The organism is Halomonas sp., from assembly GCF_052095695.1.
Taxonomy (GTDB): Bacteria; Pseudomonadota; Gammaproteobacteria; order Pseudomonadales; family Halomonadaceae; genus Vreelandella.
Genome location: NZ_JBQDLQ010000004.1, coordinates 1 through 57,671 on the forward strand (window position 1 = coordinate 1; position 57,671 = coordinate 57,671).

The window sequence follows — 57,671 nt, forward strand, 5'->3', positions numbered from 1 at the left end:
TGATTTTTGATGAAGTCATCACCGCCTTTGGGCGCAGCGGCGCGACCACCGGCGCTGAAGCCTTTGGTGTAACGCCGGATATCATGAACGTGGCGAAACAGATCACCAACGGTGCTATTCCGATGGGCGCAGTGATCGCCTCTAGTGAGATTTTCGACACCTTTATGCATGCCGGTGGCCCCCAGCACGCCGTTGAGTTCACCCATGGTTACACCTACAGCGCCCACCCAGTGGCCTGCGCGGCGGGTTTGGCAGCACTTGAAATGATGGAGCGTGAAAACTTCCCCGCTCAGGTTAGCGCCATTGCGCCTAGCTTTGAGCAGAAGCTGCACGCGCTAAAAGGCCGCAACCACGTTGTCGATATTCGCAACTACGGTTTAGCCGGCGCCATTCAGCTAACCCCCCGCGACGGCGATCCAACGATTCGACCGCGTGATGCGCATATGGCACTTTGGAAAGCGGGCTTTTACGTGCGCTACGGCGGCGATACCCTGCAGTTTGGCCCTCCGTTTGGCACCACTGAGGCCGAGCTAGAGCGCCTGTTCGACGCCGTTGCGACCACCCTGGATTCGTTGGCATAGCCTATTTTTTGATAAAACCGGTTTCGGAGTATAAAAATGAGTGTTATTTCCCACCTGATTAACGGTGAGTTAGTGAAGGGCCAGCGTACGCTGGACGTTACCAACCCTTCAACGGGTGCTGTCATTCGCCAAGTGTCTGATGCCTCTGCGGCCGATGTTGAAAAGGCCATTGATGCCGCTCAGGCAGCGTTTCCCGCCTGGCGAGATACGCCACCGGCCAAGCGCGCGCAAGTTATGTACCGCTTTAAGCAACTGCTCGAAGAACACGCCGACCGCATCGTGCAACTGGTCAGCGAAGAGCATGGCAAAACGCCAGAAGATGCCATGGGTGAGCTTAAACGGGGCATTGAAAACGTTGAGTACGCCTGCGGCGTGCCTGAACTGTTGAAAGGGGAGTATTCCCACAACGCAGGGCCTGGCATTGATGCATGGTCTAACTTTCAACCGTTGGGCGTCGTTGCTGGTATCACCCCGTTTAACTTCCCGGCCATGGTGCCGCTATGGATGTATCCGATGGCCATTGCCTGTGGCAATTGCTTCATTCTCAAGCCGTCGGAAAAAGACCCATCTTCCTCAATGGCCGTGGCTGAGCTGCTTCAAGAAGCCGGGCTACCGAAAGGCGTGATGAGCGTGATTCACGGTGGTCGCGAAGCGGTGGAAACGCTCTTGGACGCCAAGGCAGTGAAGGCTATTTCGTTTGTGGGTTCGACGCCGGTGGCTGAAGCGATCTACACCCGTGGTACGGCCGCTGGTAAACGCGTTCAAGCGCTGGGCGGTGCGAAAAATCATGCGGTGGTATTACCCGATGCCGATTTGGAAAACGCCGCTAATACGTTAATGGGGGCGGCTTACGGTAGCTGCGGCGAGCGCTGCATGGCGATCTCAGTGGCGGTATGTGTTGGTGATGAAACGGCTAATCGTTTGGTCGCAACCATGCTGCCTAAAATCGCGCAGCTAAAAATTGGCCCCGGCACTGAGAAAGGGCTGGATATGGGCCCGCTAGTGACGGCTGAGCACCGCGATAAGGTGCTGGGCTTTATCGACGAGGGCGTCAACTCAGGTGCAACGCTGGTAGCCGATGGGCGTGACCTCACGGTGTCAGGCCACGAGCAGGGATATTTCGTTGGCGGCTGCCTGTTTGATAACGTCACGGCTGATATGCGTATTTATCAGGAAGAGATCTTCGGGCCAGTGCTCTGTGTCATGCGAGTCGGTAGCCTGGATGATGCCATGCAGCTAATTAACGACCATGAATACGGCAACGGCACCTGCCTGTTTACCCGCGACGGCGAAGCCGCACGACGCTTTACCGATGGTATTGAGGTGGGCATGGTCGGTGTTAACGTTCCGCTGCCTGTACCGGTGGCCTACCACAGCTTTGGTGGTTGGAAGCGCTCGCTATTTGGTGATCTTCACGCCTACGGACCTGATTCGGTGCGTTTCTACACGCGTCGAAAAGCGGTTTCCCAGCGCTGGCCGTCAGCTAGCGAAGCGACCCGGGCAGAGTTCTCGTTTCCCGCCAATCAAAGTTGACGTTCCAGGGTAAATAGGACATCTTCTCAGCACCGTCGCCCTGCGACGGTGCTTTTTTAGGCTTTGTACGAAAAGTCGGCGAGCGAAGGTCAGGCAAGGCAAAAAACGGCGAAAAAGCGGAGTTTACGGGGTGTAAATGAGCATTTTGAGCTGTTTTTTAACGCAGCATGGCCGAGCGCAGGCAGTTTTCGTACAAAGCCCAGTGCCTATCTTCGATGTAAGGAACGAGCGCAGCGTGGCAAGAACTCAGGACGAAATTCGCCAGACCAACGTTAAGAAGATTCTCCAGGCCGCGGAGCAACTGTTCGCTGAAAAAGGCTATGCCGGCGCCGCCATGGGCGAAATCGCACAGCTGGCTGAACTTCCCAAGTCCAACGTGCACTACTACTTCGCCACTAAAAAAGCGCTTTACCAAGAGGTATTGCTAGAGCTGTTGGAAATATGGAAGCAGGACGCGCTCTGCTTTGAACTCTACGATGATCCACGCGTGGTGCTGTCTACTTACATTCGCGCCAAAATGACCCACTCCCGCAATCGTGCCCACGGCTCCAAAGTATGGGCGGCCGAAGTCATGCAGGGCGCACCGATCCTTAAAGAGCGCCTGCGCGACAATCTTTACGAATGGGCCAAGCTCAAAGAGTCAAAAATTAGCGAGTGGGTTGCGTCAGGCCAGATTCACCCTGTCGAGCCTTCCTATCTACTCTATATGATTTGGGCGTCCACCCAGCACTACGCTGACTTTGATTACCAAATCTACTTGCTCAATGACGGCCAGCCGCTAGACGACCTGCAGTTTGAAAAAGCAGTGCAGTCGGTGACTACGATGATTTTAAGAGGGATTGGGCTGACGGTATGAGCATTGGCCAGCGATTAGATGGGCTGGCGCATACGCAAAATCGATACGCCTAAACCGATAAAAGCACTGCCCATGATGCGATTGACCCACTTTACTCGGCGTGTGTTGCTCAGCCAGCGAGTGAGATGTTTCGCGAGCCCGCCGTAGGCCATTAAGGTGGCGAATGAAAGCACCATAAAGGTGCCTACCATCATGGAAAACTGCGGAAGTAAGGCGCGCTGTGTATCCAAAAATTGAGGAAATAGAGCAGTGAAAAATAGGATCGCTTTTGGGTTGCTCATGGCGACCAGCAGGCCTTCGCTGAAAAAGCGCCAGTGAGGAATGGGCTTGGCAGCGGTGGATGGTACCGCCAGTGAGCGTTTGCTACGCCACTGGCGAATGCCTAAGTATATCAAGTAGGCGGCGCCACCAAATTTCAGCAAGCTAAACAGCGTTTCTGAGGCATTTAATATCACGCCTAACCCCAACACCGCGGCGCTCGCGAGTATTAGTAGGCCGATAATATTGCCCAGCGAGGAAAGCGCTACGCGCTTTGTTCCACCGGCCATGCCATTGCGCACCGCGACTAAAAAAGCGGGCCCAGGGCTCGCAATGCTGACCAGCGCCATGGCAACAAACAGCAGCCAGGTAGAAAGTGGCATGGTATATCTCCTAAGAGGATAAAACCGATTAAGCTAAGCGCTGATGGCAAGCCCGCACCAATTGAACGTTAACATTTCGCTAGCCCAGTGGCCCGCTGGTAACCGTTGTCTTCAGCCCCTTAATAATGGCTTGGCCATCCTCACGCTTGAGTTCGTCGTACCAGGCTTGCGTTTGGGCGGCGTCGTGCCCATGAATCATCTCCGCGCGCTTACGGGCGCGCTGGACGATCTCTCCCACTCGGCTAACGCGTTGCGCGTCGTACTGCGTCAAGGCGCTGGCAATGGCAGATGAGGTGTCGGTATGTTCTTCTAGTGCTCGCTGCACGACTTGAGCTAGCACCCAGGCGTCTTCCATCGCTTGGCAGCCGCCTTGGCCAAGGTCGGGTGCCATTCCATGAGCAGCATCACCTAGAAGGGCAACACGGGGTGCGGTCAGTGAATCAAGTGGGGGGATATCGTAGATTTCCACACGTGCCATTCGCGCAGGGTCGAAGCGTTCGATAAGCGCCTGCACCGGCGCAGCCCAGCCTGCAAAGTGTACGCGTAATTCATCGCGATAGTGGCTGGGGTCGTTGGTGGTGCCAGCGGGGAGCGGTACATCAAGAAAGCAATAGAACTCCTGCGCGCCTTCGGCATTGCCCCCATTACCCATGGGCATAAACGAGACACGCTTTGCATCGCCGACATACTGATCCCAGTGACTCTGCGGTGCCAAGGCATCATCAGCAGGCACGCGTACATTCCAGTTCACATAACCCACGTATTGGCGCTCAACGGGGTGCCCCACGACCTTACCACGCAGCTTTGAATGAGTACCTTCGGCGACGACTAATAAGTCTGCGTGGAGGCTTTCGCCATCGTCAAAATGCGCAGAAACACCGTCGTGCGTCAGCGTGTAATCATGACAGCGGCGACCAAACTGCACATGCTCGGTGCCTACCGCGTCTAGCAGCATTTGTTGTAGGGCGGCGCGAGAAATGGGGCATGCACGCTGCTCAATCTCTTCAAATAGCGGCGCCAGGCTAAAATCGGTTAAGGGTTGACCGTCATGCGTCAGATAGCGCATCTGGGTGATGTTGCCACTTAAGCCTTCAATGGCGTTACCAAGGCCTAGTTGATGCATGACTTTCACGCCGTTAGACCATATCGAGAGCGCGGCGCCTACTGGACGCATCGTTGCTACGCGTTCAACCACTGTGACCTGATGCCCTTGCCGCTGGAAAGCGAGAGCTGTGCTCAGCCCGCCAATGCCCGCGCCGATAACGAGAATATTGAGAGGCGTAGTCAGGGGGTGGGACATAGCGAGCTCCTTGAAAAATGGGAAGGCACAACGGCTAACGCGTCATATCAGCTGTTACCGCTAACTGTATACAGCGTTAAACCTTAATGTATAAGCAATCATAGTGCCAAGTCAGTCGTTATTTACCTGGGCTTCAAAACCTAACCGATGCCTGTAGGCTGACTTCCAGTGGGTCGCCGACCACTACCCGTGTGTTGCCACCGCTGGAAGGGTAGTAAGTGGTGTCGAACAGGTTCTTGGCATTGAGTTGCAGGTGAAGGGTATCGCCCAGCCAAGGGGTGTCCCAGCCGATAAACGCGTCAGCGACGGTGTAGTCGTCTAATTGGAAGCTGTTGTCTGCATCGCCTTCGCGCTCACCCACATAGCGAACCCCGCCACCTAAGCGCCAGTTGCCCAGTTCAGGCGCGGTTGTTAAGTCGTGCGCCAAGTAGAGGCTGGCGGTATGGCGTGCGGCGTTGGTCAACCGGTTGCCCTGGGTATCTTCGGTGTCTTTGAGTACTTCGGTGTCGGTATAGGCGTAAGCGCCTAGTAGTGCAAGCTGATCGGTCAACTGGCCGGAAACCGTTAGCTCCATCCCCCGTGAACCCGCTTCGCCTACCGTGCGGGTCACACCGTCGTCGGAGACGGCAACATTCTCCTTGCGGATATCGAACAGCGCAACGGCCAACGAGAACTGGTCGTTCCATAGGTGTTTAACGCCGATTTCGCTGCCCATACTGTGTTCAGGGGCCAGCGCTTGTCCGGTATCGCTGTCGGCCCCATTGGGCACAAACGCTTCGCTGTAGCTGGCATAAACGGACGTATCCGGAGTCAGGCGATGCAGCAGGCTGATTGATGGCAGGAAAATATCGTCGCTGGTATCCGTCTCGGTAATGAAGTCTTGACCACTGCCGGAAAACTGCTCGTAGTGGGTATAGCGCCCGCCTAGCCCCAGCGTCCAGCGGTCGTTGAAGTGCCAACGGTCATTGAGATAAACGCCAGTGGTATTGATCTCATCCAAGCGGTTGCTGCGCGAGGTGTTAAGGCTATCGCTATCCAGATTCAGGCCACCGTAGCTCATGTCGTAAATATTTTGATCCGTCACCGCCGTGCCGCGATACACCTCGGCCAGATAGTCGCGGCGACGTTCGTGGTCAATTCCTACGGTAAGGTCGTGGCGCATGCCTGCCAGAGAGGCGGTGCCGCTAGTATCCCAGGCGGTGTACTGTACGCGGCGGTCAAAGCCGATATTGGCATCGGCACGACGTGTTAATGCGCCGCTCTGCTCGTTAACGCTCAATACTCTAGGTTGGCCATCGCTATACTGCCGGCGGTTCCAGCCGTAGGTAAGCCGTGTTGACCAGTCGTGGTTAATATCCTGTTCCCACCAGGCGGTGACGGCTTCGTCGTGACCGAAAACCCGCGACCAGGGTTCATCGAAACGGCGGTCACTCGGTACCTTGGCAGGTTCACCATCAATCATCACCGTGCCGCGATCCAGATCCAAGTCGTAGTCGCGATACTCATGGGAGATTTGTGCACGATTGTCGTGGCCTTCCCAGCGCAGCGAAGGGGCAATAATCGTGCGTCGATCATGACCAAAAACGCGCGCGGAGTCTTCATCTTCATGATGGACGATAAATCGGAAGGCCAGGCCGGTATCGGCAATTGGCCCGGTGACATCCACGCTGGTATTGCCGCCACCCAAGGAGGTAGCTTCGGCGCTGATCTCGCGCTGCCACTCGTACTCAGGGCGTTTGGTGACCAGGTTGATCACTCCGCCAGGATCCTGCTGGCCTTGAAAGAGCGAGGCGGGTCCCTTGAGTACGTCGACATGATCCACCGTCGCCATTGAGAAGGTGCCGCGCGGTTGGCGAATGCCGTCGATCAGTATCGAACCATCGCTGTTGCTGCCGAAGCCGCGTTTGATATAGCCGTCCTCGGTGCCCCCCATGTTATTACCTGCGGTCACCCCTGCAACCATCGCCATTGCTTCGTCCAAGCTGTCAATGTCATGGTCGGCCATCACCTGGGCGGTGACGGTCTCTACGGCGCGGGCCTCTTCTAAAAACGACACCGGCTGTTTGCTGGCAAGGCTTGAGCGCTGGGCACGATAGCTCTGCGGAGCCACATCAGCGAGCCGGTCTGAGGTGACGATTAGTGTTTCTGGCGCGGTCTCGTTGGCCTGTTGTGCATAGACATCGGACAGTGGGTTCAGCAGTAGCAGTGGCGAAAACAGTGCAAAGGTTCGGGAGCGCAACATGGTCGATACAGATCCTGTTATTGTCAGAGGGGAGTGGGCCAAGGATTATGGAGCGTTGAGTGCGCCCCAAAAGTGATCCTCGTGACTTAGCGCTGGCGTGATAGGTAGTAGCGCATTGAAGGTGGCGGCCGGATCAAGGTCAGTGAAGTGTTCGGGATAGAGCCATTGGACGATACGTTCGAGCGCTACAATGGCGAAAGGACCCTGATGAAAACCATGCCATAGCGCATAAAACTGTCCATTCTGAACGGCGTTAAGATGCTTCCAGCCGGGAAGCGATTGGCTCAGATGCCGCAAATCCTGGCTAATATCATCAGCACTGATATCAAGTCCAACACGCACACCATCGCCCGCTGTCCACTGTCCCGCGGTATTGAGGATGACGTCGGGTGGGTGGCTGAGCACCCATTCATTACTCAGCGTTGCCGATGCGCCGGGGATTAATGCATCGGCGAGATTATCGCCACCTGCCCGGGCCACTAGGTCGGCTAGCCCGTTTCTTAGATTGGTACGGCAGCAGTCCACTTTCACCCCAGGGGCGACGTTGATTAGGACGGTGGGGGCATTGGTGGGCTGTTCCGCCAGCTTCAGGTCTGCCAAGCCCTGGTCGATACGCGCCAAGCGTTGTTCAATTAGGGCAATCATTGCGTCGGCCCGGGGCATCGCGTTCAAGGCCTCGCCTAAAAGCGCAAGGCTTTTGGGCGTGTTCTCCAGCGGGTGGCGGTTAAAGTCGATAAACAGATAGGCAATACCTAGCTCGTCCAGTAGCTGCGCCAGCGGAGAGCCTTCGAAGTTGCTAACGCGCGCGAGATCAAGCAGTACTAAGTCTGGGGCCAGATTAAGCAGCGCTTCGCTATCGAGCTGGGGTGTCGGCGCGTTTGAAAGAGCGGGCAGTTGATCAAGTGCAGGCCACTGAGTGATAAAACGTTGAGCCATGGCGGGGTCAAATACGGTCAGCGGATAGGCCCAGCCCGCTAAGCGCGGTGTTGGGTCATCCAGTAGTGTTGCCAAGGCATAAAGCTGGCGTGGCTGGGTAAGAAACAAGCGTGTTGGCGGTGCTGAAAGCGTTACCTGACGCCCGGCAAGATCAGTCAGTGTTTTAGGAAAGTCTTTAGACGCGGCCGCCTGTGAATCGGTTGCCCAGCAAGCGGCAGCGATTAACAGGCTCATCCAACACAACAAATTAATAGCCAAGCGGCGCACCGAATGATCATAAATGGTGGTTGTTGATATAAACATTACAACGGCTCGCTGACGCGATCACTGAGCACAAGTGGCCGCCCCAGCGAGCATCGCTCGACCCGTGACTCGACCCCATAGGCGGTGTGCAGTACGTCGGGGGTAATCACCTCGTGAGGATCACCTGCAGCCAGTAGCCCGCCGTTACCAAATAGCAGCACTTGATCACAAAAGCGTAGAGCTAGGTTGATATCGTGGATGGCCATTAGGCAGACCGCCTGACGCTCCGTTATCACCGAGCGCACGGTATCAATCAGCGCCAGCTGCCAGCGCAAATCTAGCGCGCTGGTGGGCTCATCCAGTAGTAATAGTGCGGGCTGGCGGGCGATCGCCTGAGCTAGGCCGACCATTTGACGCTGCCCGCCGGAGAGCTCACTCAATGGGCGCAATGCTAACGGGCGAATGGCCAGTGCATCGAAAACGCGCTCGATTAACGTGTCTATCTCTGTACGGCCTAGGTCGGGGCGCACGGCACGACAAGCGCTCAGTACCGCTTCGTAGGCCACTAACGTGGTGGCCTGAGGGAGTGTTTGCGGAAGATAGCCCACATGACGCATCCGCGCGGCGCCACTGAGGGGGGTGAGGTCGATATCATTAAGCTGCATACGTCCGCGGGCTGGCTGTAAACCCGCGATGGCTTTTAACAGGGTCGATTTACCCACCGCATTGGGCCCCAACACTGCGACCAGTGAACCGGGTGGCAGTGTGGGCAAGCTTAGCTGCTCGAAAACGCGCCGTTTGCGGTAGCCGGTCGTGACGTTGCTGAGCGTAAAGCCTGCTTTCATCGCGCGCGCCCCCGCAGCATGATTAACGCCATAAAGAAGGGAATGCCTACCAGCGAGGTTACTAAGCCCACAGGCAGCACCAGCCCATCGACCAGCGTTTTACTGGCGATCGACGCTAGCGATAGCACCAGCGCCCCCGCCAAGGCGCTGCCCGGTAAGTAAAAGCGATGATCTTCACCCAATGCCAGGCGTGCCATATGCGGGCCGACTAGCCCAATAAAGCCAATGGTGCCCACAAACGCGACTGCTGCAGCGGCGAGCAGGCTCACTCTAAGTAGCGAGATAAGTCGCAAACGCTCAACCGCAATCCCGAAGCTGCGCGCATGTTCATCACCCGAGCGCAGTGCTGTCATCGCCCAGGCGCTGCGCAACGAGAAAGGCATGCAAATGGCTAATACCACTGCCACGATGGCCACCGTGTCCCAAGAGGCGCGTGACAGGCTTCCCATCGTCCAGAACACTAATTGCTGTAGCGCATCGGGACTAGCGATGAGCTGCAAAAGTGCCACCAGCGCGTTGAGTACAAATACCAATGCGATGCCGAATAACACAATAATCTCACGGCTGGCGCCGTAGAGACGAGATAAAGCATTGATAGTCAGCATCGACGCCGCCGCAAACATAAAGGCCATTAAAGCGGTGGCGTAGTGGGTGTTTAAACCAAACAAGGTGAGATTGAAAACAATGACCAGCGAAGCGCCTAGGGTGGCCGCCGCACCAACGCCCAGCGTGAACGGGCTGGCTAGCGGGTTATTCAGCACCGTTTGCATTTCTGCCCCTGCCAGCCCCAGCGCTGCGCCTACCAGCACTGCCATGAGTGCGGCAGGGAGGCGGATTTCCCAGACAATGGCTTGTTGAATCGGCCCTTGGGACTGTGCATCAAAAATCAGCGTGATCAGTTTACTAAGCGAAATAGATGCTGGGCCGGTGGCGATATCGGCAAGTAGCGACAATACCAACGCGATCGCTAAGCCTGCGACGATCAATAGGCGAGTAACAATAAAGCGCCGATAGGTGGATGCCAACGGAGCAGCAAGTGGCGAAGAGGCGGGCATTGTGAAGGTGTTTCCAGGTGAGAGCGAAAAGCTATCAGACTTAGTCTTATTTGCGACTAAAACTCATTCGTGATTGTATTTTTATCCTTTAGTCGTAGCTTTGTCAACCGCAGGGAAACCAAGCGTTGCCTGATTGCGGTGTGGTTGCCGCTATGCTCTATTGAACGGCTAGGCTCTATTAAAGCAGTATCTGATCCGCGCTTACTTTTCAAAATATCTCAAGGACTTCATTATGATTGATATAGCCGCGCTGCTAGGCAGTGATGCCGATAGCTTGCTTAACCATACGTGTCAGGGGGTTCGTCGAGAGGACTTGCATCTCCCTGGCCCTGATTTTATTGATCGTGTGATGGCCGATAGCGATCGCAGTCCTGCGGTGCTGCGCAACATGCAGGCGTTTTTTGATCACGGGCGCTTGGCGGGCACCGGTTACCTTAGTTTGCTGCCGGTAGATCAGGGTATCGAGCACTCGGCAGGCGCTTCCTTTGCACCGAACCCGCGCTACTTCGACCCGGCCAATATCGTTGAGTTGGCCATTGAAGGGGGCTGTAACGGCGTGGCATCAACGCTTGGCGTACTGTCGTCTGTTGCGCGGCGTTATGCGCATAAGATCCCGATGATGTTGAAGCTCAACCACAACGAAACTCTGAGCTACCCGGCGATATACGACCAAACGCTATTTGCCGATGTGGAGCAGGCCCACGATATGGGCTGTGTGGCGGTGGGGGCGACGATTTACTTTGGCTCCCACGAGAGCCGTCGGCAAATCATGGAAATTAGCGAGGCTTTCGAGCGCGCCCACCAGTTGGGAATGGTGACGGTATTGTGGGCGTATCTGCGCAACCCTGATTTCAAACAGGGTGGCACCGACTATCACGCCTCTGCCGATCTAACCAGCCAAGCCAACCACATGGCCGCCACCCTTAAAGCGGATATCGTTAAACAGAAACTGCCTGAGAATAACGGCGGCTACAACGCGGTTGGCTTCGGTCATACCCACGATAAAGTGTATAGCGCACTGACGACTGATCATCCTATTGACCTAGCCCGCTATCAGGTCGCCAACTGCTTTATGGGGCGTGCCGGGTTGATTAACTCCGGCGGCGGCTCTAAGGGGCATTCTGACTTGGGTGAAGCCGTGCGCACGGCGGTGATCAATAAGCGTGCTGGCGGCATGGGGCTAATTTCTGGGCGCAAGGCGTTTCAGAAACCCATGCAGGAAGGCGTCGACCTGCTGCATGCCATTCAGGATGTCTATCTCTCCAAAGACATTACCATCGCCTAATCTCACGCGCCCCTTCGATGGCTTTTGCGTAACCGAAGGGGTGTTGCCATTACGTTATTGATGTATTTCAAAAACGCCCCTTCCCACCTCATCCGTCAACGGTTCTTATACTTTAAGGCTATCGGGGCGGTTGCCTATAGGCCATTTAGCATCTTCCAGTTACCCGGATAAAGGGCGTAGCCAAACAATGCATGGCCGCTATAGGCCAGTTCAGTGCCCTCAGGAAGCCATAGCATTTGCCCAGGAGTGACGACATGTTGCTCACCGTAAGCTTCAACCTGTAATGCGCCTTCAAGCACGAATATAATCTCGTCGTATAGAAGTGTCCACGTAACGTGCGCTCCCTCCCAACGAGCAAATCCGGCTCCCATCGTCTCGCTTATCGAGGCATCGATGGTACGGCCAACCTCAGCATGGCCGGGTGGTCCACCGCGGTGAGTAAACACGGTGTCGCGATAATCGAATTTCCTAACGCGCTGTGCTTTATCAGGCATATTGAGCTCTCCTTTGGGGGTTGTGTGAAGCGCTAGCGATTGCGAAAACTTTGCTTAAAGCTCACTGCGGCTCGCCCAGGCTGCCTGTTTCATGCGCATGCTTACGCCGATGCTTAAGATAGGCTCAGGTGGGTTAAGGGCTGGTTTGCCGGATATTGCCAGCATGTCGGCTAATTGGCTTGAGTTCTGGCCAGTAGCAAGCTCGGCCAATAATTTACCAGAGATAGTTCCCCTTGCGGCCCCGACACTTTGATGTATGCCGGACATCCAGGCGCTATCGCCTACTTTGCCGAAAAAGGCCGTGTAATTACGTGAGAGTCCGCAGGCTCCTCCCCAAGTGGCGATGAAAGGCACTTGGGATAACGATGGGTAACGAGCGTCGAAAGATTCTCGGTGTCCTTGGCGAATACGTTTACGTTCTGCAAGATTGTCGTGATAGCGCGGTACGAAACGGTACTGGTTGCGGACGATAAGCTGGCGTCCCGGCGTTAAGCGTACGGTCGTCCCTGCGTGGTCTGCTGGCGTTAGCCCAAAGTGATGGGGCGCTCTTGAAAACAGCGTCATTTCCTGGTCTGTTAGAGTGCGAGTCATGCTCGCAAACGTCATCACCGGCAACATGCGGTGCTTAAGAAAGCCGAATTCTTGTGAAAAGATGTTAGAGCCGAGTAGTAAGTTGGTGGCCTGTACTTCACCTTCTGGAGTGGTCGCGTACCACTTGCCATTGTGGCGCGTTAGGCTGGCTACGGGGGTGTTTTCGTAGAGCTCGACATTGCTTGGCAATGACTCACTAAGACCGCGCACCAAAGCAGCAGGCTGCATCAGTGCTGTATTGGCCGTATAGATCGCTGCGACATAGTGACGAGTGCCTAAAATTGGCTCTAGCTCGTTTCTATCCAGGCGTTTGTAGGGATAACCACTATCACACAGCAGGCGCTCGTAATGATTAAGATATTTGAGGCCTCTCTCTCCTACAGCCCCTTGGTATTTGCCTGCCAGCGACCAATCGCAATCAATGTTGTGACGTTCAACTAGGGCGGCTAGATCGCTCACCGCCGATTGATTAAGAGACAGTAATTTTTGCTTACGCGCTAAATCGTTATCTTCCAGATCACGTTTGTGCGGTAAATCAATGACAAAGCCCGTGTTACGTCCGGAGGCCCCTTGGCCTACCCGTAGGCCTTCTAACAATATTACCCGCTCGTTAGGCCGTAGCTCGGCAACGCTTCGAGCCGCCGCAAGCCCAGTAAAGCCTGCACCAATCACCAGCCAGTCGGTTTTTTCGGTACCGCTTAGCCGCCGCGCCGGTGCCGGTGTATCGAGTAATTGATACCAGCCATTGCAGTTGTCGTCACGGGGAAGAATTGCTTGTGACATTTTTAGCCTCCGCTGTGCCACGGCACAACGTTAATACCGGCTAACACCGGCAAGATAAAAGAGGGCGGCGCCAGTGACACCGCGCAAAGTAAGCAGTTTGACCCAGATTTAGGCAGCCTGATCAACGCCACAGGCTTTGATCCATGCACTTCGTTGAGCCATAGCGGCTTCACCTACCAGGGCAAAACCGAGCAGCCGTCCAGCCGTGTCATAACAACCTGCCGTGATGCCGTCTTGCGTGGTTTCTATTTGCCAATTCCCGCTGTATGAAGGTACGACTACGCAAATAGGCGCTGCGGGCGTTTTAACCATGACGGGCATGACGGGGTAGTAGGCGGCTGTCGGGGAGCCGGACAGCGTTGCTGCCAGTGCCCGCAGCCCTGCATTGATTGGGGCGAGGTAAGGTAACAACTGGTGATTGATCTCCACCACGTCCCCCAGGGCATAGATATCAGGCAACGAGGTTGCTAGATACTCATCCACTCGGATACCTCTGCCACAGTCGATGCCGATTGACTTTGCAAGTCCGGTGTTAGGCGTTAGCCCTACGGCGCTGACCACCAAGTCCGCTTCAAGTGAGCTGCCATCGGTCAACATCAGACGATAGCCATTGGTCTCAGAGGCGACGCTATCCACCGAGCACGACAGGTGCCAGTTCACACCAAGATTAGAAAGCGCCTCGCGTAGCACTTGGCTGCCTTGTTCAGGCAGTAATCGCGCCAATGGGCGTTCGGCTAGGCCAATTACGTCGACCTTATGTCCGGCATTCGCCAAATCGTTGGCAAACTCGCAGCCGATCAAGCCGTCACCGATGATCGCCACCCGTGCGCCGTTCTCAAAGGCATCAAGTTGTTTACGTAGGGCGGCATAGTCACCACGGTCATTAACGGAGAGTAGTGCGTTCGGCTCTCCGTTAACTGGAACGCGAATCGGTGTAGCACCGGTGGCAATGACTAGCTGGCCATATGCCATATCTCCCAGCGGGGTGATCAGACGTTTGCCATCGACATCAATTCGCTCAACCGGGCAGAATGCGTGTACGCGTATACCTAGCCGCGTCTCGATAGACCACGTCGACTCATCCAGCAGTGCCTTGGCATCCTTGCCTAGCGCTAAGGCATTGGATAGCGCTGGCTTGGAATACAGGCCACCGTCATCGGCGGTAATCACATGGATTTCGCGTTTACTATCCCGATGACGTACTGCTTCGGCCAGCCCATAGCCTGCATGTCCGCTCCCAATAATCACCAGAGGCCCCATGGCCGCCGCTGAAAGCGTTGCCACATCGGCAATGGCATCGGCTAAGGGAGCCGTTGCAGTAGAGGCAGGAGGAGACGGTTCATCGGTGATTTCAAGCATCTCAAAATCTGCTTTTCCTACGCCGCAGTCCGGGCATAGCCAGTCGTCAGGAACATCTTCCCAGCGAGTGCCGGGAGCGATGCCATCACTGGGCCAGCCTTCGGCCTCGTCGTAAATGAGCCCACAGATGATGCACAGCCATTTCTTCATGAAAAAACTCCTTCATGCGTCTTTAAGACGTATGGCGATATTGCGGGTTTGAACATAGCTGTAGAGTGCTTCCTGGCCCTTTTCACGTCCAAAGCCAGATAGCCCAACGCCACCGAAGGGGGTTTCGATACCACCCGCAAACCACTCATTGATAAACACTTGGCCGCCTCGTAAACGGCGAGCTGTGCGTAGCGCGCGATCGAGATAGATATCGAAGACTCCAGCTACCAGACCGAATTTAGTGCCGTTTGCCAGCGCCACCGCTTCGTCTTCTGTGTCGAAAGGGTGAATGACCAATACGGGACCGAAGACCTCGTCCTGGAAAATCTCGCTATCCACCGCAACGTCAATGAGTACCGTTGGTTGCATGAAGTAACCGTTAGTGCCTGACACGCGCTCGCCACCCGTTACACAGGTGGCACCTGCCGCAATGGCTCGCTGGCACATGGCTTCAACCTGTTCAAGCTGGTCGCGAGATACCAGAGGTGAAAGCCCCGGATTCTCGATGCCAGGCCCAATGGATAGTCCTTCGGCAAGTTTGCAGACGCGCTCGACAATGTCGTCGTAGCGCGAGCGGTGCACTAGCAAGCGCGACATGGCTGAGCAGACTTGGCCAGCGTTAAAGAAGATGCCTGCCTGGACACTGTCGATGACCTGTTCGATATCAGCATCGGCATGCACAATCGCAGCAGACTTACCGCCTAGCTCCATAACGCTCGGCGTGGCCCGTTCGGCAGCATCGCGCAATATGCGCTGACCTGTAGGGACTGAGCCGGTGAAGACAATCTGGTTGGTATTGGGGTGTTTGACTAGGTGAGCGCCCACGACTGAGCCCTTGCCGCAAAGCAGGTTGATAGCCCCGCGAGGAAGGCCTGCCCGCTGGCAGGCGGTCGCCAAAAAAGTCATGGCTAACGGCGATATTTCAGGCGACTTAATCACCACTGCATTGCCAGCCGCGAGAGCGGGTGCCAGTGAACGTGCACAGATTGAAGGAGGGAAGTTCCATGGCACAATCTGTACGGAAACGCCCATCGGCTCATAACTGGTGAAGTCGATATAGTCGTTACCCAGCGGAATTGAGGTGCCTTCGATCTTATCTGCCATGCCCGCGTAGTATTCAAAATAACGAGCGGCTTCTTCGAACTCGCCTCGAGCCACCTCGAGTGATTTTCCGTTCTCCCGACAAAGCACCAGCGCGGCGTCTTCGGTTAATGCTTTGATTTCCGAAGCGATGGCCAGCAACCAGGTGACCCGCTGGGCTGGGCTTACGGAAGACAGTGTGCCGGCAGCGACGCAACGCTGCGCGGCGGCCATGGCAGCATCAGCATCTTCTACGCTAGCTTCGGCGATCTCAGCGTAGACCTCTCCGGACGCTGGGTCATCAATCTTGATGAAGGTATCGGCGCCCTTCCAGGCGCCATCAATGTAGTTATAGTAGCGTTCAAGTGTGTGCATTGGTGTAACTCTAAAATAGCGTTTGGGGCAGGCTTGGCTAGGCTATCTCGGCACTGGGCGCTCCGCGCACACGCCTGGCCACCCATTGATGGAAAAAATGCGTGGGATGGTCCAGCGCCGGCGAGAATACGCCGCCTTGAAAGCCTGGCGATAATCGACCTCGCTGCATTCCCTCGACGGCACCAATATCTTCCCCGAAGACAACTCTCCACGATTCCAGCGTAGAAGTACGGCTAGCGGCATAAGTATCTTTGGTCGCCTCATCGCCAACGTAGTAAACGCGTAAGTGCTCAATAGTTTTACCTGCACTCACCGGCTCCAGCATCATGGTAAAAGCATGGTCGGCTTGGATGCCCAGCAGTACATTAGGAAAAAAGGCGACATACTCGGCGTGCTCAAGTTTATCCTGAGGCCAGGACGGGAACTTGGGAAGCTGCGTACCGGCCACATTGGAGAGCCGATAAGCTAGGCTTCCTTGCCCTGAAAAAGATTCGCCGAACTGAATGTTGTAGTGATCCTCAAGGCGTGAGTAGCTATTCAGGCTTGGGTGAACCCAGGGCAGATGATAGCTCTCGCAATAGTTCTCGACGGCAAGCTTCCAATTGCAGTCGACGGTGATTTCTAAATTCCCGCCCATATTGGCGCGGCGCAGTAACGCAAATCCATCATTGCCAATGAAACTTGTCCACCGCTCTTCCAGTGGCGCCACGTGCTCGTTAAAGTCTGTCGCCTGTCCATCAAGATTGATGAATATCATGTCCATCCAGACGGCGCTGCGTATTGGCTTTAGGCCATGTTGCTCGCATTTGAAGCCATCCACCTTATGTTGGCCAACACCACCGATATGTGGAGTACCTTTTAAGTTGCCATTAAGATCGTAGGTCCAAGAGTGATAAGGGCAGCGGATGACGCCCTGAACTTCGCCTTCCTCGGCCACAAGCTGCATGCCGCGATGACTGCAAACATTGTGAAAAACTTGGGTCTCGCCATCTTTGTTGCGCATCAGCAGCAGCGGCAAACCCATAAAATCGACAGGCTTAACGTAACCGTTTTTGACTAAGTCGCTGGCAAACCCAAGACAGGCCCAAGTATTGGCCATGAGTTTTTCACGTTCTTCAGTAAAGAAAGCATCGCTGATGTAAGCGGTATTAGGCATGCCTGTCGCTTTCTCAATGGGTACAAGTACTTTATCCAGCAGTTGTGCAGGGATTAGGGAAGAAGTCATGGTCGTCATGAAGGCCTCGTGGCTTGGCGTTACATTATTTATTTTCAGATTAGCCACCGGACTGAATACACTTCAGTGGGCCGGTTGGTAAGCCTAGTCTGGTAGTAACCCTGTTTAGCAACAATCGATTAATTAACATCCTCGAATGATAATTTCTCATAAGAAGGTAAAGGTTAAATAATACTTAACTATTGTGCGGTTCAGGTTTTGAAAATTGAGATTTTGAGAGTTGAAGTAAGTGATGAGATAAAAGGGGAAGAGGTAATGAATGCTAAAACCTCATGCATAGATGATAAAAAATACATTGTTTGTATCGTTAATATTCTCCAGTCTTTTGCCCCGCAATGGCTCACTGTGCACATTGCTAGACCATGACGGCACAATCACAACACTAATAAAACAATTAAGGTACACGCCATGCGTGCAGAAAACGGGCTATTCAAAGGCCTTAACCCCACCGTGACTATTGCCTCTAAGGTCATTGTTATCGGCTTCGTTATCTTTTGCGCAGTACTCGCCGACAAGGCCGGGTCTGTTTTTCAAGATGCTTCAACAGTCGTGCTTAACAATGCCAAATGGTTTTATCTTGGCTTAGTGAGTGCGGTGCTGTTTTTCCTTCTTTACTTAATGATCAGTCGTTTTGGCCATATTCGCCTGGGTAAAGATGATGAGAAACCTGAGTTTAACTTTCTTTCTTGGGTCAGCATGCTGTTTTCTGGAGGTATGGGTATCGGGTTAATATTCTGGTCGGTAGCGGAACCCATGCTGCACTATGCTGACAACCCCTTCACTCAAGGAATGAGCGAAGATTCGGCGTCCATGGCCATGCGTTTAACCTTCTTTCACTGGGGGTTACACCCATGGGCCGCTTTCATTATCGTCGCCCTGTCGTTGTCCTATTTCGCTTACCGTAAAGGGCTGCCATTAACCTTGCGCTCTATTTTCTATCCGTTTATTGGCAATCGTATATACGGCCCTATTGGTCACACTGTCGATATTTTAACAGTCGCTATCACGGCGTTTGGCGTATCTCAGTCATTGGGGCTTGGAGTGATCCAGATGAACAGCGGACTAAATAGTGTCTTTGGCCTGAAAATAGGTATTGGGGTGCAAGTGTCTATGATCGCCTTAGTCATGCTTTTTGCTATCGTATCGGTGATGTCCGGTGTTGGGCGTGGCATACGGCGCCTCTCTGAATGGAATATGATTATGTCAGTGGTGATCGTCCTTGTGGTGCTGGCCATTGGTCCTACTCGTTACATACTCAATACGTTGCTACAGAGCACCGGCGACTACCTTAACAACTTAATTGGAATGAGCCTTTGGAGCGATGCGAACGCTGACAGCGGGTGGCAGAATTGGTGGACAGCCTTCTATTGGCCGTGGTGGATGACATGGGCACCCTTTGTGGGCATGTTTATTGCGCGAATTTCCCGGGGGCGCACTATCCGAGAGTTAATCGGCGGCGCTCTGATTGTACCGACGCTTGTCACATTCGTATGGATGTCGGTTTTTGGTGGCAGCGCATTACATGAGGAGTTGCAGGCTCTCCATATGCATGAGCAGACAGCCGGCAGTAGCCAATCCATAGCGGATGGTGAGTTTGTGGGAGGCACTGTTCTACAAGCAACCAATGAAGATAATACGCTGGCACTATTTGCCCTGTTCGAAGCGCTCGATTCCGGCGTAATGGGGAGAGTCTTGTCATTGCTGGCGGTGCTCTTGCTGGCTACCTATTTCATTACGTCAGCGGACTCTGGTACGTTAGTGCTATGCATCCTGGATAGCGCGGGTAGCTCAGAACCCCCTCAAGCCATTCGAATATTATGGGGCGTGGTCATTGCATGTATTGCGAGTGCGCTCCTTTACGCGGGAGGCTTGGAAACGATCCAGACAGCATCAATTATCGCTGGGTTGCCCATTGCCATTTTCATTTTGCTAATGACGATTGGCCTTTACCGAACACTGCGCCGTGAACCTATGGCTGCTGCCATGTTGCCTCCTCAGGCGCGGCCCGATAGTGATAGGCTTGACCATGCTAGTGGCCAGTCAGATGTTTAATGAGCACTCTTGCTTTCAGTCTAGCTAAATAGGCTTGTCTCTACCGCAAGCCCTGAAATACACAGTCAGAGGGCTTGCGGTACATATCAGCTCACTTAGTTTAGGCCCAGGTCACCTACTTCTTTTGGCACGGTATCCATCAGCCACTCACGGAAAGCGCGTATACTGGCGGCTCTTGAAGGGGATTCGGTTGGTTCTAACAAGCAGAAGCGTGCCTCAGTTCGCAACACAGTATCAACAGGGCGCACCAGTAGGCCTTGCTGCAAATAGTCGTCGACCAGTTGACTCCAACCTAACGCTACCCCTTGGTTGATAATGGCCGCCTGAATTAACATTGAGTAGCTATTAATATTAAGGCGCCGGTGTGGCGCTCGATACTCCAGGCCTGTCTGTGTAAACCACTTTTTCCAGCTCACCCAATCCTGGTCTGCACCTTCCAGGGACAGTAGCGTACAGTTCAACAATGTACTGGGGTCATTAAAGGGGCCATGGCGCTCTAGGTAGGTAGGGCTGCATACCGGGAACACCTCCTCGTAGAATAACGTTGTGGCTTGCATCCCCGGGGGCGTCTGCCAGCAGTAATAAAGCGCGATATCAAACTCGACTCGCCGCAAATCCCGGACTTGTTCGAGTGCAACAATGCGTAAATCAATATGCTCATGTGCTTGCTGAAAAGCGGCAATTTTTGGCAGCAACCATAGCGATGCCATGGCGCTTGAGGTGGCAACGGTGATTTGTTGCGTCCCTTTCCAACTACGCACTTCCTCTGTTGTTGCTGCGAGTTCCGTCAGTAACTCACGAATGGCTTGTGCATATTGCAGGCCACTGCCGGTGAGTCTGATGCTACGGTTGGCGCGCTCAAATAGAGGCTTTCCAAGGTAAGTCTCTAGGCTATGTATTTGGCGACTGATAGCTCCCTGGGTGACGGAGAGTTCATCGGCGGCATGAGTAAAACTCTGATGACGAGCAACTGACTCAAAGGCTACTAGGCTTTTGAGTGGGGGGAGTGGCGAGATTTTCATTATTTTAGCTGTCGGTAGTCACGGTTTTTTGCCATAGGGTACGCGTTAGTAAAATAGCGCGCTTCAATAATATGCATCGCATTCACTATACATTTTAAATTTAAACGTTAAATTAGTCTCTAGCCGCATAAAAAAAATACAATAACCCGGTTCACCCTAGTAGTTGCTGTGACGTGATAGGAGCTTGGCTGATATGCGTTATGAAACTGCTAGCACTAGGTGTGAAATATGTTCGGGCACGTTTTAAGCTAGTGGTATTATGCACAACGATTTTACCTTTACCAGCTGCATGAAAGGTCATGTAAGCTTCCAGGCCCTGGATGCTTTGCCAAGCTAATCGCTTACGTTACTAAGTTAACTTGATTAGTTTGGGGTGGCGTGCCCAAGCACAGTTCAACTAAGTTAGCCAATAGTCGCAGCCTAGCTCTACTATTGAGGAAGATATGCGCTAAATGATAATATCCATCGTTTAACCCATTGCTTACTACTGGAAGAAAAGCTGATCCAGGGTTAGCGGTGTTGACAAATAAGCGGACACGCTGCTTGTTAACCACCCAAATAAAACTCGCTTTTTCCCACCACTACCGCATGTCCTCCCACTGTTGCAAAACCGGGTGTGATGTCGCCATTAGCGGCGGTGTAGATAATACTGGGCCGACCCATCTCAACACCCTGATGAATTTTGCACTGCAAGGCGTCAGTTTGAAGTGATGCCAAATAGCCGGTGAGGGCGGCCGCTGCGCTGCCGGTAGCGGGGTCTTCGCAAAGACTGGCGTGCATACAGAACATGCGGCTATTAATAACCGTCTCTGCCCCGTCGTGTTGTTCAATCACATACAGATACACCTGCTCGGCACTGCTAGGTATCACAGCGCTCGCCCAGGCACTCGTAGAGATATGTACGCTCTCTAACGCCGCCACGTCAGTGAGTTCAATTAAATGAAAGGGCAGTCCGAAGGAGGCGACTACCGGATCGCCGATTACCTGATGGATGTCTAGCCCAAGTAGCTCAACGGCAGTGAGGCGATCAACCGTGCTTTCTGTCAATATGGCGGACTGGGCAGTGGTAAACGTTGCCCTTGTCTGGTGATAACTAACGGATAGTTCGCCGATAGGAGGGTGTAGCACAATGCCTTGCGCTTGGTTTACTAGGTTCAACTCCGCTAGTAAGTGCGCAGTGCCTACCGTAGGGTGGCCGGCAAAAGGTAGTTCGCGCGTCGGCGTGAAAATCCGCATAGGGTAGTGGTTCGGCCCAGTGGAGGCGCTCAAAAACACTGTTTCAGCCAGATTCAATTCACTGGCAAGCGCTTGCATGGTGCTGGTCTCAAGCGCTCCAGCATCTAAAAACACAGCCAGTGGGTTACCGGTAAACGGCTGATCGGTAAAAACGTCCAACAAATAATAGTCAGCGTGATTCATACGACTCTCCTTCAGGACGTGAGTGTTTCCAAAATGGCTTTTGTCCCTCTTTTTTCGCTTGTTCTCGGCTGAAGCCGATATCTTCCAGTAACCGATCATCCAGCGCTAATAGCTGTCGGCGGCTACGGCGATAGTGGCGATAGGAGAGAAATTGGTCGCGCAATTGATAGCAAAGCTGAGTGAGGCTGATACGAGGCATAGCGGCTCTCCTTACGAGTGATGTGCTTAATCAGATTACTCAGGGCTGCGGTTTCAATACAGATATAGGTATTTTTATTTTTAAGATACAGATGCGGTGTTTTATACGTCTGTATGGGCTATAAATAGCTGTCTGTATTGTTTTCAAGTTGAAGGGGTAAGTGTCGTGACGCGCTATGAAGAGGTAGCCACCATATTGCGGGAGCGTATCGAGCATGGCATTTATCGTGTGGGCGATCGTCTGCCGTCTATTCGCGCGGTTTGCAAAGAGCTGGAGGTTAGTATTTCGACGGCCCAGGAGGCCTATCGGCAGTTGATGGATGTGGCGTTGATCGAGTCGCGGCCAAAGTCTGGCTACTTCGTGCTGCCAAGCCGGGCGCCGTCAGTGTTGCCGTCGGTCTCTCGCCCGGCGCAGCGGCCGCTAGATGTTTCCCAGTGGGATCAGGTGCTGGAATTGGTGGCGGCACATCGCGATGAACGTCGGCTTCTGTTAGGGCGTGGCGCGCCAAACGTAGAATACGAGTCGCTACGCCCGTTGTCGAAAATTCTTGCAGGCCTACATCGCTGTCATGACCTTATCGGCTTCAATTACGACAAGTTGGATGGCCGGCTTGAGCTTCGCCAGCAGGTGGCGCGATTGGCCATTGCCTCCGGTTGTCTGCTACACCCGGATGACATCATGGTAACCACCGGCTGTCAGGAAGCACTGAGCATTTCACTGCGCACACTCACCCAGTCCGGTGATGTGGTGGCCGTGGACTCGCCCAGCTTTTATGGCACCATGCAGATTCTCAAGGCCAACGGCTTAAAAGCGCTGGAAATCCCCACCGACCCGCAAACGGGCATCAGCCTGGAGGCCCTTGAGCTGGCGTTGGATCAGTGGCCGATTCGCGCCATACAGGTCACGCCCACCTACAACAACCCGCTGGGCTACACCATGCCTGAAGCACGCAAGCGGGCGCTATTTCAACTTGCCCAACGCTTTGATGTAGCGATTATCGAAGATGATATCTACGGCGATTTGTCATTCTCTCTGCCCAGGCCACGCACCGTGAAATCCTTCGATGACGATGGCCGTGTCATGCTGTGCAGCGGTTTTTCCAAAACGGTGGGGCCGGGGCTGCGGGTGGGCTGGCTGGCGCCGGGCCGCTACCGCGACCAGGCGATGCATATGAAATATGTCTCTACCGGTGCCTCGGCGACGTTGCCGCAGCTGGCGATGGCAGAGTTTATCGCTAAAGGGCATTACGAGCGTCACCTTCGCTACGCCACCCGCCAGTATCAGCGACAGCGCGATATCATGATCAGTTGGGTGCAGCGCTATTTCCCTGAAGGTTCTGGCATCAGCTACCCGCACGGGAGTTTCCTTCTCTGGGTAGAGTTGCCCGCCGCAGTGGACTGCGTGCGTCTAAACGAGCGCATGGCAAAGCAGGCCATCCACGTGGCGCCAGGCTCGCTGTTTTCCGCCTCGGGCAAGTTTCGTCAGTGCCTACGCCTGAGCTATGCGTTTACGTTAACCCCTGCCATCGAAAACGCCGTGCGAACAGTGGGGGAGCTTGCCACCGAGATGGTGGAAGAAGCGCAGGCGCATGAGAGGGGTATCATCTAGGTCGATCAGAGAAATTCTCATTTTCGAGGTATCTATGCGGCGTCATGCTCTTACCTATCGCGCGTTCGGAACGCCGCTTGAAACATTAAAAATGGAAACAACGGCAATGCCCAGCATGAGTGAGGGAAAGCTCAGGGTGAGGATGCTGTGTGCCCCGGTTAATCCGTCAGATCTGATTCCCATCACCGGTGCTTATTCGCATCGTATAACGCTTCCCGCCGTCGCCGGTTACGAAGGGGTCGGTCGAGTTATCGCCGCTCCGCATGAATATTCTTATCTCATCGGAAAGCGAGTGCTCCCATTGCGAGGTGATGGCACTTGGCAGACGATTGTAGATTGTGATCCAGCGCTCGCAGTGTCTGTTCCCGATAACATTACTGACGATGTCGCGGCGCGCGCCTACATTAATCCCTTGGCGGCCCTCACCATGCTTGAGAATTGGCCTGTAAAGGACAAGCGTGTGCTGCTTACTGGCGCTGGATCAAATTGCGCTGAATATCTTGGGGCATGGGCCTATCAGCACGGCGCGAAGGAAGTCGTTGGCATATACCGTTCCGATAGTAGAGTGGCGCGCCTGGAGAAAGCCGGTATCAAGCCCTTATCCATACAGGATAGCAGGCAGATTGCGTATGTTGCGGGTCAGTCCGACGTGGTATTTGACGCTTTAGGTGGCCCAGTCGCGGCAGATATACTGCGATCAATGGCCCTTGATTCGACGTTTATCGCCTATGGACTATTGACTGGGCAAGCCGTCCAATGGGGTGTTAGACCTTGTGCCCGCTACAGAAGGTTTCATCTTCGCGATAGTTTGGCCAGGATGTCTGCAGAAACCTGGCAGCAAAAATTCTTATCTATCTGGGGCCTTTTGGGCCAGACAGATATGCCGAGTTACCAAGTCGTTCCCAGCCAGGCGTGGCGCCAAGCGGTCGAGATGGCGCTTTGCCCGAGTAACCAGAAAGTGCTTTTGGACTTTGCTGACTTAGCTCAATGATGGTGACCTCACGTCAAATCCATAAACGGATTGTAGGCGACTTCCCAGTAGTGGCCTTCTGGGTCGCGGAAGTAGCCGGAATAACCACCCCAGAATACTTCTTCAGCAGGCTTGATTAGCTCGGCACCGGCGGCAACCGCCTGTTTGAGTACCTGTTCAACGGCCTCTTGGCTGCCGACATTGTGCGCAAGAGTAATACCACTAAAACTACTGGGCGAGTCATCTTGAATGCCGATATCTTTAGCCAGCTCTTTACGCGGGAAAAGTGATAACCAGGCCCCTTCCAGCTTGAAAAATGCGACCCCATCGCTGTTCGTCTCGTGCTCGGGCAATCCCAAACCTTTACGGTAGAAGCGAATGGCCCGGGGCAGATCGCTGACCCCAAGAGTGATTAAACTAATTTTTGGTTTCATGAGGGGCGCTCCTAATAGATAGCGTTAGGCGGGCCGCTGAAACGTCTGCCGCGCCTGTTCAACCTGTTCTCGGGTGACACACGTAAGCGAGTGATCATTAAGCAGTCCCATTGCCTGCATAAACGCAAAGGCGGTGGTGGGCCCGAAAAATTTCCAGCCGCGCTTTTTCAGTTCTTTGGCCAGCGCGATGGATTCCGGCGAGGTGGTCTGGGTTTGCGGCGTGGCTAATTCAATAGGCTCATAGCGCCAGAAGAACGCGGCCAGCGAGCCCTCCTGCTCGACCATTTCTTTTGCGCGCTGGGCGTTGTTAATCGTCGCTTCGATCTTGCCGCGGTGGCGAATAATCCCTGCGTCTTGAAGTAAACGTTGCACATCGTCTTCGCCAAAGTAGGCGACTTGATGGAAATCGAAATGGTGAAAAGCGGCACGAAAATTCTCACGTTTATTGAGAATCGTGCGCCAGCTTAAGCCTGATTGGAAGCTCTCTAAGCACAGCTTTTCGAACAGCCGCTGGTCGTCTTCCACTGGAAAGCCCCACTCTTTGTCATGGTAGGGTAGAAACTCCGCCGCGCCGCCACACCATTGGCAGCGAGGATGCCCATCGGGGGCGATAAAATCATTGGCCATTAGCTGCTCACCTATTTAATCAAACCATTCTTGAGCGGTACGCCACAGACACATACCAACAAAGTAGACCGATGTTATGCCCCATCCCCATAGCGCCCAGGCGGCGTGCACTGGACTTGAGAGCACCAGTGACGTAGCACATACACACCACACCAGCGTTACGGCGATATTGAGCGGCATAAATAAGCGCACCCGAAAGGGGTGCAGAAATTTCATCCGGGTCACGGTGAGGATAGCGAGGAGAACGATAGAGGCAAAGGTGATCAACGGCGGGAAGTCGAGAATATAAAAGTAGGCGGCGGCGATGTTCCAAGCGGCAGGAAAGCCAACGAAGTAATTATCCTGGCTTTTCATATCAACGTTGCAGAAACAGAACATCGATGACAGCAGAATGATAAACACTGATAGCAGCCCTAAATAGGGTGGCAATTCAATGAAGTAGTAGATGAACAGGGCGGGAATAAAAGCCCAGGTCAGGTAATCGATGACCATATCGAGTGTTGAGCCATCGAAATGCGGCAGTATGGCCTTCACTTCATACTTACGCGCCAGGGTGCCATCAATACCATCGATCATCATCGCGGCACCTAGCCAGAGGAGGCACGCGACTGGATTGTTGTCGACCAGAGCTAGCAGTGCCATCGTGCCGAGTAGCACACCGCTGGCAGTAAATATGTGCACGCTCCATGCTTTACATCGTGAGGCGCGGGATTCTGTGTGCGAAGAAAGAGAGTGAACCACGTTGACCCCATTGGGAACGTGCTGTCCCCTTGCTGTTTGGTGGATAAATAGGTGTATAAAGAACGATACACTACTACAAGAATGCACCTGGAGAATACGCTGGCATGCCCTCTGCTGATGGTGTGGTTGAATCTTGGCTATTGCGTAAGTGTAACCATGTGTCGCTCAACCATTTGCCCGACGCTATCAAATCGCTTTCAGTCGAGCCTGCATAGCCGAGCACTAAACCAGGCCGCTTGTTCTCAGAAAGGTAGTAGCGAGAAAGCGGCGAAAGCGTAATGCCCACTTCGCTGGCGCGCTCAACGAGTATCTCCTCTTCTTCAATAGTAGCGAGCTCAGCTAATAAGTGCATGCCCGCATGGCCGCCAGATAATGAAAGCCCCTTGGCCACCGCAGGCGCTAATGCCGTGCGTAAACAGGCTTGGCGCTGTCGATAAGCGGCACGCATGCGGGCGATGTGGCGGGTAAAGTGTCCGTTGGCAATGAATTCCGCCAGCGCTGATTGAACGGGATAGTTACCTTCGCGATGCAGCCGCGCAAGGGCGCGCGTAAAGTCTTCGGCAAGCGTATCGGGCAGTACCAAATAGCCTAAGCGTAAGCCGGGATAAAGCACTTTACTGAAGGTGCCGACATAAATAACCGATGCCTGCTCCGAAAGCCCCTGAAGCGACGGTGTCGGCGGCGTATCGTATCGAAATTCGCTGTCGTAATCGTCTTCAATGATCCAACTGCCTGCGTGAAAGGCATGCTCCAGTAATGCCAGCCGACGAGGCACTGGCATGGTAACGCCGCTAGGATATTGGTGAGAGGGCGTTACATAAATTAGTCGGGGCGCTGGTGTCTTCGCAGGTGCGAGTGATGGATTAAGCCCCTGTTGATCGACGGGTATTGGCGTTACCGTTAAACCCGACGTCAAAAAGCAGGCCTGGGCACCGCCGTACCCCGGCTCCTCCATCCAAACAGAGTCACCATGGTCGGTCAGTAGTTGAGTAATCAGCTCAAACGCCTGCTGGGCTCCTTGGGTAATCACGATCTGCTCTGGTTGGCAGCGCACCGCGCGAGAAAACCGTAGGTAATCACAAAGAACAGCTTTAAGTTCAGGCAGCCCGCCACTGGTTTGGTAATCCATCCACGTCATCTTCGCGTGAGAATAGTGGCGCCGCAAAAGGCGTTGCCACTGCTCGCGGGGAAATAGGTCGAGAGCAGGAACGCCGGGAGCAAAGGCGCGATGGCCGTGGCTTAACGTACCGCTTAGCGTTAATAGCTTATTGCCGCGGTTTGAGTAGCGAACAGGCAAAGGAGGTGGGAGCTCGGCCCGGGTTAATAGCGCAGGTAAATCGGCCACATAGAGCCCCGCGCCTTGGCGTGAAATCAGTAACCCCTCTGCCAGTAGCCGGTCCATGGCGGCTAGCACCGTATTACGGCTAATGCCTAAGGTACGGGATAGATAACGGGAAGAGGGGAGCATATCGGCAGCTAACAGCTCGCCATGTTGAATCCACTCCTTAAGCGAGTCATAGAGTTGCTGAACAAGCGTAGCGGCTTCGTTAGCGGTTAGCCTTAGCGCCAGCGCCTCCACAATCCAGTCGCTAGCGGCGTCTCGTCGTTTCACTGGTTCCCTCAATTTAGCGAAAAGTGGCTCTTTATCGTAAGCCACTATAGCGGCAAGCTGTGGTGATTAACCACACTTAAGGAGTATCCGTTATACCAGAGGTACCCATGGTGGTGCGGATGATGGGCGCTGGTCAATCGATACAAAGTTCGTGATCAGGCTCTATATTTGGTCATCAAGTACGGCAAGTTGGGCGGCTGCCAATGCCATGCCTCCTGCAGCAGTACAAGGATCTACGACGGGCAGGCCGAGTGCCTGCTCCAGTTGACGGCGATAGTGTGCCAAGCCAGCGCAGCCTAGCACCACAACATTAGCCCCATCTTCGTCACGCAACTTTTGCCCAGTTTCTAATAACTGCATCCAGGTTTTTCTTTCGTCAATCAACTCCTCCACGTTAAGCCCCAGCGCTCTTTCGCCCGCAAGACGTGAAAGTATTCCCATAGCACCCCAGGCTCGCATATGGCGAGAGATGGAAGCTGGTTGGATCGCTATTACGCCGACCCGCTGGCCCCGAGTTAGTGCAGTCAACATGGCACTTTCACCAATACCGAACACAGGTAGCCGGGTCGTTTCTCTGGCCATAGCGAGGCCAGGATCGCTGAAACAGGCTATTACGAATCCGGCTGCCTGCGCTTCGTGAGAGCGAATGAATGTCGAGAGCAGGGGCATGACTTGCATGATATCGGTCTCGCTCTGGATGCCTGGGGGGGCCTCAATGATGGTGTGACACTCGATTTTGGGTCCGTCCGTCAACCTGAGGGGGGTTAAAGCGTCATCAATGCCTGCAGTCACGTTGGTTGAAGAGTTGGGATTAATAACAAAAATACTGAGGCTCATGGATAGCTCCAATGTAGTGGTAGATAGTCCTCCAGTTTAAAACGACAGTAATTGCCTGCGTGATTAGCGAGATGTGGCATGAGGTTAACCTGATGTTATATGCGTATGTGGCTTGATTATTGCATTTGCATTTAATGATTAACTTTTTGTTATGGGTCGCTATGGGAGCTTGTTGGAATGTCGCTCAATCTTCGTCAGATAGAAGTCTTTCGTGCGGTCATGATTACCGGGTCGATCAGCGGTGCTTCTCAGCTGTTGTTGGTTTCTCAGCCGGCGGTTAGCCGGATGCTCTCTTACAGCGAGCAGCGAATTGGGTTTCGGTTGTTCGAGCGAGTCAAAGGGCGACTCCATCCTTCGCCGGAAGCCCGTCGACTTTTCCGCGATGTGGAGCATGTATATCGCGATGTGCAGCGGGTTAACGCTACTGTTAATGACTTGGTTCAGCAGCGCCAAGGGGTGGTGCGTCTAGTTTGTAGTCCGAGTCTCGGCCATCAACTCATTCCTAAGGCCGTAGCTTCGTTTCGGGATCACCACCAGCGGGTGCGGGTCAGTCTGGAATGCACTCGTAATATCATGCTGAGAGACCTACTGCTTGAGCATCGGGCGGATATGGGGATATCCCTGTTTCCCGTTGACCATCCCAATCTTGAGGTATCGGCACTTTTCGAGACCCAGCTGATATGTGTCTGTCACCGCGAACATCCGCTGGCCACGCAGAGCAGGGTCGAGGTCGAGACGCTTCCACGCTATCCTCTGATTGGTTATAGCGTCGAGACCCCCTTTGGACAGCTTGTACGGGAACTGTACGAAGCTCACGGGCTCGTCTACCAGCCCGCGATTGAGGTCGACTCTCCTCACTATGCGTGTGGGCTAGTGCGTAATAGGGCTGGTATTGCACTAGTCGACGAATTTTCAATGCATGGCGATATATCAGATTCGCTGTGTGCACTGCCGTTGTCATATACGCAGGCACTGGTGGTCAATTTGGTGCATCCACGCAGCGAGCCTCTCTCCCAGTTGGCACAGACTTTCACTGAGCATTTGAAAGACGCTTTTCTTGAGGAGTTTGTCGCATGAGCCTGCTTCATTAATGAGCGTGCGAGAGGGGCTATTGCCCAAAGGGATTGAGCACCTGGGTTGGCATCTGGCCGCGACTCATGTCGATGACGTGTCGAGCGACTGCACGTGCCGTGCGCGACATACTGGCAGCGGTGGAGCCGCCGTTGTGCGGTGAAACGACGACGTTCTCCAGTGCCAGCAAAGGGTGATCGTAGGGCATCGGCTCGACAGCGAACACATCCAGCCCGGCTCCAGCCAGACGTTTCTCTGTTAGCGCATCGGCCAAGGCGATCTCGTCCACGGTGCCTCCGCGTCCGGTATTGATCAATAGTGCTGAGGGTTTCATGCGCGCCAGTTCCTGTCGTCCGATAAGGTTGTGAGTTCGCTCGTTAAGGCCGACGTGCATCGATACGACATCGGCATCATCAAGCAGAGCATCCAGTGATTGGGCTCGCTCAACCTTGATCTCCGCCAGTGTGTTGTCCGGTGCGTTGGGAGAATAGGTGACTACACGCATGCCCAATCCTTTTGCCATTCGTGCCGCGCGTTGGCCGATATTGCCGAAGCCCACCACGCCGAAGGTACGCCCCTCCAGCTCGATCATCGGTACGCTGTACTTGAAGGCGAAGAAATCACCCTCACGCACGGTGCGATCGGCAAGCGGAATCTGTCTGGCTACCGCGAACATTAGGGCAATCGCCTGTTCCGCTACCGCCTGAGCATTGCTTCCGGGCGTATTGGCGACTATCACGCCATGTTCTGTGGCGGCGGATATATCGATGGCGTTGACGCCTACGCCATGGACGCCGATCAACTTGAGACGAGGTGCCTGAGTCAGCATGGTGCGATTGACCTCGGCGCTACGCACGATAAGCGCATCGGTAGTGCTAAGAAGCGAGCCTAGTGACACTGGATCAGATGCTGGTGCATCGATCACACGAATACCGGCTTCATGAAGAAGCTCAATGCCATCTTGATGAATAGGCTGGGCGATCACACAAGTAAAATCGGTCACGCAAGGTTCCTTGAATTGTTAACGGCCGAGGCGAAAGCAACCGCCACGATGCCGGTCTTGCCATGGCATTGCCCGAGTCTGGGTGTAGATATTATTGGTATACCATGGTTCTGGGCCATTCGATACTCTCTTCCGAGTACCCCTGAAATCTTCGTTCCGAACGAGGATATCTACAAATATCTGATCTACGACGAATTCGGGTTCTGCACGCTGACTCAGGTCGAGTCGCCGATGAAGTCACGTACGCTGTCTATTAATGGTGTCTCCAAGGGGCGTGCTATGACCGGCTGGTGGATCGGCTTTATCCCTCCTGGCAAGTTTTCATGACTCGTAAGGCACTTTTGGGTATGTCAGTTGCTTGTGCGTCCCGTAATGGTCTTGACCTTATGTTAAGGGTTGGAGACAAAAAGGCATGCGACATCATCACATCCGGCTCGCAGAATGATTCTTACAGGATTCGTATCCGGATGATGTGTCGTGCTACTGACCCTGATCACAGGCCTAGAAGTACTGAGCCATGCGAATCGAGGTCTGAACCGAAAGTCGTACGCATCGAAAATGATGTTCCGATAGAACACAACTCAGAGGTGGAATTAGACCGCTCGGGCATTTAGGCAGTACTTCTCTCTCAGGAGCCAGTATGACAACAACCAACACTCAAACGCATCTGAATCGAGCCTTCGATCTGGTAGTCCGCAATGGCAAGGTAGCGACGGCAACCGAGACCTTCGAGGCCGACCTCGGTGTTATTGACGGCAAAATTGCGGCGATTGCTGCCGGTTTGCCCACGGGTAAGCGTGATATCGATGCGCGTGGACGCTGGGTGCTGCCCGGAGGCATCGACAGTCATTGCCACGTGGAGCAGTTATCGGGAATGGGCCTGATGTGTGCCGATGACTTCTATTCGGCTACCGTTTCCGCGGCGTTTGGTGGCAACACTACCATCATGCCGTTTGCGGCCCAACATCGCGGCGATAGCGTACGCGAGGTGCTTGAGGATTACAGCGCACGAGCCGAGGAGAAGGCGGTAATTGATTATGGCTTTCATGTCATCGTTACCAATCTGGATGATCAGGCTCTTAAGATAGATCTTCCGCAAGCTATTCGCCAAGGCGTGACCTCAATCAAGGTTTTCATGACCTACGAGCGCATGAAACTGGACGATTATCAGATTCTCGACGTGCTAGCTCTGGCCGATCGTGAAGGCGCCTTGGTCATGGTGCATGCCGAGAATAATGATGTGATTCGCTGGCTGGGTGACCGCCTTGTCGAACGTGGATTGAATGCGCCTAAATACCATGCGGTGGCACACAGCGGGCTCGCCGAGACGGAAGCTACCAACCGGGTGGTGACGCTCTCCCGGATCCTGGAAACGCCGATTATGATCGTGCATGTCTCGGAAGCCGAGACCTTGGATTGTATCCGTCAGGCACAGCAGAAGGGCGCCGCGCTCTATGCTGAGACCTGCCCGCAGTATCTGTTTCTGACCGCGGCCGATATAGACAAGCCAGGTGTCGAAGGAGCCAAGTTCTGCTGCAGCCCGCCGCCACGTGACGAACGCTGTCAGCGTGCCATGTGGCAGGGGCTGACAGAAGGTACCTTATCGCTCTACTCCTCGGATCATGCGCCATATCGCTGGGATGAAACCGGTAAGCTCCCAAAAGGCGAGAATACGGGGTTCCGGGAAATGGCCAACGGCCTGCCAGGCATTGAGGTGCGCATGCCGCTATTGTTCAGTGAGGGCTACCTGAAAGGGCGTCTTACAATCAATGAGTTTGTTGCACTCACCGCGACCAACCATGCACGTATGTACGGATTGTATCCGCGTAAGGGTAGCATCGCAGTGGGAGCGGACGCCGATATCGTGATCTGGGACGAAGAGCGCGAGATCACGATCACTAACGACCTTTTGCATGACAACGTCGATTACACCCCCTATGAGGGCATGAAGGTTACTGGCTGGCCGGATACCGTGATCAACCGCGGGCGTGTCGTCATCGAGAACGGTGAGCTCAAGGTTGCCCGAGGCAGCGGAGAGTTCTTGCCCTGTGGCCTTCCTGAACCGGTAGCCAAAGCGCGTGCCTCGCGGGATCCAGAGGCGTTGATCCGCAAATTAGTGGATACGCCGTTTTGAGCGGGAGGGGAGCATGAGTGAAACCATAACGCTGGATAAAGCGGGTGGCGCCGGTGTTCATGTCCATAACCCCTTTCCGATTCTGGAATTGGTCGGGCTGTGCAAATCGTTTGGGCAGCAATTGGTGCTGGAGAATATCGATCTGAGTGTGCGCCCTGGGGAACTAGTGTGTGTGATAGGCCCCTCCGGGTCAGGTAAAAGCACCATGCTGCGCTGCTGCAATCGCTTGGAGGAGCCTAGCGGTGGGCAAGTGATCATCGACGGTATTGATTTGATGGATCGCAATACATCCATTGATCGGATGCGCCAGAAGATCGGTATGGTCTTCCAGCAGTTCAACCTCTATCCCCACTACACTGCGCTCGGCAATGTGGCGCTGGCACTGCGGCTAGTCAAGAAAATGCCCCGTCGTCAGGCAGAAGCGCTGGCCCTTGAGGCGCTGACCCGCGTAGGGCTCGCCGAGCGCGCCGGACATTATCCCCATCAGCTTTCCGGCGGCCAGCAGCAGCGCGTAGGTATCGCGCGTGCAATCGCCCTGAACCCGATGATTGTGCTGTTCGATGAGCCGACGAGTTCGCTGGATCCAGAACTCGTTGGCAGCGTACTGAGCGTCATGCGGGAGCTGCGCGAAAGTGGTATGACGATGTTGGTTGTGACCCATGAAATGGAATTTGCTCGTGCCGTGGCTGACCGTGTGGTGTTCATGGCCGATGGTCATATCGTTGAGCAGGGGCCCCCCGAGCAAATCTTCGCAACACCACTGCAAGAGCGCACACGTGCTTTTGTAGAGCGGCGTCACTAGCAACCGAGCCGATTCCCCAACACAGGAGCAATACTCATGTCTTCATTCTTGCCTTCTCCGCTATCTGGCGGAACCGGAAACTGTCTAAAACTGTCGTTGATCGCTTTGAGTCTCGGTGTAGCCTCAGCATCTGCCGATACACCGGATAGTTATCATGTAGCACTGGATGGCACCTTCGCACCACATGCCATGCCGACCATGGACGGTGAGGTGCAAGGTTTCAACGTTGACCTTGCCAATGCGCTTGGTGAGCAGATGGGCGTGGAGATGCAGATTACCGCCGCGCAGTTTTCCGGGCTGATTCCGGGATTGCAGTCAGGCACCTACGATTTCTTAATGGCGCCAACGACGGTGACCGAAGAGCGCGCCGATAATTTGCTGTTCAGCGAAGGCTATCTGGACACGGATTTTCAGTTCGTGATCAAGAAAGGGGCGCCGGAAATCACGGACCTTAATCAACTGGCGGGCAAGGTGGTTGCGGTCAACAAAGGATCGGCATATGACCGCTGGGCACGCGAGAATGCCGAAAAATACGGTTGGGAAGTAGAAAGCTACGGTACCAACAGCGATGCTATTCAGGCAGTGATGGCCGGACGTGCTGCGGCGAACGTGGCCGGTAATACGGTGTCGGCCTACGCAGTTAGTCAGAATCCAGCAATTGAACTTTCCTATCTGGTGGATACTGGTCTGGTTTGGGCGATTCCGTTTCGTAAGGATGACACCACAACCCGAGATCAAGTGGAACGTGCCTTGGAGTGCTTGAAAACCAACGGCACCATGGCGGAGTTGTCCATGAGGTGGTTTGGCGTAGAACCCGAAGAAGATGCCACTGCGGTAACGCCAACCCCTGGTTACGGGCAGCCTGAATTTTCGGGTTATGTCGAGGACGGTCACCCCCTTTCCTGTGATTGAGAGCATCTCACTAACACGACGCGAGTCATTCTAAGCAAATGTCGGGCTTAATGCCTGAGCGGCGCAGGTAGCGACTGCCCGCTCAGACGCCGGCTGGGTTTCCTAACCCGGGAGTAGATGCATATGGATGGACTAGAGCATTTCCTGCAGGTGTTTTTCGATCCTGTGATCATGAAAAAGTACTGGCCAGCGATCTTAGACGGGCTGTGGGTGACGCTGGGGCTATCCGTTACGGTGGTGACCTGTGGAATTTTGCTCGGTCTGGTGCTGGCTTGTTTGCGAAGTGCCGGTATACGAATTCTCAATCTATTGATTGTGGCTTTCGCTGACATCTGGCGTGCATTGCCACCACTGGTGGTCATACTGATTTTTTACTTCGGATTTCCTGGGATTGGGATCACGTTCTCGTCGTGGATGGTGCTATTTCTGGTTCTAAGTCTGGTCTTGGCGGCATTCGCCGAGGAGATTTTCTGGGCAGGGATTTGCGCCGTGGATATAGGGCAGTGGGAAGCGGCTCATGCGAGCGGTATGCGCCGACTGACAGTATTAGTGTGGATAGTACTTCCCCAAGCGATGCGTATGGCGATGCCTTCGCTGACCAATCGTTCCATTGCTATTACCAAAATGACCGCCTTGGGTACCGTTATTGGTGTACCAGAAATTCTTTACCAGGCATCGAGCGCTCAGTCCTTTTCCGGCAGTGCAACGCCATTGACGTTGGGAGCACTTGCTTATGTCGGTATGTTTTTGCCTTTCGTCATTTTGGGGCGTTGGCTCGAGTCCCGAATGAACTGGCGGAGGCGCTGATATGGATACCATCGTAAGTCAGTTCTTCAACCTTGATCTGATGTGGCAGGCATTCCCGCTCTTGCTCAAAGGATTAGTGGTCACCCTGCAGATTTGTGTGGTCGTCATTGTCTTGGGCGGCGTAGCTGGGTTGTTGCTGGCAATGGCTACCGATAACTCACGTCGCTGGATGCGTTGGCCGGCCATTGCGTATGTCGACCTTTTTCGTGCCATGCCGCCGTTGGTGCTGTTGATCTTTGTCTACTCGGGAATACCATTTGCAGGCATTAAGTTATCGCCCTATGCAGCGGTGGTGATCGCGTTTGTACTCAACAACTCGGCCTACTACAGCGAAGTCTTCCGGGCAGGGCTTAAATCTATTTCTCCGGGGCAGTTCGAAGGCGCTCGCTCCACAGGACTGACAAGTGCTCAGGCTATGCTCTGGGTGATTCTGCCGCAGGCGGTACGCAATGTGCTGCCAGACTTGCTTTCGAACACCGTAGAGGTGGTTAAGCTGACATCGCTGGCCAGTGTGGTGTCACTTGGCGAGCTTATGTATCGCGCCGATATGGCGCGCACCATGAGCTACAACTCATCCCCCATTGTTCTGGCAGCACTGATTTATCTGCTGTTGCTCTGGCCGCTGGTGCGCCTGGTCAGTCGTTTCGAACGTAAACATGAGCGCTGACTAAGAAAGCTTAGACTATGGAGCCAACGGCTAGTGTAAGACACGACGCACTGTAGTGATTTTTTAAATACTGTAATGATAAGGAAACAAACATGCGTGAATGGGTAATCGGTGCGGCTCAGATGGGCCCTATCCAGAAAAGCGAAAGCCGTGAGGTGGTCGTGGCAAGAATGGTTGCGCTACTGGATCAGGCTGCCGAACAAGGATGTGATCTGGTGGTTTATCCTGAATTGGCGCTGACCACATTCTTCCCCCGCTGGTATATGGAAGATCAGGCCGAAGTCGACACCTGGTTCGAGAGGGAAATGCCCAATGCGGCTACTCAACCACTATTTAAGCGCGCTCGTGAACATAGCATAGCTATCTCGTTTGGCTATGCTGAGTTAACGCCAGAAGGACGCCATTTCAATACCTCAATTCTGACCAATCGCCAGGGTGAAATCGTAGGTAAGTATCGTAAGGTTCATCTTCCGGGCCATGTCGAGTATGACACTGGGCGAGATTTTCAGCATCTTGAGAAGCGTTATTTTGAACCTGGTGATTTAGGCTTCGAGACATTCGATAACGAAGACACATTGATGGGAATGTGTATCTGCAATGATCGTCGCTGGCCGGAGACCTGGCGCGTGATGGGTTTGCAGGGCGTCGAGCTGGTCATGCTTGGCTATAACACGCCATCGGTCAATTCCCAGAATCGCGGTGAAGGGACCGAGAAGCGCCTCTATCACTCCGAGCTTTCGGTGACCGCCGGAGCCTATCAGAATGCTACCTGGGCGGTGGCCGTGGCTAAGGCGGGTATAGAAGATGGGTTCCCGCTCATGGGCGGCACGATTATTGTCGATCCAGACGGTTTTGTGGTGGCCCGGACACAAGGCGAAGGTGATGAATTAGTGACTGCGCACTGTGACATGGAGCTGTGTCAGTTCGGCAAAGAGACCATCTTCGATTTCGCGCGTCATCGTCGTATAGAGCACTACGGACGGATCACTTCGCAGACGGGGGTCGAGCGTTAAGACCTTCGGTGAAACAACAGCATAGCTGAGGAATCTGCATGGCTGTGCAGATCGAAGGAGTGGTCGATCTGGCAGTGCGTTACGGTTGCGGGCTGAGCATCGCCTGCGTCTATTATCTGCGCCTGGCACACACACTATTGTCGGTATATCTATTCATTAGAGATAATACAACATGCTCAAGACTCCCTATCTTTTGTTCCTGGGCGATGTGCCCGATCCGCTATCCGCCAAGGTTGCTCAGGGTATTCGTGACTGGCGTCCGGAGCATGCGTTGGGGCAATACCGGCTGCCGGGTTGCCAGGCGGATATGCAGCTTCCAGATCTCGATATCGAAGCCGCCGTGGCTCAGGGGGGCAGAACCCTGGTGATTGGCGCTGCCAATCGTGGTGGTGTGATTTCCCGCAGTTGGATCGTGGTGCTCAAGGAGGCGCTGGCCGCCGGTATGGACATCGCCTCCGGCCTGCACAATCTACTGCGCGAAGAGTCGGAGCTGGTTGAGGCCGCCGAAAAGCATGGCGGGCGCTTGATCGATGTGCGCGTACCGCAGGTCCAGTACCCGATCGGTGACGGCAAGCCGCGCCGCGGTAAGCGCTGTCTTGCCGTCGGCACCGACTGTTCAATCGGTAAGATGTACACGGCGCTGGCCCTGGATATTGCACTGCGCGGGCGCGGTGCGAAGTCGAGCTTTCGCGCCACTGGGCAGACGGGCATCCTTATCACTGGCGAGGGCGTGCCGCTGGATGCCGTCATCGCCGATTTTATGGCCGGTTCGATCGAATGGTTGACGCCGGACAACGACGACGACCACTGGGACATCATCGAAGGGCAGGGCAGTCTGTTCCACCCCTCCTATTCCGGGGTCACCATGGCGCTGATCCATGGTGGTCAGCCGGACGCGTTGATTCTTTGTCATGAGCCGACCCGGACGCATATGCGCGGGTTGCCGCATTATCAGTTGCCGACGCTCGAGACATTGCGTGATACCGCGCTGCCATTGGCGCAGGTGGTGAATCCCGAGTGCCAGGTCGTTGGCGTCTCGGTCAATACCTCGGGAATGCCAGTCGATGAGGCGGATCGTTATCTACAGGAGCTGGAGGCACGACTGGGATTGCCGTGTGTCGATCCCTATCGGCAAGGCGCCGATCGTCTGGCGGAAGCGGTGCTGGCATGTTGAAGCTGACCGTCGAGGAACAGGTTTTCCCGCTGGCCGAAGTGTTCACCATCTCTCGCGGCTCGCGTACTGACGCGCGAGTTGTCGTGGCGACATTGAGCGATGACGTCCACACCGGACGCGGCGAATGCGTCCCTTATGCGCATTACGGCGAGTCGGTCGACAGCGTGATCGCACAGATCGAGTCGATGAGCGATGGATTGATGGCGGGCATGGATCGACTTGAGCTGCAGTCTCGGCTGCCGGCAGGAGCCGCTCGCAATGCGCTCGACTGCGCTTTCTGGGATCTTGAGGCCAAGCGAACCGGTAAGCCGGTCTGGGAGCTTGCGAGAATCGGCGCTCCCAAGGCCCAGATCACGGCTTTTACGTTGTCACTGGATACGCCCAATATCATGCGCGAGAAGGCCAGGCATCACGCCGCCAGACCGCTACTCAAGCTGAAACTGGGCGGCGAGGGCGATATCGAGCGCCTGCGAGCGGTGCGTGAAGGCGCCCCCAAAGCGCGGATCGTCGTCGATGCCAACGAGGGGTGGAACCGTGAAACCTACGCACGTCTGGCACCCGTGTTGCTGGAGTTAGGCATCGACATGGTCGAGCAGCCGCTACCGGCCGAGAACGACGCGCCGCTGGCGGAAATCGACCGACCACTACCGGTCTGCGCTGATGAAGCGTGTCATGACCGCACATCGCTACCGAATTTGGTTGGCCGCTACGACATGGTCAATATCAAGCTCGACAAGACTGGCGGATTGACCGAGGCGCTGGCTCTCAAACAGGAAGCTCTGGCACAAGGTTTCGAGGTCATGGTCGGCTGCATGGTGGGCTCGTCGCTGTCGATGGCGCCAGCGTTGCTAGTGGCACAGGGCGCGGCGGTGGTCGATCTCGACGGGCCGCTGCTGTTGGCTCGGGATCGTGAGCACGGTATGCGTTTCGACGCTGAAGGTATCCATCCGGCAACGCCGGCCTTGTGGGGTTGAACTGTCGTTATTGTGGACAGAGCCACCTACTCCGGCGCGTTTCAGCAGAGATAAGCATGAACATAAAGACATACATAGAGACAGCATGAGATGACACAGCGCACGGTCTACGTGAATGGCGACTATGTCGCGGAACAGGACGCCAAAGTATCGGTTTTTGATCGCGGCTTTCTGCTCGCCGATGGCGTCTACGAGGTTTCGTCGGTGCTGGACGGCAAGCTAATCGATTTCCCTGGCCATATGCAGAGATTGAAGCGCTCAGCGGTAGAGCTCGAGATGGCCTTGCCGTGGGGTGACGATAAACTGTTGGAGATTCATCGCGAGCTGATCCGGCTCAACGCGCTCAAAGAAGGCATGGTCTATCTACAGCTGACTCGAGGCAGTGCCGGTGATCGTGATTTTGGCTATCCAGAGGCTGCAACGCCGCCCACGCTGGTGCTGTTTACCCAGGCCAAAGTGCTGGTTGAAAGTCGTAGTGGCCGAGAAGGCATTCGCGTCGCGACGCAGCCTGATTGGCGCTGGGCCCGGCGTGACATTAAGACGGTACAGTTGCTCTACCCCGCAATGGCCAAAATGGCAGCGAAAGCGGCTGGTGCCGATGACGCTTGGCTGGTTGAGAGTGGTGTGGTAACAGAAGGGGCGTCGAATAATGCCTGGATGCTGACTCACGAGGGGGTGTTGGTAACGCGCGAACTTTCTCACGCTATCCTGCCGGGAATAACCCGCGCCGTCGTTCTAGAGGTCGCCGCGTCGCTCTCCTTGCGTGTCGAGGAGCGGTCATTCAGCGTCGCGGAAGCACAGAGCGCCAAGGAGTGCTTCGTAACGTCAGCGTCCTCGTTCGTCACGCCGGTCATTGCAATCGATGATGTCAATATTGGTGACGGCTATCCTGGTGAGGTATCGCGGCAACTGCGCGAAGCGTACATCGTGGAAAGTCGACGTCGCGTCATGTGAGCTGTGTTCATAAGCTGCAGAAGAGCAAGCTTGCCGATCAGAATAGTATAAGCATTCACCACAAGGTGCTTTAGCCTCAATCTATTGCACTTGGTTATGTTATATCGCGAGGTACCTCAACAGTCCAATCGCTAGCGGCGTCTCGTCGTTTCACTGGTTCCCTCAATTTAGCGAAAAGTGGCTCTTTATCGTAGACCATTATAGCGGCAAGCTGTGGTGATTAACCACACTTAAGGAGTTTCCTTTATGGCTAACATTCGTTCGGCAGTACTCAGTGACTTAGAACCGCTTAGCGCCTTACTCGATGGTTATCGCCAGTTTTATGCCCAGTCGAGTGATATTCAGGCGGCGCGAGATTTTCTGCGTCAGCGTATGGGCTTAGGGGATTCATTTATTTTGGTGAGCGAAAACAGTGAAGGTACCCTCACCGGCTTTGTGCAGCTTTATCCTGGCGTTTCCACGGTGGGCTTGAATGCACGCTGGACGCTAAATGATCTATTTGTGTTGCCGGACTGCCGTGATAAGGGCACAGGCAGAGCGCTAATGGAAGCCGCCACACGGCTAGCCCACGATCATGGTGTAGCGCGTTTGATACTCATGACCCAGGTAGAGAACGAGCGTGCCCAACATCTTTATGAATCACTGGGCTGGCAGCGTAATACGGCGTTTTATGGTTATTTGCTGGATATTAAGTAAGCGTTGCCATTGAGGAGGGCGTTTAACTAACACTCTCCGGCAACCTGCACACATCCACCCACTCTGCATTGACTAGCTCGGCTAAGCGCTTTGGGCTTAGGCGCACGGCGCTTGTGGGCGACCCTGCGGCGGGCAGAACTTCGTCATAGGCGTGGAGCGATTCATCGCAATACACCGGCAAATTGGTGGCGAGGCCAAAGGGGCAAACGCCACCGACTGGGTGGCTGGTCAGTTCCATCACTGTTTCAGCGTCAAGCATTTTGGCTTTGCCGCCGAAGGTGTCGCGTATCTTGCGGTTATCGATTCGTGCGTCGCCGCTGGCCACAATGAGCAGTGGTTTTTCACCGACTTTAAACGCCAGGGTTTTGGCAATTTGGCCTGGGGCGACGCCGTGGGCATCAGCGGCGAGTTGCACGGTGGCGGTACTGGTTTCAAGCACTTCGATGTTTACATCTGGCGCGTGCTCGGCAAAAAATTGGCGAACGGTTTCGATGCCCATTTTGGGTTCCCTTGGTTATTAATATTCAGCATTAACATTCGTCGGTAATATTAGACGGTTAAATGACTAATCTAACGTGCCTTTGAGACATTAGCCAAGCCATGGGGGCGTGGTGATCTTGGCAGGCTCGCGTTGCATAATGATCTCGCCGTGGCGTACGGAAAGAAGCACTTCGCCTTGATTGCGCAGCACGCTGTAGTCGTCTTCACCCTCCAGCAGATTAAAGCTGGCCGGTTTGCCGACCTCGATGCCGTAACGCTCTTCAATATTAAGCGTGCGGGCACTGTTATCGGTAATCAGCGATAGCGCTTGGCTGAAGTCCTGGTAGCCCATCATTTGGCAGATATGCAGGCCGAAATCCAGCGTTCTTAACAGCTTACCGTTACCCAGCGAGTACCAGGGATCAAAGATGGAATCTTCAGCAAAACAGACGTTAATGCCCGCTGCGTTGAGCTCTTTTACCCGGGTCACACCGCGGCGTTTGGGGTAGGTGTCAAAGCGTCCCTGCAGATGAATGCTTTCCGTAGGGCAGGAGACAAAATTGATGCCCGAGCGTTTGAGCAGCAGAAATAGCTTGGAGCAGTAGGCGTTGTCGTAGGAGTGCATGGCGGTGGTGTGGCTGGCGGTCACGCGGCTGCCCAGGTCGTTAAACAGCGCTTCGCAGGCCAGTACTTCAAGAAAACGCGAGTTGGGGTCGTCGATCTCGTCGCAGTGTACGTCGACCAAGCGGTCGTACTTGATCGCCAGCTCAATCACCCGTTTCATGGAAGCCACACCCAGCTCTCGGGTGTATTCAAAGTGAGGGATACCGCCTACGACATCAGCGCCAATTTCCAGCGCCTCTTCCATTAGCCTATCACCGCCGGGGTAAGAAAGTAGGCCATCCTGCGGGAAGGCAACCACCTGGATATCAATCTTATCCTTCAGTTCATCACGCAGCGTGCACAAGGTTTTCAAGCCAACTAGGCTTGGATCGCTGGTGTCGGCGTGGGTGCGCACGAATTGAACCCCGTTTCCAATCAACAAATTAAGCGTTTTTAGTACCCGCTCGCGAATATCCGCTTCGGTGAGCATGGGCTTGCGCTCACTCCAGCGCTCAATGCCTTCAAATAGGGTGCCGCTTTGGTTCCAGCTTGGCTCACCTGCTGTGAGGGCGGCATCTAGGTGAATATGGGGCTCAATAAAGGGGGCGCAAACGAGCTTGGCGCCTGCATCAACCTGCCCTTCGCTCGCGATTTGCGGTGCGTCTTGGGCGGTAATGGCGGTGAAAATGCCGTTCTCACTCTCGAGTCGGTAAAGTTCTGGGCGCTGGCGTAGGCGGGCGTTAATAATCTGCATGTGCATAGAAAAAAGGCTCACTTATTGTTTGGCAGTTGATGAAAGACTATCGCTCAGCGTAGCGTGCTTTAAGCGCAGTAGCACGGCGTAGCTGGCGGCTGCCACTGCGACACCGACCAACGGCGGCAGTAATGGTGAGAAGTAAGCCGCCCCCGCGCCTAACGCATACGCGGCTAAGCCTCGGCGGTTGAAATCAGGTAGCCGGGCGCTATCTAACGCCGGGTAGCGGCCTTTATGTTTGAGCCAGAAGTCCGCCATGATGACGCCACCCATCGGGGGAATGAACGTTCCCAATAGCACCAGAAACGGAATCAACAGGTTGTACATACCGCCCACCGCTAACACGGTGCCAATCGCTGCGCCACCCACCGTGACCAAACGGCGTTTCTCTGTACGCAGCAAGTTGCAGCCCGCCACGGCGAAGTTGTAGATGGTGTTGTCCTGGGTGGTCCAGATATTGAGAAACAGCATCAGTACGGCGATGGTGACAAACCCCTGGGCGATCAGCACATCGACAATATCCGCCTGTTGATAAATCATGGTGCCTAGGGCTCCGGTCAGCACCATTAAACCGTTACCGACAAAAAACGCCGCTAACGTCGCGAGGACGGCAATTTTTGGGGTCTTGGCAAAGCGACTCCAGTTAGTGGCTTGCGTGCCGCCGCTAATAAACGTGCCGATAATCACCGTAATCGCCGCCGCTACGCTCATACTCTCCGTGGGCGTTTGCTGACTTAGCCCCGCGTAACCATGCACATCGACCAGCCCGGTGAACAGACTGATTACGATAAACAGCATCATGGCGGGCACGGCGAAGCGAGAGAGCCAGTCCATACCTTTATAGCCGATCATGGCGGTGACGCAGAAACCAAACCCAAATAGCACCATTAAGGGGATTTCCAGCCATTCCGGCATCCCGGTGGTGCGTACCAATACCAGCGCGATAGTGGCCGTGCCCCAAGCGTACCAGCCGATTTGAGTAAAGCCGAGAATGAAGTCAGAGAGTTTGCTGCCTTTCTCGCCAAAGCAGAAGCGACCCATTAGCACTGAATTTAGCCCGCTTTTACAGGCGATATAAGCAAGGGCTGCCGCATATATTCCTAGCAGCAAATTGCCAATCAGTATGATCCAGAGCAGTTGGCTGATGGTAAAGGCTTGGCCCAGGGTGCCGCCCGCCCACATGGTGGCAGTGAAAAAAGTAAAGCCGAGCAGCACCGCTGAGGTTGAGAGCAGGCCCTTGCGGGCGCTGAGGGGGACTTCACTGAGAGGATAGTCAGAGTGGTTCATGGCAGGCTCCAGGTGGAAGGCATTCAGCCAATATAGTAAGCAAGCCGTGTGCCAGTATGGCTAGATTGAGTGTGTTTTCTCAACTAAAAGCCCACGCATTAACGTTTCTACGATGGCGTTGCCCTCATCTGCCAATGAAAATTGCTGAGTATCATGAAGCCAATCAAAGCACACGCCAATTAAAAAGCCATGAAACTGACGACGGGCGCTGGCTGGCGTGAGGTCGGCACGTAAGCTGCCCGCAACTTGAGCTTGCTCAAATAATGCTTCCACTTGTGCTTCAGCGTGTTTGGGGAGCTGGGTGATCATGCAGATGCGTGGGTGTTCATCATCCAATTTTTCGCAGCGGTGCAGCACGATGGTGGCTGCCCGCTGCAGCGGAAGGTCATGACAAATTCCTGCCAGTGAGCGTTGAGCTATTTCGCGCAGGCATTCGGCTGGCGTGGCACCGAGCCGCTGTACTGCATCGTCGACAATGCCATCCAACGGGAGTCTTACGCGCTCCAACAACGCATCGAACACAGCCGCTTTATCTTCAAAGTGCCAATAAATGGCTCCCCTTGTCACCCCCGCCGCCTGGGCAATATGTGCAAGCGTGGTGCGCGAAACACCTTGAGCAAGAAAGGTGGTTTCCGCAGCGTCGAGAATCGCTTCTCGGGTACGTTCAGAGTCTGCCTTACGACGGGTCATAGCGGCCCCTATTCATATAATTAGCGGTATTTTGGCACTGATAGATAGCAAAGTCGCCGTATGCTGATTATTATACATTTAACTGACATTCATGAATGTCAGTTAAATGTATACGTTATTCCGCTATGTTTTCTAAATTTTGGTGCTGCCTAACGTTAGCTTTGACAAGCTGTACTGATCGTCCTCAAGGAGTTTACCGTGCCTGCTACTTTTCTCCGCTTCCTGCCAATCACATTAATTGTGCTGATGCTAATGGGCTGCGAGCAACCACTGGCGCAATCCCGCGATACGATAAGGCCAGTGAAACTGATGACGCTACAGTCGGCAAATGCCACTGCTTTACGCCAGTTTCCAGCACGGGTTGAAGCTTCCACACGCAGCAATTTATCGTTTCGTATGGCGGGGGAGCTACTGGAACTCAATGTGAACCCTGGCCAGCAGGTAAGCGAGGGCGAGGTAATTGCACGTATTGATGACCGCAATGTGCAGAGCGAGTTGGATAGTGCTCGCTCGCGCCTAGAGCTAGCCCAGGCAATGCTAGAACGCATGCGCTATACCTTGGAGCGCGGTGCGATCAGTCAATCCCAGTTTGATGAGTCGCAGAGCGAGTGGCGGGCTGCCCGCGCTACCTTTGAGCAAGCCCAAGAACAGGTTTCGCATACCCAGCTTCGCGCGCCCTACGATGGGGTGATTGCCCAAGTACCGGTGGATAACCGCCAAATTGTTCAGGTGCAGGAAACCGTTGCGGTGATTCAGCAGCCGGGGCAGTTGGACGTGGTGTTTCATCTGCCTGAGCAAATTGTTCAGCGGATGCCACGTAGCAGCGGTACTCCCTTAGGGAATGAATTAGCGTATGAAGTACGCTTCGGAAACAGCGACAAACCCTATCTTGCCCAATTAGCGTCCTATACCACACAAGCCAACGCACAGAGCTTGGCTTATGAAGTTACGCTAACGCTCCCCCAGCCCGACGATATCACCCTATTGGATGGTATGAGTGCCAATGTACGGCTGGATTTAAGTGCGCTGCCATCCAACCATGTTATATCCGACCATGCTACGCCGGTTTGGCACCTGCCGCCTGAAGCAGTGAGCTATGCGGGCGAAGACGCTAGCCAGGCCTTGGTATGGCGCTATACAGGCTCAGAACAGGTAGAGGCAGTGCCGGTAAGGGTAGGGCAATTAACGTCGAATGGGCTGGAAGTTAACGGCGACTTGGCGGCGGGCGATCGTATAGTGGCGGCCGGCGCCCACCGTATAACGGCGGATACCAACGTGGCGCCATGGGAAAAAGAGCAGGGGCTTTAACATGGTCGACTACTTTTTGCGCCACCGTGCGGCCAGTTATTTAATGACCGTCGTGCTGTTGGCAGGTGGCGCGCTGTCATTTTTAGGCATGGGCCAACTGGAATTTCCCGAATTCACTATTCGTAACGCCCTCATCACCACGCAATACCCAGGCGCGACACCTGAAGAAGTTGAGCAAGAAGTTACCTCTACGCTAGAACAGTCTATCCAAGAGATGTCGTCGGTAAAGCGCGTTAGCTCGGTGAGTTCCGATGGGCTCTCGCAAATTACCGTTGAGCTGGAAAGTACGGTTCAGAATGAGGAGTTGGAGCAACTGTGGGATTCTCTTCGCCGCAAAGTTCAGGATGCCCAGGCCGCATTGCCGCCGGGCGCCAGTCAGTCACGGGTTAACGACGACTTTGGCGATGTCTTTGGCTTCATGGTCGACCTGACCGGCGAAGGTTACAGCATGCCTGACCTGGCCGACCACGCAGACTTCCTCAAGCGTGAGCTGACCTTAGTAAACGGTGTTGAGAAGGTATCACTAGGCGGCGAGCACGAAGAGCGCATTTATATTGAGGTCGACCGCGAACGGTTGCGCGCGCTGAATATTCCCCTCACTCGCCTGCAACAACTGCTCGATACTCAAAATGCAGTAGCTGATTCAGGCCATCTCAAACAGGATGGTCAGCGGTTTCGTATCACGCCTACGGGCAGCGCAGCGAATATAGAGGACTTGCGCGCACTCATTGTGAGTGAAGGTGACGGTGGGCTGGTGCGGCTAAGCGATATCGCAGAGGTTACACGTGGGTTGGCAGAGCAGCCCCAGCAGTTGTATCGAGACATGGGGCGTCCGGCGATCTCGCTGGGCATCTCTTTTGAAAGTGGCGTCAATGTCGTCGAGGTGGGCGAGCGGCTTCAGCATCGGTTGATGGCGTTAGAGGCACGCACACCGCTGGGAATGGAGCTGAACACCGTCTACAACCAGCCTCAGGTGGTCGATGACGCGGTATCAGGCTTTCTGGTGAGCCTGATCCAAGCGGTGGCCATCGTGATCGTGGTGCTGATGCTGTTTATGGGCTGGCGTAGCGGCCTGCTGATGGGCTTTATTCTGCTGATCACCATTATCGGCACCTTTATGCTAATGCGCTTTCACGGCTTACAGTTGGAAAAAATTTCCCTTGGTGCGCTGATTATTGCCCTCGGCATGTTGGTGGATAACGCCATAGTGGTAACCGAGGGCATGTTGGTGGGATTAAAGCGCGGCAGCACTATTCGCGATTCGGCGCATCAGGTAATCCGTCAGAACGCTTGGCCACTGCTGGCGGCAACGCTGATCGCAATTGCGGCCTTTGCGCCCATTGGACTCTCGCCAGATACGACAGGTGAATTCATCGGCTCGCTATTCTTCGTACTGCTCTATTCGCTGCTGCTGAGCTGGATTACCGCGCTGACATTGACGCCGTTCTACTTTAAGCTGTTTTTCCACAATGTCGCTCCTGGCGATGGTCAAGAGGATCCCTACAAAGGCGTTATTTATCGTCTGGTCGGCCGCGTCATCATTGCCGGCATTCGTTGGCGTTGGGTGACGTTGATGCTGGTAGTAGCACTATTGGCTGGCGCGTTGTTTGGCTTTGGCTCAGTCAAAAATGCCTTCTTCCCTGCTTCGAACACCCCTATCTTTTTTGTCGACTACCGCACATCGGAAGGCACCGATATCCTTGAGACTCAGCGCCGCGTTAGCGAGTTGGAAACGAAGGTGATGGAGATGCCGGGCATTCGCCGCCTGACCACCACCGTAGGCGGCGGGTCACAGCGTTTTACGCTCACTTACTCGCCGGAAGACCGTTACGCAAGCTATGCACAGCTCATTATTGAAACCGACGATAAAGCGACTCAGCGCGAGCGCATGGCCGACGTTGAAAAGGTACTGAAACGCAGCCATAGCGATATCGACTACAAGATTGCCCCGCTGGAAGTTGGCCCCGCTCCAAAAGCCAAACTAGAGGCGCGCTTCTACGGCAGCGACTCGGAAGTGCTGCGCCGGTTGGGCGACCAAGTGGAGGCCATGTTCCGCGAGACGTCCAACATGACCAGCGTGCGTACAAGCTGGCGCAACCGGGTACAGGCGATTAAGCCAGTGTTTATGGAGGACACTGCCCGTCGGTTGGGTGTTACCCGCGAAGACCTGGCCGCCACGCTTGCACTGAGTACCAGCGGCAGCCAGGTGGGGGTTTATCGCGACGGTAGCGACTTAATTCCGATGGTGGCACGAGCGATTCCCGAGCAGCGCCATGATGTGGACAACCTAGGCTCGCTCAATGTTTGGAGCGAAGAGCAGGGGCGCTATATTACCGCCGACCAGGTGATCAGCGACATCACTACCCAAGTGGCGGATCCGCTGATTATGCGCCGCAATCGCGAGCGAATGTTGGCAGTGTACGGAGAGCCGGATCCGTTAAGCGGAGTGACCGCCGCCAGCGTATTAGCGGAGATCCGTCCTCAGGTAGAATCACTGGCGTTGCCGACAGGCTATCGAATGGAGTGGGGGGGAGAGTTTGAAACCGCTGGCGAAGCGCAGAGTGGGCTATTTGCGTCACTACCACTGGGGATAGTGATGATGTTTATTCTCACCGTGGTGCTGTTCAATAATTTCCGCCAACCGTTGGCCATCTGGTCGCTAGTGCCGCTGACCATTATAGGTGTCGTCGGCGCGCTGCTGATAACCGGATTGCCCTTCTCATTTATGGCGCTGTTGGGCACGCTGAGCTTGATCGGCATGGTGATTAAAAATGCCATCGTGCTAGTGGAAGAGATCAATGTGCAACTGCCGTTACATGAAGATCGTTACCACGCCGTCGTCCGTGCGGCTGTCAGCCGTGTTCGTCCGGTAGCAATGGCTGCGCTGACAACCATGCTGGGAATGATACCGCTGATAAGCGATGCCTTTTTCGCCAGCATGGCAGTTGCGTTAATTGGTGGCCTCGGTGTCGCTACGCTGTTAACCCTCGTGGTGCTGCCAGTGGTTTACTGCGTGCTGTACCGAATCAAGATCCACGCCGACTAGCCGAGAGCGTTTAGTTTAGCGCTGCCATGACTTCGTCGATCTGCAGCGCAAGGCTTTGTAGACCGCCGCCGGAGAGATACCACAGCGCGGGTGTTAGCATAATGACCCGCGCATTTTCTGCACCCGCGTCTGAAAGCGTTTGGGTTAACGCGTCCACATCGGCGGGTTCATCGCCAATCGCGGCGCTGCGGTCAATCACTAGCACCACGTCGGGATTGATCTCAGCAATGGCTTCAGCAGAAAGTGGTGTGAAAGTGCGCGTGCCACGGGTTTCGCTGGTGACACTGTCGGGCATTTCCAGGGCTGCAACGCCCAATACGTCATGCACTACCGGATGTTGATTAAGCATCAAGTTGCCGCCGTTGTGTGTCACCACCAGCGTACGCGGTGCGTTGCTGAGAGCTTCGCGCTGGGCTTCAATATCGGCGTGCAATGCTTCGAGGGCTTCTTCGGCACGCGCTTCGGCGTCGATCTTGCTGGCGATCTGACGAACATTTTCATCGAAGGATGCTAGGTAATCATCACCTTGTAAGCTGGTATTCAGCAGCGGAGCAATCTCTGCTAACTCGGTTTCCCAGTCACTTTGGCGGCCGGTATAAAAGAGTAGACTTGGTTCGCTTTCCGTAATGGCTTCAAGATCAGGGTTTTTTAGTCCACCTAAGTCGGTATAAGCATCGCCGCTATATGCAGATAAATAATCAGGCAGGCTCTGCTTGGGAAGACCGACTACCTGTTCACTGGCGCCGAGCGCATCAAGCGTATCCAGGCTGCCTAGGTCAAACGTAGCGATGCGCTGGTCGGCATTAGCGGCGGCAGCGATTGAGACAAGCAGCGTTGCCGCGAGCGTTTTTGTAAAAATGGGGGAGAAAAGTGAAGACGTCATCAGGCTTCCTTTATAAAAAACATTTATAAGAAAAAATAGCATATGCGATAATTTCTCATGTTCTCAAGGATGCCGTGCTATGTCGCTATTTGTTGAAGGAACGGTGTGTTGCAATAAGTGCCACCGCTCTTGAGCAGTGAGAGCGGTGGCGTTAGGCCGTTTAAGTCGCTTTAGTTGGCGACCTGGAAAGGATTGCGTGGATCATTATCCCAGGCCAGGAAGGGTTTGCCGGTTTCCTGAGGCACCATAGTGATGCAGTTCTCCACCGGACAGGTAATCTGGCAGAGGTTGCACCCCACACACTCCTCTTCAATTATCTCATAGCGACGCACACCGTTTTGCTCAGTGAGCTTGGCAATCGACTGGTGGGAAGTGTCCTCGCAGGCGATATAGCAACGGCCACACTCGATGCACAGATCCTGGTCAATCTTGGCGATGGTCTTGAAGTTGATATCCAGGTGCTTCCAGTCGGTGGTTTGCGGTATCGCCTTACGCGAAAATGCCTCTATCGAATCGTAGCCTTTTTCCGCCATCCAGCGGGAGAGGCCATCTTTCATCTCTTCAACAATGCGGAAGCCATTGAGCATCGCGGCGGTACACACCTGTACACTGCCTGCCCCCAGGGCGATAAATTCCGCCGCATCCCGCCAGCTAGAAATACCGCCAATACCGGAAATGGGTAGTGTTGGCGTCGCCGGGTCGCGGGCGATTTCCGCCACCATGTTCATGGCAATGGGCTTCACGGCGCTGCCGCAGTAGCCGCCGTGGGTGCTCTGATGGCCCACCGTGGGTTTTGCGACCATATCGTCCAGATCGATACTGGTGATTGAATTGATAGTGTTGATTAGCGACACCGCATCTGCACCGCCGCGCAATGCAGCCTGTGCGCCCACGCGAATATCGGTGATATTCGGCGTGAGTTTTACAATCACTGGCTTCGAGTAATGTTTTTTACACCAATAGGTAACTTTCTCAATCAAGTCTGGGTTTTGGCCTACTGCGGCGCCCATACCACGCTCCGGCATGCCGTGGGGGCAGCCCAGATTAAGTTCGATGCCGTCCGCACCGGTGGCTTCCACCAATGGCAGAATATACGCCCAGGCCTCTTCATTGCAGGGCACCATGATGGAGACGATCAGCGCTCGGTCGGGCCAATCCTTCTTCACCTGGGTGATTTCTTGAAGATTGATCTCCAGTGAGCGGTCGGTAATCAGCTCGATATTATTAAAGCCGATCACCTCGCGATTTTTGCCATAGTGGGCCGAATAACGAGAGGACACGTTCACTGCGGCGGGCTCTTCTCCTAAGGTTTTCCACACCACGCCACCCCAGCCCGCCTCATAGGCGCGCACCACGTTATACGCTTTATCGGTGGGCGGCGCCGAGGCCAGCCAGAATGGGTTGGGGGCCTTGATGCCGGCAAAGTTCACCGACAGATCAACGCCGTTGGCCATGCTGTCGCCGCTATTTTTTTTGCCTGGAAAAGCATGGGGAGTGAAAGGTGTCGTATTCATGCGGCCTCCTGCTTGGCGGCAAGCGCCTGATGAATGGCGTGCGCCGCCAGTTTACCGTGCTGAACGGCCTGTACGGTAAGATCCTGACCGGGCTTCACGCAGTCGCCACCCGCATAAACATTCGCAAGCGAGGTGCGGAACATGTCATCGACGTGAATGCGTTCGCCGTCCCGGGCAAGCTCCGCGGCGTTGGCGTCGCTGAGACTTTGGCTGTCAAAGCCCTGGCCAATCGCTTTGAAAACTGCGTCGGCGGCAATTTCAAACGTTTCCCCTGTCGGAGCTAAGCGCCCGTCTTGCTCATGGGTCTTGGCAAAGCGCATACCGGTCACGCGGCCCTGGTCATCCAGTACGATCTCGTCCGGCTGCGCCCAGGTGACCATGCGCACGCCGTTGGCCTTGGCGATCTCCTGCTCGTGGTCGGTGGCGGACATGGCCTCAACGCCCCGGCGGTAGACCAGCGTTACCTCGTTGGCCCCTAGGCGGGTCATTTGGGTGGCCATATCGATGGCGGTATTGCCCGCGCCAATCACGATGCAGCGCTTGGCCACGGCGAGACTGCCCAGGTCGTCGGTTTGGCGCAGCGTTTTGATGTAGTCCACTGCGGGCATCAGGCCGGGCGCATCGTCGCCGGTTAGCCCTAAGGCGCGGCTGGCACCCAGACCCAAGCCGAGGAAGACGCTGTCGTACTTTTGATGCAGGGTGGCAAGTTCCAGGTTGTCGCCCAATCGTTTCCCGTACTGGATGTCGATGCCGCCTACTTCGAGCAGAAACTCGACTTCCTTGCGGGCAAAGTCATCGGTCATCTTATAGCGGGCAATGCCGTACTCGTTGAGCCCGCCGGGCTTTTGCTCGGCTTCAAAAATGCTCACCTGGTGGCCGAGCATCGCCAGTCGATGGGCACAGGAGAGCCCAGCCGGCCCGGCACCTACCACGGCGATATGGCGACCGCTGCTGGCAGCCCGCTTGAATGGGTGGCCATCGAACTGCATGTGGTCGGTGGCGTGGCGCTGCAGCAGGCCGATCAGCACCGGTTGGCACTCGGCGTCGTGGTTGCGCACGCAGCTGCGCTCACAGAGGATTTCAGTAGGGCACACCCGAGCACAGCTGCCGCCCAGAATATTGGCTTCCAAAATGGTTTCTGCCGCGCCGTTGATGTTGCTGTCGCTGATTTGGCGAATAAAGCTTGGGATATCGATCTCCGACGGACAGGCCTCAATGCAGGGCGCATCAAAGCAGTAAAGACAGCGCTGGCTTTCGATTATCGCCTGTCGCTGCGTCAGCGGTGGGTGAAGATCGCTAAAGTTGCTTGCCAGCGTATCCGGGTCGTAGGTGCCGACCTCTTTGGCGCTGGGTAGATGGTTCAGTGGGCTAGTCACGGTCGAGCCTCCGTTTTTTATAGAAACAGCTGTTATCGTTTAACGGCTACCGGGGCATTCAGCTCGGCGCGCTTGGCCAGCAGTTCAAACATGCCGGGGTAGGCGGGGCGCTCTAGGTAGCGGCCTGCACCGCGCTCGGCGCGCAGGTCACCGTCGCGCCATACCCATTTGCCCTGGCTGATGGTGTGGCGGGCGATGCCGCGGACTGTTTTACCCTCGAAGATATTGAAGTCGACGTTCTGGTGGTGGGTCTTGGCGGAGATGGTGCGGGTGCCGTTGGGGTCCCACACCACGATATCGGCGTCGGCACCGACTTGAATCGCACCCTTGCGTGGATAGAGATTGAAGATCTTGGCGGTGTTGGTCGAGGTGATGGCAACAAATTCTTGGGGCGAAAGTCGGCCGGTGTTAACGCCTTCATCCCACAGCACTGCCAGGCGGTCTTCGACACCGGCGGTGCCGTTGGGGATTTTGGTGAAGTCATCCTTGCCGGCTGCTTTTTGCTCCTCGCAGAAGCAGCAGTGGTCGGTAGCGGTCGTTTGTAGGTTGCCGGATTGCAGGCCGTGCCAGAGTGCTTCTTGATGGCCCTTGGGCCGGAAGGGAGGGCTCATCACGTGGGCCGCTGCCGTTGCCCAATCGGCGTGCTGGTAGACGCTGTCATCAATCAGTAAATGGCCTGCTAAACACTCGCCAAACACCTGATGGCCCTGTTGGCGGGCGTAGGCGATTTCATCCACCGCATCTTTCGTAGAAACATGTACCAGGTACACCGGCGCGCCTAGGGTGCTGGCAATGCGGATCGCGCGGCTAGCCGCTTCGCCTTCTACTTGAGGCGGGCGGGAAAGCGGGTGCGCCTCTGGCCCAGTAATGCCTTGAGCGAGCAATTTCTGCTGCATGTGGTACACCAGCTCGCCGTTTTCGGCATGTACCGTGGGAATAGCGCCTAGCTCTAAACAGCGCGAAAAGCTTTCCACCAGAATGTCATCGGTGGCCATAATGGCGCCTTTATAGGCCATAAAATGTTTGAAACTGTTAACGCCATGCTCGCGCACCAGCGTGCCCATTTCCTCTTTTACGCTTTCATCCCACCAGGTAATGGCGACGTGAAAGGCAAAGTCAGTGGCGGCTTTTTCTGCCCAGCCTTGCCAGGTTTCGAAGGCTTCCAGCAGTGACTGGCCGGGGCTTGGGATGACAAAGTCAATAATCGTTGTGGTGCCACCTGCCATAGCCGCGGCGGTGCCGGTGTAAAAATCTTCGCTGGCCACCGCGCCCATAAACGGCATCTGCATATGGGTGTGGGGATCAATGCCGCCTGGCATTACCAGCTGATGGCTAGCATCAACCGTCTCACAACCTTCAGGGGTGTCTAGATCCGTACCAATTGCATGAATCTTGCCGTCTACGCAGAGCACGTCGGCCCGGTAGGTGTCGGCGTGAGTGACCACCGTGCCGCCTTTGATTAATAAGCTCATCGTTCGCTCCTTGGATGGTTATTTGGATAGGGCTACTCGCCATCGGTGAGACGGGTATAAGTCTCCGGGCGGCGGTCGCGGAAGAACTGCCAGTTGTTACGGGCTTCCCGCACCATGTCCAAATCAATCTCGTGGACGAGGAGTTCATCGTCGGTTTCGCTAGCCTGAGCTTCGATTTTGCCGCGAGGGTTGACGATATAGCTGGAGCCGTAGAAGTCGCCGATATTCCACGGTGCTTCGCTGCCGACGCGGTTGATGGCGGCGATAAAGCAGCCGTTAGCGGCGGCAGAGGCGGGCTGCTCAAGCTCCCAAAGATATTGGGAAAGCCCGGCCACGGTGGCAGAGGGATTAAAAATCACCTCAGCGCCGTTGAGCGCCAGCGCCCGCCAGCCTTCGGGGAAATGACGGTCATAGCAGATATACACGCCGATTTTGCCGTAAGCGGTATCGAATACCGGCCAGTTAGATTGGCCTGGCTTGAAGAAGAACTTCTCCCAAAAGCCAGCTACTTGGGGAATATGGGTTTTGTGGTATTTGCCTAGATAACTGCCATCGGCATCGAACACGGCGGCGGTGTTGTAGTAAACACCGGTTTCGGTTTCTTCATAGAGCGGAACAATAATGACCATGCGGTGCTCGGCGGCCAGTTTCTGCATCATTTGGCAGGTGGGGCCTTCGGGTACGCGCTCGGCGGCGGCGTACCATTTGCCGTCTTGGCTGGGGCAAAAGTACGGCTGATTAAAGACTTCCTGAAAGCACAGCACCTGCACGCCCTGGTCGGCGGCTTGCTGAATCATCGGTAGATGGGCTTCGTTCATCGCGTCACGAATGGCCGCGGGCGAAAGCTCGGTGCTGGTTTTTAAGCCCATTTGAATTAAGCCGATTTTCATCTTCTGCATTAGACGCTCCCTCTGATTGTTGGTGTAAAGCGTTTGTTTCGGTCTTAAGCGTTGTCTAATAAAGCTGACAATCAAGACAACTTTTCTTAAAAGTATCGTTGGCTTGGTGGTTTTAGCAAGTCATCATTTATTGTTTTTTAAATTAACGTTAACTCTTTGAGTTTGTTTGATTTTATTTCTATAGATAGCAATATTCACTCTTTTGGTGATCATGCGCACTGTTTTGGAGTGTTTTGTTAATTGTTTTAAATCATGTTGTTATCTTTTTTGGCGGACTTATTTTAAATTCCGAGATGTTTAAAGTTGGTGCAAATATTTTTTTTGATCTAGCTTTGTTTAATCGACGTTTGTTCGAGAGGTAATATCGTCAAAGGTAACAATCTAATAATAATATTGTTGTCCATAAAGGCAGCTTTTTAATCAATGAGTTAATTGGCATGCTCGCTTAGCTAGGCACACTTATTGCTTTGAATCCTGTCTAGGAAACGTCACTGACCGTGGGGATTAAGCTTTGTCTGAATTTAGCCGCTGTCGCTAGTGTTCAGGCACCGCCTGGGTTGGGCAACGCAATGCTGAGGAGATACAAAGATGCCAGAAACAACCTCTCAGATGGTGGATCGAGATGGTCTGATTGAGCTTGAGGTAGGGAACGATGTACGCAACAGTTCGCGTTTTAATGACGATATTGCTCCGACCCAGGCCAGTGAGCGCACCTGGACCAAATGGAATATCGCCGCCCTGTGGGTCGGCATGTCGATCTGCGTGCCTACCTATACACTGGGCGGCGTATTAACTGCCTACTTTGGTTTAAGCGTGGGCGAGGCGTTATTTGCTATTCTGTTGGCGAATATCATTGTGCTGATCCCACTTACGTTGAATGCCTTTCCGGGTACCAAGTTTGGTATTCCTTTTCCCGTGGTTTTGCGTTCCTCATTTGGCATTTTAGGTTCCAACGTGCCCTGCCTGGTGCGCGCTCTGGTAGGCTGTGGCTGGTTTGGCATTCAAACGATGTTTGGCGGCCTGGCGATTCACCTACTGCTTTCAGAGCTGGTGCCTGCTTGGGCAGCATTAGGCGGTATTGGTGAAGTTATCGGCTTTTTTGTCTTTGGCGCGATGAATCTGTACGTGGTTATTCGCGGGGCCGAATCAATCAAATGGCTGGAAACACTGGCCGCGCCGCTGCTGCTGGCGGTGGGTATTGGGCTAATGATGTGGGCATGGCCAAATATGTCGATGACCGAGCTTCTCGCGCAGCCGCCATCGCGCCCTGAAGGGGCATCGGTTTACGGTTATTTTTTCGCGGGCTTGACCGCCATGGTCGGTTTTTGGGCCACGCTATCGCTTAATATCCCCGATTTCAGCCGCTTTGCGAAAAGCCAAAAAGACCAGATTGTTGGTCAAGTAATCGGCCTTCCGCTGACGATGTTCTTCTTTGCAGCTCTCGGGGTGGTGTTGACCGCCGCTTCTGAGACGTTAGTGGGCCAAACCGTTGCCGACCCGGTGCGCTTAATTGGCTATATTGATAGCCCCTTCTGGGTCGTGATGGCGATGCTGCTGATCATTATTGCTACCATTTCTACGAATACCGCCTCGAATATTGTTTCCCCCACCAATGATTTTCAGAATATCGCGCCTAAGTTAATCAACCAAACGCGCGGCGTATTGATGACGGGGGCTGTTGGGGTGCTGTTAATGGGCTACGACCTGCTGCAAAAAGCTGGTTTAATTCCGCCTGGGGTGTCCCTTGAACAGATGTATTCCAACTGGCTGCTGGGTTATTCAAGCCTGTTAGGGCCAATCGCTGGCATCATGGCAGTGGACTACTTTCTGATTAAAAAACAGCGTTTGGATGTGCCGAGCCTGTACATGGATAATCACGCCTATCCTGCTGTAAACATCGCTGGCTTTATTGCTTTTGGCGTGCCGGTGCTGCTCACGTTAATGTCGCTAGTGATAGACACGATGAACTGGTTTTATGACTACGGTTGGTTCACAGGCTCAGCGCTTGGAGCCATTGTTTACTACGTGGCGAGCCACGTGTTGGCGTC

The 57,671-nt window shown here is 54.5% G+C and carries 51 protein-coding genes and 1 pseudogene (1 of these 52 running past the window's edge); 22 read left to right on the forward strand and 30 right to left on the reverse strand.

All coding sequences use genetic code 11. From position 1 onward, the window contains the following. From ACTH5D_RS01340 to ACTH5D_RS01350, 3 genes are all read left to right on the forward strand, one after another. Window positions 1–581: aminotransferase class III-fold pyridoxal phosphate-dependent enzyme (locus ACTH5D_RS01340; protein WP_441667860.1), on the forward strand; the 581-nt coding region annotated here is incomplete at its 5' end. A gap of 36 nt (window positions 582–617) precedes the next feature. Then, the gene (locus ACTH5D_RS01345) at window positions 618–2,114 is read left to right on the forward strand and encodes a CoA-acylating methylmalonate-semialdehyde dehydrogenase (RefSeq protein WP_441667861.1); all 1,497 of its coding nucleotides are present in this window, start codon (window positions 618–620) and stop codon (window positions 2,112–2,114) included. 235 nt (window positions 2,115–2,349) lie between these two features. Continuing rightward, window positions 2,350–2,970, forward strand: coding sequence for a TetR family transcriptional regulator C-terminal domain-containing protein (locus tag ACTH5D_RS01350; protein WP_441667862.1), 621 nt, complete (start codon window positions 2,350–2,352; stop codon window positions 2,968–2,970). A gap of 14 nt (window positions 2,971–2,984) precedes the next feature. On the opposite strand, the gene ACTH5D_RS01355 is transcribed toward ACTH5D_RS01350, so the two are convergent. From ACTH5D_RS01355 to ACTH5D_RS01380, 6 genes are all read right to left on the reverse strand, one after another. Next, complete coding sequence (locus tag ACTH5D_RS01355; RefSeq protein WP_441667863.1) at window positions 2,985–3,611, reverse strand: LysE family translocator; 627 nt, start codon at window positions 3,609–3,611, stop codon at window positions 2,985–2,987. A gap of 79 nt (window positions 3,612–3,690) precedes the next feature. Continuing rightward, window positions 3,691–4,911 carry an FAD-dependent urate hydroxylase HpxO gene (hpxO, locus tag ACTH5D_RS01360; protein ID WP_441667864.1) on the reverse strand — a complete coding sequence of 407 codons (1,221 nt, stop codon included), beginning with the start codon at window positions 4,909–4,911 and terminating at the stop codon, window positions 3,691–3,693. Between the two features lie 133 nt (window positions 4,912–5,044). Continuing rightward, on the reverse strand, window positions 5,045–7,153 hold the full coding sequence (locus tag ACTH5D_RS01365; protein WP_441667865.1) for a TonB-dependent siderophore receptor: 2,109 nt from the start codon (window positions 7,151–7,153) through the stop codon (window positions 5,045–5,047). Between the two features lie 45 nt (window positions 7,154–7,198). After that, window positions 7,199–8,392 carry an ABC transporter substrate-binding protein gene (locus ACTH5D_RS01370; protein WP_441667866.1) on the reverse strand — a complete coding sequence of 398 codons (1,194 nt, stop codon included), beginning with the start codon at window positions 8,390–8,392 and terminating at the stop codon, window positions 7,199–7,201. Beyond that, complete coding sequence (locus ACTH5D_RS01375) at window positions 8,392–9,177, reverse strand: ABC transporter ATP-binding protein (protein WP_441667867.1); 786 nt, start codon at window positions 9,175–9,177, stop codon at window positions 8,392–8,394. The genes ACTH5D_RS01370 and ACTH5D_RS01375 overlap by 1 nt, the downstream gene beginning before the upstream one ends. Further along, a complete protein-coding gene (locus ACTH5D_RS01380; protein WP_441667868.1) occupies window positions 9,174–10,232 on the reverse strand; it encodes a FecCD family ABC transporter permease in 1,059 nt (352 codons plus the stop codon). Before ACTH5D_RS01380 ends, ACTH5D_RS01375 begins: the two co-directional genes overlap by 4 nt. A gap of 232 nt (window positions 10,233–10,464) precedes the next feature. Between ACTH5D_RS01380 and ACTH5D_RS01385 the strand changes: the two genes are divergently transcribed. Next, window positions 10,465–11,517, forward strand: a complete 1,053-nt coding sequence (locus ACTH5D_RS01385) for a class I fructose-bisphosphate aldolase (RefSeq protein ID WP_441667869.1) — start codon at window positions 10,465–10,467, stop codon at window positions 11,515–11,517. A gap of 134 nt (window positions 11,518–11,651) precedes the next feature. On the opposite strand, the gene ACTH5D_RS01390 is transcribed toward ACTH5D_RS01385, so the two are convergent. The 6 genes and pseudogenes from ACTH5D_RS01390 to ACTH5D_RS01415 form a co-directional block, all read right to left on the reverse strand. Then, window positions 11,652–12,011, reverse strand: a complete 360-nt coding sequence (locus ACTH5D_RS01390) for an ethanolamine utilization protein EutQ (protein WP_441667870.1) — start codon at window positions 12,009–12,011, stop codon at window positions 11,652–11,654. Window positions 12,012–12,065: 54 nt separating this feature from the next. Next, the gene (locus tag ACTH5D_RS01395; RefSeq protein WP_441667871.1) at window positions 12,066–13,385 is read right to left on the reverse strand and encodes an NAD(P)/FAD-dependent oxidoreductase; all 1,320 of its coding nucleotides are present in this window, start codon (window positions 13,383–13,385) and stop codon (window positions 12,066–12,068) included. A gap of 108 nt (window positions 13,386–13,493) precedes the next feature. Beyond that, window positions 13,494–14,744, reverse strand: a complete 1,251-nt coding sequence (locus ACTH5D_RS01400) for an NAD(P)/FAD-dependent oxidoreductase (RefSeq protein WP_441667922.1) — start codon at window positions 14,742–14,744, stop codon at window positions 13,494–13,496. Beyond that, a pseudogene (locus tag ACTH5D_RS01405) lies at window positions 14,733–14,894 on the reverse strand (rubredoxin); the annotation flags it as partial. The pseudogene ACTH5D_RS01405 and the gene ACTH5D_RS01400, both read right to left, overlap by 12 nt. Window positions 14,895–14,906: 12 nt before the next feature. Then, window positions 14,907–16,349, reverse strand: a complete 1,443-nt coding sequence (locus ACTH5D_RS01410) for an aldehyde dehydrogenase family protein (RefSeq protein ID WP_441667872.1) — start codon at window positions 16,347–16,349, stop codon at window positions 14,907–14,909. A 37-nt stretch (window positions 16,350–16,386) separates the two neighbouring features. Next, window positions 16,387–17,583, reverse strand: coding sequence for an aromatic ring-hydroxylating oxygenase subunit alpha (locus tag ACTH5D_RS01415; RefSeq protein WP_441667873.1), 1,197 nt, complete (start codon window positions 17,581–17,583; stop codon window positions 16,387–16,389). 408 nt (window positions 17,584–17,991) lie between these two features. On the opposite strand from ACTH5D_RS01415, the gene ACTH5D_RS01420 reads away from it, so the two are divergent. Then, entirely contained in the window at window positions 17,992–19,635 is a 1,644-nt protein-coding gene (locus ACTH5D_RS01420) for a BCCT family transporter (protein ID WP_441667874.1), read from the forward strand. A 95-nt stretch (window positions 19,636–19,730) separates the two neighbouring features. Here ACTH5D_RS01420 and ACTH5D_RS01425 read toward each other — a convergent pair whose 3' ends face one another. From ACTH5D_RS01425 to ACTH5D_RS01435, 3 genes are all read right to left on the reverse strand, one after another. Continuing rightward, complete coding sequence (locus ACTH5D_RS01425; RefSeq protein ID WP_441667875.1) at window positions 19,731–20,657, reverse strand: LysR substrate-binding domain-containing protein; 927 nt, start codon at window positions 20,655–20,657, stop codon at window positions 19,731–19,733. A gap of 546 nt (window positions 20,658–21,203) precedes the next feature. Then, entirely contained in the window at window positions 21,204–22,076 is an 873-nt protein-coding gene (locus tag ACTH5D_RS01430) for a PhzF family phenazine biosynthesis protein (protein WP_441667876.1), read from the reverse strand. After that, window positions 22,063–22,275, reverse strand: coding sequence for a DUF1127 domain-containing protein (locus ACTH5D_RS01435; RefSeq protein ID WP_441667877.1), 213 nt, complete (start codon window positions 22,273–22,275; stop codon window positions 22,063–22,065). The genes ACTH5D_RS01430 and ACTH5D_RS01435 overlap by 14 nt, the downstream gene beginning before the upstream one ends. 165 nt (window positions 22,276–22,440) lie before the next feature. Here ACTH5D_RS01435 and ACTH5D_RS01440 point away from each other — a divergent pair, with 165 nt between their 5' ends. Both ACTH5D_RS01440 and ACTH5D_RS01445 read left to right on the forward strand, forming a co-directional pair. After that, window positions 22,441–23,883 carry an aminotransferase-like domain-containing protein gene (locus ACTH5D_RS01440; protein WP_441667878.1) on the forward strand — a complete coding sequence of 481 codons (1,443 nt, stop codon included), beginning with the start codon at window positions 22,441–22,443 and terminating at the stop codon, window positions 23,881–23,883. 34 nt (window positions 23,884–23,917) lie between these two features. Continuing rightward, a complete protein-coding gene (locus ACTH5D_RS01445; RefSeq protein ID WP_441667879.1) occupies window positions 23,918–24,874 on the forward strand; it encodes a zinc-dependent alcohol dehydrogenase family protein in 957 nt (318 codons plus the stop codon). Between the two features lie 8 nt (window positions 24,875–24,882). On the opposite strand, the gene ACTH5D_RS01450 is transcribed toward ACTH5D_RS01445, so the two are convergent. The 5 genes from ACTH5D_RS01450 to ACTH5D_RS01470 all read right to left on the reverse strand — a co-directional run bounded on the left by ACTH5D_RS01450 (window position 24,883) and on the right by ACTH5D_RS01470 (window position 29,104). After that, entirely contained in the window at window positions 24,883–25,287 is a 405-nt protein-coding gene (locus tag ACTH5D_RS01450) for a VOC family protein (protein ID WP_441667880.1), read from the reverse strand. A gap of 24 nt (window positions 25,288–25,311) precedes the next feature. Continuing rightward, entirely contained in the window at window positions 25,312–25,914 is a 603-nt protein-coding gene (locus ACTH5D_RS01455; RefSeq protein ID WP_441667881.1) for a DNA-3-methyladenine glycosylase I, read from the reverse strand. 15 nt (window positions 25,915–25,929) lie between these two features. Next, window positions 25,930–26,655: a phosphatidylcholine synthase gene (gene pcsA, locus ACTH5D_RS01460; protein ID WP_441667882.1), complete on the reverse strand. Its 726-nt coding sequence runs from the start codon at window positions 26,653–26,655 to the stop codon at window positions 25,930–25,932. 73 nt (window positions 26,656–26,728) lie between these two features. Further along, complete coding sequence (gene pdxR / locus ACTH5D_RS01465; RefSeq protein ID WP_441667883.1) at window positions 26,729–28,267, reverse strand: MocR-like pyridoxine biosynthesis transcription factor PdxR; 1,539 nt, start codon at window positions 28,265–28,267, stop codon at window positions 26,729–26,731. 162 nt (window positions 28,268–28,429) lie between these two features. Further along, window positions 28,430–29,104: an aspartate/glutamate racemase family protein gene (locus tag ACTH5D_RS01470; RefSeq protein ID WP_441667884.1), complete on the reverse strand. Its 675-nt coding sequence runs from the start codon at window positions 29,102–29,104 to the stop codon at window positions 28,430–28,432. Between the two features lie 177 nt (window positions 29,105–29,281). On the opposite strand from ACTH5D_RS01470, the gene ACTH5D_RS01475 reads away from it, so the two are divergent. Next, window positions 29,282–30,181 (forward strand): LysR substrate-binding domain-containing protein, encoded by a 900-nt coding sequence (locus ACTH5D_RS01475; protein ID WP_441667885.1) that lies wholly within the window; start codon window positions 29,282–29,284, stop codon window positions 30,179–30,181. Window positions 30,182–30,212: 31 nt separating this feature from the next. On the opposite strand, the gene ACTH5D_RS01480 is transcribed toward ACTH5D_RS01475, so the two are convergent. Next, window positions 30,213–31,178, reverse strand: a complete 966-nt coding sequence (locus ACTH5D_RS01480; RefSeq protein ID WP_441667886.1) for a hydroxyacid dehydrogenase — start codon at window positions 31,176–31,178, stop codon at window positions 30,213–30,215. 15 nt (window positions 31,179–31,193) lie between these two features. Here ACTH5D_RS01480 and ACTH5D_RS01485 point away from each other — a divergent pair, with 15 nt between their 5' ends. The 11 genes from ACTH5D_RS01485 (at window position 31,194) to ACTH5D_RS01535 (ending at window position 41,311) form a co-directional block, all read left to right on the forward strand. Then, entirely contained in the window at window positions 31,194–31,505 is a 312-nt protein-coding gene (locus ACTH5D_RS01485) for a hypothetical protein (protein WP_441667887.1), read from the forward strand. 313 nt (window positions 31,506–31,818) lie between these two features. Next, window positions 31,819–33,312 (forward strand): dihydropyrimidinase, encoded by a 1,494-nt coding sequence (gene hydA / locus ACTH5D_RS01490; protein ID WP_441667888.1) that lies wholly within the window; start codon window positions 31,819–31,821, stop codon window positions 33,310–33,312. 13 nt (window positions 33,313–33,325) lie between these two features. Next, window positions 33,326–34,114 carry an amino acid ABC transporter ATP-binding protein gene (locus ACTH5D_RS01495; RefSeq protein ID WP_441667889.1) on the forward strand — a complete coding sequence of 263 codons (789 nt, stop codon included), beginning with the start codon at window positions 33,326–33,328 and terminating at the stop codon, window positions 34,112–34,114. A 105-nt stretch (window positions 34,115–34,219) separates the two neighbouring features. Next, complete coding sequence (locus tag ACTH5D_RS01500) at window positions 34,220–35,026, forward strand: transporter substrate-binding domain-containing protein (RefSeq protein ID WP_441667890.1); 807 nt, start codon at window positions 34,220–34,222, stop codon at window positions 35,024–35,026. Window positions 35,027–35,143: 117 nt separating this feature from the next. Continuing rightward, window positions 35,144–35,833, forward strand: a complete 690-nt coding sequence (locus ACTH5D_RS01505) for an amino acid ABC transporter permease (protein WP_441667891.1) — start codon at window positions 35,144–35,146, stop codon at window positions 35,831–35,833. A gap of 1 nt (window position 35,834) precedes the next feature. After that, the gene (locus ACTH5D_RS01510) at window positions 35,835–36,500 is read left to right on the forward strand and encodes an amino acid ABC transporter permease (RefSeq protein WP_441667892.1); all 666 of its coding nucleotides are present in this window, start codon (window positions 35,835–35,837) and stop codon (window positions 36,498–36,500) included. A 92-nt stretch (window positions 36,501–36,592) separates the two neighbouring features. After that, on the forward strand, window positions 36,593–37,513 hold the full coding sequence (locus ACTH5D_RS01515; protein ID WP_441667893.1) for an N-carbamoyl-D-amino-acid hydrolase: 921 nt from the start codon (window positions 36,593–36,595) through the stop codon (window positions 37,511–37,513). A 172-nt stretch (window positions 37,514–37,685) separates the two neighbouring features. Next, on the forward strand, window positions 37,686–38,687 hold the full coding sequence (dgcN, locus tag ACTH5D_RS01520; RefSeq protein ID WP_441667894.1) for an N-acetyltransferase DgcN: 1,002 nt from the start codon (window positions 37,686–37,688) through the stop codon (window positions 38,685–38,687). Beyond that, window positions 38,681–39,661 carry an N-acetyl-D-Glu racemase DgcA gene (dgcA, locus tag ACTH5D_RS01525; RefSeq protein WP_441667895.1) on the forward strand — a complete coding sequence of 327 codons (981 nt, stop codon included), beginning with the start codon at window positions 38,681–38,683 and terminating at the stop codon, window positions 39,659–39,661. Before dgcN ends, dgcA begins: the two co-directional genes overlap by 7 nt. A gap of 90 nt (window positions 39,662–39,751) precedes the next feature. Beyond that, the gene (locus ACTH5D_RS01530) at window positions 39,752–40,615 is read left to right on the forward strand and encodes a D-amino-acid transaminase (protein ID WP_441667896.1); all 864 of its coding nucleotides are present in this window, start codon (window positions 39,752–39,754) and stop codon (window positions 40,613–40,615) included. Window positions 40,616–40,861: 246 nt separating this feature from the next. After that, window positions 40,862–41,311, forward strand: coding sequence for a GNAT family N-acetyltransferase (locus ACTH5D_RS01535; RefSeq protein WP_441667897.1), 450 nt, complete (start codon window positions 40,862–40,864; stop codon window positions 41,309–41,311). 22 nt (window positions 41,312–41,333) lie between these two features. Here ACTH5D_RS01535 and ACTH5D_RS01540 read toward each other — a convergent pair whose 3' ends face one another. The 4 genes from ACTH5D_RS01540 to ACTH5D_RS01555 form a co-directional block, all read right to left on the reverse strand. Then, window positions 41,334–41,810 (reverse strand): YbaK/EbsC family protein, encoded by a 477-nt coding sequence (locus ACTH5D_RS01540; protein WP_441667898.1) that lies wholly within the window; start codon window positions 41,808–41,810, stop codon window positions 41,334–41,336. A gap of 90 nt (window positions 41,811–41,900) precedes the next feature. After that, window positions 41,901–43,154, reverse strand: a complete 1,254-nt coding sequence (gene codA / locus ACTH5D_RS01545) for a cytosine deaminase (protein ID WP_441667899.1) — start codon at window positions 43,152–43,154, stop codon at window positions 41,901–41,903. A gap of 15 nt (window positions 43,155–43,169) precedes the next feature. After that, on the reverse strand, window positions 43,170–44,435 hold the full coding sequence (codB, locus tag ACTH5D_RS01550) for a cytosine permease (protein ID WP_441667900.1): 1,266 nt from the start codon (window positions 44,433–44,435) through the stop codon (window positions 43,170–43,172). Between the two features lie 60 nt (window positions 44,436–44,495). Beyond that, a complete protein-coding gene (locus ACTH5D_RS01555) occupies window positions 44,496–45,125 on the reverse strand; it encodes a TetR family transcriptional regulator (protein ID WP_441667901.1) in 630 nt (209 codons plus the stop codon). Between the two features lie 198 nt (window positions 45,126–45,323). Between ACTH5D_RS01555 and ACTH5D_RS01560 the strand changes: the two genes are divergently transcribed. Together ACTH5D_RS01560 and ACTH5D_RS01565 are read left to right on the forward strand one after the other, a co-directional pair. After that, complete coding sequence (locus ACTH5D_RS01560; protein ID WP_441667902.1) at window positions 45,324–46,433, forward strand: efflux RND transporter periplasmic adaptor subunit; 1,110 nt, start codon at window positions 45,324–45,326, stop codon at window positions 46,431–46,433. Window position 46,434: 1 nt separating this feature from the next. Beyond that, complete coding sequence (locus ACTH5D_RS01565) at window positions 46,435–49,479, forward strand: efflux RND transporter permease subunit (protein WP_441667903.1); 3,045 nt, start codon at window positions 46,435–46,437, stop codon at window positions 49,477–49,479. Window positions 49,480–49,489: 10 nt separating this feature from the next. Here the strand turns inward: ACTH5D_RS01565 and ACTH5D_RS01570 are convergent, their stop codons facing one another. The 5 genes from ACTH5D_RS01570 to ACTH5D_RS01590 all read right to left on the reverse strand — a co-directional run bounded on the left by ACTH5D_RS01570 (window position 49,490) and on the right by ACTH5D_RS01590 (window position 55,623). Further along, complete coding sequence (locus ACTH5D_RS01570) at window positions 49,490–50,362, reverse strand: ABC transporter substrate-binding protein (RefSeq protein WP_441667904.1); 873 nt, start codon at window positions 50,360–50,362, stop codon at window positions 49,490–49,492. A 170-nt stretch (window positions 50,363–50,532) separates the two neighbouring features. Further along, window positions 50,533–51,876 (reverse strand): NAD-dependent dihydropyrimidine dehydrogenase subunit PreA, encoded by a 1,344-nt coding sequence (gene preA, locus ACTH5D_RS01575; protein ID WP_441667905.1) that lies wholly within the window; start codon window positions 51,874–51,876, stop codon window positions 50,533–50,535. Further along, a complete protein-coding gene (locus ACTH5D_RS01580; RefSeq protein ID WP_441667906.1) occupies window positions 51,873–53,252 on the reverse strand; it encodes an NAD(P)-dependent oxidoreductase in 1,380 nt (459 codons plus the stop codon). The genes preA and ACTH5D_RS01580 overlap by 4 nt, the downstream gene beginning before the upstream one ends. 32 nt (window positions 53,253–53,284) lie before the next feature. Next, entirely contained in the window at window positions 53,285–54,724 is a 1,440-nt protein-coding gene (gene hydA / locus ACTH5D_RS01585) for a dihydropyrimidinase (protein WP_441667907.1), read from the reverse strand. A 32-nt stretch (window positions 54,725–54,756) separates the two neighbouring features. Next, on the reverse strand, window positions 54,757–55,623 hold the full coding sequence (locus ACTH5D_RS01590; protein ID WP_441667908.1) for a nitrilase-related carbon-nitrogen hydrolase: 867 nt from the start codon (window positions 55,621–55,623) through the stop codon (window positions 54,757–54,759). A gap of 588 nt (window positions 55,624–56,211) precedes the next feature. On the opposite strand from ACTH5D_RS01590, the gene ACTH5D_RS01595 reads away from it, so the two are divergent. Then, on the forward strand, window positions 56,212–57,671 hold the 5' portion of the coding sequence (locus tag ACTH5D_RS01595; RefSeq protein WP_441667909.1) for an NCS1 family nucleobase:cation symporter-1. 61 nt of this gene lie beyond the right edge of the window; only the first 1,460 of its 1,521 coding nucleotides appear in the window; the start codon lies at window positions 56,212–56,214; the stop codon falls past the right edge of the window.

Excerpts from the sequence above, each read along its gene's own strand:
- ACTH5D_RS01345 (WP_441667861.1), top strand. The coding sequence starts at position 618 with ATGAGTGTTATTTCCCACCTGATTAACGGTGAGTTAGTGAAGGGCCAG.
- ACTH5D_RS01355 (WP_441667863.1), bottom strand. The coding sequence starts at position 3,611 with ATGCCACTTTCTACCTGGCTGCTGTTTGTTGCCATGGCGCTGGTCAGC.
- hpxO (WP_441667864.1), bottom strand. The coding sequence starts at position 4,911 with ATGTCCCACCCCCTGACTACGCCTCTCAATATTCTCGTTATCGGCGCG.
- ACTH5D_RS01365 (WP_441667865.1), bottom strand. The coding sequence starts at position 7,153 with ATGTTGCGCTCCCGAACCTTTGCACTGTTTTCGCCACTGCTACTGCTG.
- ACTH5D_RS01370 (WP_441667866.1), bottom strand. The coding sequence starts at position 8,392 with ATGTTTATATCAACAACCACCATTTATGATCATTCGGTGCGCCGCTTG.
- ACTH5D_RS01375 (WP_441667867.1), bottom strand. The coding sequence starts at position 9,177 with ATGAAAGCAGGCTTTACGCTCAGCAACGTCACGACCGGCTACCGCAAA.
- ACTH5D_RS01380 (WP_441667868.1), bottom strand. The coding sequence starts at position 10,232 with ATGCCCGCCTCTTCGCCACTTGCTGCTCCGTTGGCATCCACCTATCGG.
- ACTH5D_RS01385 (WP_441667869.1), top strand. The coding sequence starts at position 10,465 with ATGATTGATATAGCCGCGCTGCTAGGCAGTGATGCCGATAGCTTGCTT.
- ACTH5D_RS01390 (WP_441667870.1), bottom strand. The coding sequence starts at position 12,011 with ATGCCTGATAAAGCACAGCGCGTTAGGAAATTCGATTATCGCGACACC.
- ACTH5D_RS01395 (WP_441667871.1), bottom strand. The coding sequence starts at position 13,385 with ATGTCACAAGCAATTCTTCCCCGTGACGACAACTGCAATGGCTGGTAT.
- ACTH5D_RS01400 (WP_441667922.1), bottom strand. The coding sequence starts at position 14,744 with ATGCTTGAAATCACCGATGAACCGTCTCCTCCTGCCTCTACTGCAACG.
- ACTH5D_RS01410 (WP_441667872.1), bottom strand. The coding sequence starts at position 16,349 with ATGCACACACTTGAACGCTACTATAACTACATTGATGGCGCCTGGAAG.
- ACTH5D_RS01415 (WP_441667873.1), bottom strand. The coding sequence starts at position 17,583 with ATGACGACCATGACTTCTTCCCTAATCCCTGCACAACTGCTGGATAAA.
- ACTH5D_RS01420 (WP_441667874.1), top strand. The coding sequence starts at position 17,992 with ATGCGTGCAGAAAACGGGCTATTCAAAGGCCTTAACCCCACCGTGACT.
- ACTH5D_RS01425 (WP_441667875.1), bottom strand. The coding sequence starts at position 20,657 with ATGAAAATCTCGCCACTCCCCCCACTCAAAAGCCTAGTAGCCTTTGAG.
- ACTH5D_RS01430 (WP_441667876.1), bottom strand. The coding sequence starts at position 22,076 with ATGAATCACGCTGACTATTATTTGTTGGACGTTTTTACCGATCAGCCG.
- ACTH5D_RS01435 (WP_441667877.1), bottom strand. The coding sequence starts at position 22,275 with ATGCCTCGTATCAGCCTCACTCAGCTTTGCTATCAATTGCGCGACCAA.
- ACTH5D_RS01445 (WP_441667879.1), top strand. The coding sequence starts at position 23,918 with ATGCGGCGTCATGCTCTTACCTATCGCGCGTTCGGAACGCCGCTTGAA.
- ACTH5D_RS01450 (WP_441667880.1), bottom strand. The coding sequence starts at position 25,287 with ATGAAACCAAAAATTAGTTTAATCACTCTTGGGGTCAGCGATCTGCCC.
- ACTH5D_RS01455 (WP_441667881.1), bottom strand. The coding sequence starts at position 25,914 with ATGGCCAATGATTTTATCGCCCCCGATGGGCATCCTCGCTGCCAATGG.
- ACTH5D_RS01470 (WP_441667884.1), bottom strand. The coding sequence starts at position 29,104 with ATGAGCCTCAGTATTTTTGTTATTAATCCCAACTCTTCAACCAACGTG.
- ACTH5D_RS01475 (WP_441667885.1), top strand. The coding sequence starts at position 29,282 with ATGTCGCTCAATCTTCGTCAGATAGAAGTCTTTCGTGCGGTCATGATT.
- hydA (WP_441667888.1), top strand. The coding sequence starts at position 31,819 with ATGACAACAACCAACACTCAAACGCATCTGAATCGAGCCTTCGATCTG.
- ACTH5D_RS01495 (WP_441667889.1), top strand. The coding sequence starts at position 33,326 with ATGAGTGAAACCATAACGCTGGATAAAGCGGGTGGCGCCGGTGTTCAT.
- ACTH5D_RS01505 (WP_441667891.1), top strand. The coding sequence starts at position 35,144 with ATGCATATGGATGGACTAGAGCATTTCCTGCAGGTGTTTTTCGATCCT.
- ACTH5D_RS01510 (WP_441667892.1), top strand. The coding sequence starts at position 35,835 with ATGGATACCATCGTAAGTCAGTTCTTCAACCTTGATCTGATGTGGCAG.
- ACTH5D_RS01515 (WP_441667893.1), top strand. The coding sequence starts at position 36,593 with ATGCGTGAATGGGTAATCGGTGCGGCTCAGATGGGCCCTATCCAGAAA.
- dgcN (WP_441667894.1), top strand. The coding sequence starts at position 37,686 with ATGCTCAAGACTCCCTATCTTTTGTTCCTGGGCGATGTGCCCGATCCG.
- dgcA (WP_441667895.1), top strand. The coding sequence starts at position 38,681 with ATGTTGAAGCTGACCGTCGAGGAACAGGTTTTCCCGCTGGCCGAAGTG.
- ACTH5D_RS01530 (WP_441667896.1), top strand. The coding sequence starts at position 39,752 with ATGACACAGCGCACGGTCTACGTGAATGGCGACTATGTCGCGGAACAG.
- ACTH5D_RS01535 (WP_441667897.1), top strand. The coding sequence starts at position 40,862 with ATGGCTAACATTCGTTCGGCAGTACTCAGTGACTTAGAACCGCTTAGC.
- ACTH5D_RS01540 (WP_441667898.1), bottom strand. The coding sequence starts at position 41,810 with ATGGGCATCGAAACCGTTCGCCAATTTTTTGCCGAGCACGCGCCAGAT.
- codA (WP_441667899.1), bottom strand. The coding sequence starts at position 43,154 with ATGCACATGCAGATTATTAACGCCCGCCTACGCCAGCGCCCAGAACTT.
- codB (WP_441667900.1), bottom strand. The coding sequence starts at position 44,435 with ATGAACCACTCTGACTATCCTCTCAGTGAAGTCCCCCTCAGCGCCCGC.
- ACTH5D_RS01555 (WP_441667901.1), bottom strand. The coding sequence starts at position 45,125 with ATGACCCGTCGTAAGGCAGACTCTGAACGTACCCGAGAAGCGATTCTC.
- ACTH5D_RS01565 (WP_441667903.1), top strand. The coding sequence starts at position 46,435 with ATGGTCGACTACTTTTTGCGCCACCGTGCGGCCAGTTATTTAATGACC.
- ACTH5D_RS01570 (WP_441667904.1), bottom strand. The coding sequence starts at position 50,362 with ATGACGTCTTCACTTTTCTCCCCCATTTTTACAAAAACGCTCGCGGCA.
- preA (WP_441667905.1), bottom strand. The coding sequence starts at position 51,876 with ATGAATACGACACCTTTCACTCCCCATGCTTTTCCAGGCAAAAAAAAT.
- hydA (WP_441667907.1), bottom strand. The coding sequence starts at position 54,724 with ATGAGCTTATTAATCAAAGGCGGCACGGTGGTCACTCACGCCGACACC.
- ACTH5D_RS01590 (WP_441667908.1), bottom strand. The coding sequence starts at position 55,623 with ATGCAGAAGATGAAAATCGGCTTAATTCAAATGGGCTTAAAAACCAGC.